The sequence below is a fragment of the Funiculus sociatus GB2-C1 genome, from assembly GCF_039962115.1.
GTDB classification, from domain to species: Bacteria; Cyanobacteriota; Cyanobacteriia; order Cyanobacteriales; family FACHB-T130; genus Funiculus; species Funiculus sociatus.
This window is the reverse complement of the sequence record NZ_JAMPKJ010000042.1, coordinates 1-54,553: the sequence shown is the minus strand read 5'-3', so window position 1 is coordinate 54,553 and position 54,553 is coordinate 1. Positions and strand designations below refer to the sequence as shown.

Sequence of the window (54,553 nt, the reverse complement as noted above, 5' to 3'; positions counted from 1 at the left end):
CTAGCGTTTGCCGTTCCTCATTTGTCAGGGAAACAATATATCGTTTGGCTGGCATTGTTTATGGGTTGCTTACATTTCTATTATCCGTCAATTCTTTTTTGACAGACCACTAGCTGGCAATGACAGTTTATTCGGTTTAGCTGGCGACGACATTTTAGATGGCGGTACGGGTGCCGATCGCATGGAGGGTGGAGATGGCAGCGATACCTACATTGTTGACAACATAGGCGACCAAATTATTGAAGATAGCAATTCTTCTAATCCTTCTGCTCCATATTTCACAGACACGGTTAAATCGAGCATTACTTGGACACTGGGTGATGGTCTGGAAAATTTAACTCTCACAGGTAATGCCAACATCAATGGCACAGGTAATGCTAGTAGCAACACCCTGATCGGAAATGATGCTAACAACACGCTAATTGGAGGCGCTGGCAATGATTTCCTTGCGGGAGGAGGCGGAAGCGATATCCTAAATGGTGGCGCTGACAACGATACTTATGTCATCAACGATACCACCGACACCATTATCGAAGCTGCCAACGGTGGCAGAGACATAGTTCAAACTTTCGTCAGCTATACGCTGGGTGCCAACCTAGAAGATTTGACTCTTCTAGGTACGGCGGCGATAAATGGTACAGGTAATGCTTTTAACAACCTCCTTCAAGGAAATAGCGCCGATAACACTCTAAATGGTGGTGATGGCGATGACACCCTCGTTGGTGGAGGCGGCAAAGATATCCTCATCGGTGGAAATGGTAACGATACTTATACCCTCCACTGGGATATGTATAACGTTACTAAAGGCACCGAAACCATCGTTGAAGGCGTAAATGGTGGTACGGACTTGGTTTTTTCTAGGGACTCTTGGACGCTTAGTGCCAACGTGGAAAACCTGTATTTATATGGCATCAGTAGTGGCGTTTCTATGTATGGCACAGGTAACGAACTGGGCAACGAAATAAGGGGAGATTACAGCAATGACACTCTTAAAGGAAAAGCAGGTAATGACACCCTAATTGGTAACCCGGGAAACGACACCTTGGTGGGTGGAGGTGGCAGCGACGTACTTACAGGCGGCATTGGTGCCGATAAGTTTTACTTTCATGGCAAGTCAAGCGCTGTAGATCGGATTACGGATTTTTCAGTAGTAGACGACACGATTGGCATTGCTACTCGTTCTGGCTCAATGTTTGCCAACGCGGGGCTAACAGTTGGCGCGGCAATTACAGCTTCGCAGTTCCGCATCGGTGCTAGTGCAGGGGACGCAGGCGATCGCTTCATTTACAACAGCACAACTGGCGGTTTGTTCTTTGACAAAGATGGTATCGGTGGAACTGCACAAGTGCAATTTGCCACCCTTTCTACTGGACTGGCGATGACCAACGCTGATATCGTCGTCGCATAAACACTATAAATTTCCCTAACAAGGTACAAGAATATGGCAATAATCAACGGAACTAATGGCAACGACCCCTCCTTAAACGGAACTAATGGCAATGACGAGATTAACGGATTAGCAGGTAATGACATCCTACGCGGTTTAGATGGCGGCGACATTCTCGATGGGGGTACGGGTAGCGATCGCATGGAAGGTGGCGCGGGTAACGATCTGTATATCGTTGATAACGTCAATGATGTCGTTGTCGAAGCAGTAAATGCTGGCTTTGACGGCGTTCAATCAAGCGTTACTTGGACGCTGGGCGCCAACGTCGAAAATTTAACTCTCACAGGTAATGCCAACATTAATGGCACGGGTAATGCTGGCAACAACATTATCATCGGGAATGCAGGCAACAACATTCTCAATGGTGGCGATGGCGATGACACCCTGTTTGGTGGAGACGGCAACAACATTCTCAATGGTGGCGCAGGTAATGATACTTATAGAATCGATCCTGCTTCCACCACCACCATCAACGAAGGCTTGAATGCTGGTATAGATACAGTTGTAGTTACTCTAGGTTCGCCGGGAAGTTACACGCTGGGTACCAATTTGGAAAAACTCATCCTCCTAGCTGGCACCACTGGTTCGGGTAACAACCTCAACAACACTATCACCGGGAACGATGGCAACAATTATCTGTATGGCAGGGGTGGGAACGACATCCTGAATGGCATGATGGGTAACGACATTTTAGTCGGTGGTAGTGGTAGCGACATCCTGATGGGTCGTACTGGCAATGACACCCTCAAAGGCGGTCGCGGTGCAGATCGCTTTGACTTCATCGATCCATCGGTGGAAGGTGTGGATAGAATTGTTGATTTCTCACTAGCACAAGACACCATTGGCATTTCGGGAGCTAGTGCTTACTTCCAAGGTGCAGGACTAACGGCAAATGCAGCAATTACCGCTTCGCAGTTCCACATTGGTGCAAGTGCTGGGGATGCAAGCGATCGCTTCATTTACAACAGCACAACTGGCGGTTTGTTCTTTGATAAAGACGGTATTGGTGGAACTGCACAAGTGCAATTTGCCACCCTTTCTACTGGACTGGCGATGACTAACGCTGATGTTCTCGTCTTTGCATAACAATAAATTCAATCTGAGCATCTTGATGCTTCATCAATTAAGCTAATAGCTGATAGGCAAAAAGCTGGTAGCTTAACTATGCTGGACTTAACGAAACTCGCGCGGCAAATGCAGGGCATTAGTCAGCACCTAACTTTGGAGGCGGCTGCTAGTCGCCAACGCTTGGAACGCGCCCAGCAATTTTTTATCCTAGCTAAAACGCAACAGGCAGAACTGGTGCAGCGTCAAGAAAAGTGGCGCGATCGCATAACTTTTAATGCCGCTACACCAGTCGAACCCCTTTCTACCTGCATCGATTTACCAATTCCCCCAGCGTGTCACACCGTCATAGCTACAGACGGTTCCCAAATTGCCCCAAATCACCACGAAATCGCCTACTGTTATTTGATTAACGTCGGTCGGGTGATGCTACATTATGGGCAAAGTTTACACCCGCTTTTAGATAGTCTGCCAGAAGTTTTTTACCAACCTGAAGATTTGTACGTTTCTCGTCAGTGGGGAATTCGCACTGAGGAATGGATGGGTTATCGACGCACCGCTTCCGAAACGTCGGTCTTAGCAGAACTAGCTTGCAATTGGGTGAATCAGAGAGAGGTAGACAAGGGAAAAAAAATGTTGTCCGCCTTGTCCCCAGTCCCCAATCCCCAATCCCCAGTCCCTACTTTAGCGATGGTGGATGGTTCGCTAATTTACTGGTTTCTGGAACAATTACCGGGGGAAGCACGCGATCGCATTCTGCCTCCAATTTTAGAAGCTTGGGACGCTCTGCGCGAGGCTGGAATTCCCATAATGGGCTACTTGAGTGCTTCTCGCAGCAGTGACTCGCTTAACTTCCTGCGTTTACCAGCTTGTCCTCACCCAGCCCCCGATTGCATGACTCATTGTCCCGGTCAAAGCGATCGCGCACCTTGCCAAGTTTTTGACCCTTTGCGCGATACTTTCCTTTGGGCTTCCCAACTTCAGCCTGGACAACGCAGTACCTTGTGGCGTAGTTCTGCGCGAATTCTCGACTTGTATGGGGCACACCAAATTTACTTCTGCTATGTCCACGTGGGAACAGAAATCGCCCGCGTAGAGGTTCCCGCTTGGGTAGCCGAAAATCCAGAGAAGCTTGACTCTGCCTTAAGTTTAATGCTAGCTCAGGTACAGAAAGGTTATGGCTATCCAGTGGCTCTAGCAGAGGCGCACAATCAGGCTGTTGTCCGAGGAGGCGATCGCGCTCGTTTTTTCGCCCTCCTCGAACAACAAATGATTAAAGCTGGTTTGAGAAATGTCGGAACTTCTTACAAGGAAGCTAGAAAGCGCGGTAGCATCGCCTAAGCCTGGTTAAGCTAATAAACATGTAAGATATCAAATCGTAGGGGCAAAACGTTCGTGTTAAAAAATATCGAAGCTAAGCGAAAAATTATTGCCGCGAATCCTTCGCCCTAAGTAGCTTAGCTACTACGAAAAATTAAATTGTTCTAGTCTTTAGAATCATCCTCTAATGTTTCAATTAATAAGTTCATTTGCTGCTGTCGCTCTTGTAAAAAAGTTTCGCATTGCCGCAAATATTCAACAGCGGTATTAAATTCATCAAAAACCTGGGCTAGATCGAGTTTACCAGCTTCAATTTGCCTAATTAAAGCTTCAACTTTGGCAACAGTAGCTTCGTAGTTCCAGTCTGGCGGTAGTTGGGCATTGGATCGCTTCTTTTTTGAGGCGTCGCTGGTGCTGGTGGATTTGCTCATAAGAAATACAAGTATAAATTTACAAACTACTCTTTTGTATCTATAATTTCACTAATTTTGACTTTAATTTGTCCTTTATTCAACTGAATTTGTAGTTCCTGTCCCAGTTCTAACCCATCAGTAGAACGAGCGATCGCGCCATCTTGTTGCCTTACCACAGCGTAGCCTCTGGCAAGGACACTTTGCGGATCGAGAGTGGTTAGTTTTTGCCGCAACATCTGGGTGTGCTGGCTTGCGTTTTGGAGATGCTGTGCTGTTACCTGCACCAGTTGTTGACGCTTCCAGGCGATTCCTTGCTTTTCTTGCCGAATTTGCCGATCTATTGGCAAACGCCGCAACAAGTTTTTGAGTCGTTGCAGTTGGGAAAGGCTGGTCTGAAACTGTTCATTCACAGCCTCATTCAACGCTTCAATGCGTTCTCGGTGTTCGGTGTAAAGAGTCGCGAGTTCAGGAACCGCTTGTTCAGCGGCAGCTGTGGGAGTATGAGCATAGGCATCAGCAACCAAGTCAGCCAAAGATTCATCTCTCTGATGACCAATTCCAGTGATCACAGGGATAGAACAATTAGCGATCGCTTTCACTACTCGTTCATCATTAAAGCAAGTCAACTCCTCCACCGCACCACCACCACGAGACAAAATTAGCACCTCGGCGCGACCATCTCGTTCCACCCGCTCAATCGCTGCCAAAATAGATAGTGGTGCTTGTTCGCCCTGTACTAATGCTGGTGAAAATAAGACGTGTAAACCTGGATAACGTTGCTTGAGTGTGCGTTGAATATCACCCCAGGCGGCTGCTTGCGGTGAGGTGACAACAGCGATAGTTTGAGGATGGGTAGGAAGCGATCGCTTGCGTTCTGGATCAAACAACCCTTCTGCCTCCAGCCGATTTCGCAGCTGCCGATAACGCAACGCCTGCAACCCTTCTCCCCCAGGTAATGCTTGCCAAACAATTAGTTGATATTGTCCTCGCTGGGGATAAACTCGAATACTACCTAAAATAATTAACTGCTCCCCCTGGACTGGCAGCTGCATCAATTTGTTTAGCTGGCTTTTCCATACCACACAACTAATTGTCGCCTTAGCGTCCGGGTCTTGGAGCGTGAAGAATAGCCCGCTGGGATACTTGGATGCGCTGGAGACTTCCCCAGTCACCCAGACTTGGCGCAGCTGCTCATCTGGCTCTAAGAGCTGCTGTATGTAGGATGTTAACCCAGCCACCGACACAGCTGTATCTGGAACCAGCTGGTTAGGAATATAGTGGTTCATCGCTTAAAGAAAGAAAAATATAGAAATTGTAGCCCTGGTGGATGCAGAAGATGCCTTAAATCACTAGCTGTCATGCTAATTATGTCTCTAGGGTAGCGAGATTGAGATGAATCAGGAACTTTTGGCTAAATTGGTTAGAACTTCAGCATTTGCACCCAAACTTGGTGACTTGAGATGTACTACCCGATGCCTGAGTTCTATTCTCTCCAAGCATCAGGCGTTTTTTGCTCAATTTATCCCTCAGCTTTCGGTTAAAGTAGAACATTTGAACTACAATATAGGTTCATATCTTCTAGCTTGGTCAGGATACAGCAGTATCCAGGGTATAGCAGGAGGAAAGGGCGATCGCGCTCTAATTTGCCACCAAAAGTGGTAGAATAAAAATAGCTGGAAGTTAAATTTTGTAGCTGTTTTGGGCATTTTTCAGCTTTGGTGATGAACCTAAATGGGGCAATGCCATCGGTGGAAAAACCTACTCACTCAAGAACCCAAAAAAAGGGTAAAACCTGAGTGAAAAGCTCAAACAAGCATTCATTATGTATCCTAAAAAGGCGGTGGATATCATCGTTTCTGCCTGTGGAGGCTGTAGAGGCGCAAAAGCTTGTTTGCTTTGAAGTCAACAGCCATTGAAACAGGAAGCTCCAGTCCGTGAGGCGGAGCAGCCCGCACAAAAGCTACTGTTGCTAAGTGCGGAAGTAAAATCACCACTCCTGATTCTGTTCTTGAGGCATTAATGGCTATCCAAATCACGAACAATCCCGACAAGGAAAAAGCCCTGAGCCTGGTGCTAAACCAAATTGAGCGTAGCTTTGGCAAGGGAGCAATCATGCGCTTGGGCGATGCAACTCGCATGAGGGTAGAGACGATCCCCAGCGGTGCGCTGACCCTGGACTTAGCCTTGGGCGGCGGCTTGCCGAAGGGGCGGGTGATTGAAATCTATGGCCCGGAAAGTTCTGGTAAAACAACTGTTGCTCTGCACGCGATCGCGGAAGTCCAAAGATCGGGTGGTGTCGCTGCCTTTGTCGATGCCGAACACGCTCTTGACCCCGCTTATGCCGCCGTACTGGGCGTTGATATTGAAAATCTCCTAGTTTCCCAACCTGATAATGGCGAATCTGCCCTAGAAATCGTCGATCAGTTGGTTCGTTCTGCTGCCGTTGACATTGTGGTTGTTGACTCCGTTGCTGCCTTAGTGCCTCGCGCTGAAATTGAAGGCGAAATGGGCGACTCTCACATGGGCTTACAAGCACGCTTGATGAGCCAAGCCCTTCGTAAAATCACTGGGAACATTGGTAAATCGGGCTGCACGGTAGTTTTCCTTAACCAGCTGCGGCAAAAGATTGGCGTTACCTACGGCAACCCAGAAACCACCACTGGAGGCAATGCCCTGAAGTTCTACGCTTCAGTTCGTCTGGATATTCGGCGGATTCAAACCCTGAAAAAAGGCAATGAAGAATTCGGTATCCGTGCCAAAGTCAAAATCGCCAAAAATAAAGTTGCCCCTCCTTTCCGCATCGCGGAATTTGACATTATCTTTGGCAAGGGTATTTCGACACTAGGCTGTTTGGTTGACCTCGCCGAACAAACTGGAGTGATTACCCGTAAGGGAGCCTGGTACAGCTACAACGGTGACAACATCGCCCAAGGTCGGGATAACAGCATTAAGTACCTGGAAGACAACTCCGAACTTATTAAAGATATTGAGCAGAAAGTGCGTCAAAAACTTGAAATGGGAGCTGTGGTTGCAGCAAATACCGTCTCGCGAGTTGACGCTGAAGACGTGGATGTAGACGATGAAATGCTAGAGGAAGATTAAGGATTTTTCGGGAGTAAATCATCCTCTCAATGCAGTGGGATTAAGAATAATTTTAGGTTGGGTAGAGCGCAAGCGTTACCCAACTTTTTCTTGATAATGTTGGGCAAGGCGCCTCAACGCAACCTAATGATATAAAAAACCCGTTTTCTTAGAGAAAACGGGTTTTTTAACATAAAATCTAAAATTCATAGCGGCTATTTCTGAGTACCAGCATCTGAAATTCGCCTGCTGAAAAAGCGGTCTAAAATTTCTGACTGTTGTCTGGGGCTTAACTGAGGCTCTATAGCAGAAGCTATTAGCTCATCATTGATATCTGATGATTTCAGGAAGATTGAAGTATCTCTGGGATGATTAGTTTGCTTGTCTCTAGATTTTATAGAAGATGTAGGTGCCTCTGCATCTTCTGGGGTGTCAGATGCTTGTGCATTGGAGATAGCGTTGAGTTCCGCTATTAAGTATGGAGGGACATTGCCCAGCATAACGGTGTTGCTGCCGAAAAAGAAGGAAAAAGCAAGACTGCCGAGACGGATGCGATCGCCATCCTTGAGAAGAATTCGTTGATAAACTGGTTCCCCATTGACAAAAGTACCATTTGTACTGTTGAGGTCAACCAAATAAAAACCATCGTCTTCAATATATTGAATAACTGCGTGTTGACGAGACAACCGCCGATCGGCAATTGGCATAGCAGCCTGGCGCGACCTTCCCAACGTCCAGACCCCCTGCGGCTGAAACAACATCTGGGTTTTAGCGTCCACTAAGTTTGTAACCAGATACACTTGCCGATCTTGCACGACACCTTGGATATACCGAGGTGCAAGCCCGTTTACAAATTTGTTGCCCGTATTTTCCAGCTTGAGGATCTCATCTAGTAAACCATGATGATGCTCGTAGAGCTTAAGGAATACCTGATACAGACCCAAGCGTTGTTCTAGTTCCATGTATGCGATGAACTCAATTTTAGGTAAGGCTTCTGCTGGTACGACCATAACCAGTCAGCAGGAAGTTTAGAATTGCTAGTTCTTAAGTCACACCGGTTTATTGCATCAAAGTAGATTACACCCCACAGAAATGATAGAATACTTGGCTAACCCCTTCTTCTAGCTTAGATCGCCTTACTCTTTAGAGGAATCCGCAGGATTACGGGAACTGTTCTCCTTTATTACTTACGTTCAGCTTTTTGCTCTAAGCGAAACAGCCAAACCATCAAGGCAACAACGCCAATTTGTAGCCCCAAGTTCGGAATGGCTGAGGCGATTTCCTTTCCTGCTGCTAATTGGGCGAAGAAAACAACTCCGCCAATGAAGCCAGAGGCACCGCACGCCACGTAAACAAATTGCCTCAAACCCCGGTAGGGAGAGGCTGCTTCGGCTTTCAGGCGCTTATATAGTTCAGGATCAACTCGCTGATTGTTTCTGCTATTACTATTACGATTTTTTAAATTTGGTGCCATCAGTCTCGATACCCCCATATCTAAGTCTATCTTTACACGATGGCACCGAACATTGGGATAAAACCTTATTGTCAGAAATGATTCTCCATCAGTTATAATAAAAAACTGGCAGTGCCGGTGTAGCTCAGCGGTAGAGTAGCTGATTCGTAATCAGTTGGTCGTGAGTTCAAATCTCACCATCGGCTTTAAAAAACGTCTGAACCCTAGAAAAATAGAGGGTTTGAGTTAGTATAAGTAATTTATATCTGGCTAAATAAAAAAATTGAATTTTGACTATCATCAGGCGATCGCTGTGAGTTAGCGATCGCTTGGACTGGAAAAGTGGATAGGCTAATTCTGATTGTCCACGGACTATAAGTGTACGGACGATGTGCCACAAAGAATTGCGCTACTTTTATTCTTGTTCAAATAAAGAAGGAGTCATCAAAATCTCCCCTCTGGACAACCCTTTTAAAGTTTAAAGAAAAACGAATTTGCCAATGCCGTTTAACATCAATCTGCTGCCTCATCACCGTGCAAAAGCGGTGCGTGAATACGGGAAACAATACTATGTTGATGCTAAGGGCGATCGCTTCCCCAGTGTCACAACTATACTTAACGCTACCAAACCGCAAGAAGATCGAGACGCACTCTTCAACTGGCGCAACCGAGTCGGAGTAGAAGAAGCTAATCGCATTTCTGGTGCTGCTAGTCGTCGTGGTACTTCCACCCACAAGCACATTCAGCGCTATCTGCTTGGTGAGGATATCTCCTGTCCAGACGCCGCTAAACCCTACTGGGAGAGCTTGCAGTCTGTCTTGCAAGACATTAACGAGGTGCGCTTAGTGGAAGGTTCTGTTTTCCACTACGACTTGACTTATGCCGGGAGAGTGGATTGTGTGGCTAGTTACAAAGGTGTCCCCTGCGTCTTGGATTGGAAAACTGCTGATAAACCCAAAGGTTCCGCAGAACGCTTACATGATGCGCCAATTCAGTTGGCGGCTTACTGCGGCGCGGTCAACCAGTTTTATCAAGAGTACGGTATTGAATTAAATCATGCTGGCGTGGTTGTAGCAGTTCCGGGAATGCAAGCTGAAGTGTTCTGGTTCGATCCAGATAAAATGATAGTTTACTGGCAACAATGGCAGAAAAGAATTGCAGAATTTTGGCAGCGTCGAGGAGCAAGCAAAAATGATGCAAACTAGCTCTAAAATCTTGGCAGGGCTGATCGGGGTTTGTGTGGGTGATGCTTTGGGTGTTCCAGTCGAATTCACCAATAGAGTAGAGCGGCTGAAGTCACCAGTGGAAACTATGCTAGGTTACGGAACTTATAATCAACCTCCTGGTACTTGGTCCGATGATAGCTCTCTGACTTTCTGTTTAGCAGAATCTCTATGTAGCGGGTTTTCAATAGACGCGATCGCATCCTCTTTTTGCCGCTGGTTAAACGAAGCTTACTGGACTCCCCACGGTGAAGTTTTCGATATCGGCAATACCACCTATGATGCTCTTGAGCGTCTGCAACAGGGTTTCCCACCTGTAGAAGCTGGCGGTACAGATGAATACAGTAATGGCAATGGTTCCTTGATGCGAATTTTGCCTTTAGCTTATTATCACAAAACTCTAAGTTTTCCTAAATTAATTGAGCGCGTACATCAAGTATCTTGCATCACTCATGCTCATTTACGCTGTCAAATTGCCTGCGGTATCTATATCAGTATCGCCGTTTGTTTATTGCAAGGAATGGCTCCATCAGATGCCTATCTCCAGGGAATTCAAAATGCCCAAGAAATTTACATTCAACCTTTATACGCTTCAGAAAAACATCATTTTTATAGAGTTAACAGTGGTGAAATTGCCTCTTTACCGATAGATGATATTCGGTCTAGAGGCTATGTCATTGATACACTAGAGGCTGCTCTATGGTGTTTTTTAAATAGCTCCTCATATTCTGAGGCTGTTTTAAAAGCTGTGAACTTGGGCGAAGATACTGATACTACAGCAGCTGTTACTGGCGGTTTGGCTGGCATTTATTACGGAGTAGAAAATATTCCTGAAGAATGGATGAATCAAATTGCCAGAATTGAAGATATTATCGATTTGGGAAGACGTTTGGAAGCAGCTATTGACACTTAAGAAAACCTCTCCCTAATTACTTCCACCCGAAGAACAACCCCTCAGAAGAAGAGCGGGAAGCAGAAGAATTTTTTTTACATAAAAGGGGCTTTTTGCTCCCCCGTGCCTTATCTTTTTTCACCCCCTTCCCTGCAAGATAAGGGGGCTGGGGATTAGGCTTTATCTCTCATTCACGTTATCTGAAATCCACTGTAAATAAGGTTGAGAACCAGCCAAAATTGGGAGAGCAATAATTTCTGGTACTTCGTAAGAGTGCAATTCTCGAATCTTAGCTTCTAGGGTGGAAAAGTGCGCCAAATCTGTTTTAATTACCAGCTGCCACTCTTGTTCTGAGTTCACTTTTCCTTGCCAGGTGTAGATGGAATGCACTGGCATCAAGCTAACACAAGCAGCAAGACGAGATTGTACTAAATTTTGGGCTATCTTTTCTGCTTCTTCCTGCGAAGATGCCGTTACTAATACTACACCGTAGCCAGTTGTAGCAAAATCCTTATCCATAATCTGCAATTTATGATTAGTTCGTGTAGGGACGCAACACCGTCGTGTCCCTACGTCGTCAAGCTTTTATCCAACCATTTGTTCCACTGCTTCTTCAAACGCTGTCATAGCGAAAACGTTTGCTGAATAGACGGAGTTTAGTGTTTCTGATGGCAGTATAGCGCCGCTAAGTTTGGCACCTTCCAGGTTTGCTCCTACCAGTTTTGCTTCACTGAGATTTGCATCGCTAAAGTCTGCTTTACTGAGAATCGTCCAGCTTAAATCTGCTCCCTCTAAACAAGCGTTTACCAAGTTAGCGCTCCTTAAGTCTGCTCCTTTGAGGTTAACTCCGCGCAGCATCGCTTCACTCAAATCAGCTGCTACCAAGTTGGAGCCTTCCAGGTTAGCGCCAGTCAGTTTGGCATCGCTGAGGTTGACTCCCTCTAAATCAACTCCACCCAAGTCTAATCCCTTCAAAAAAGCTCTACTTAAGTTAACGCTATTTAAAGATGCGCCATACAACTTCGCGCCAGTGAGTCTCGCTTCGGTTAAGTTTGCCCAGTTCAGGTTAACACCGCTTAAGTTTGATTCCCGCAAATTTATCCGTTGCAGATTCGCACCGCTCAAGTTTGCTCCCCATAGATTAGCTTCCCGCAGATTGGCGGCGCACAGATTTGCCCCACTGAGTTTAGCTCCAGGCAGTTTTGACTTCACTAGAAACGCCCCGCTAAGGTTAGCTTTTGTTAAATCTGCATCTACCAGTTTGCCTTCACTGAGTTTGACAAAGTTCAGCTCCGCCCAATTTAGGGAAGCCTTTGTCAGGTCTGACTTAGTTAAAAAAGCGCGACTAAGCTTGGCTCCTATCAGGTTAGCGCCTGTGAGATTTACCCCGATTAAAGTAACTCCCCGCAGGTCTGCTCCGCTGAGGTCTACACCTGCAAAGTCTCTGTGTCCTGCTTCGTAAAGCCTGAGTAGGTGGCTCACTTCCATAGCGCCGCTCTCCCTGCTAATAAGGTTATATAAACTGTTTAAGAGACTAGAAATACCAGCTTTCATTGGCTCAATAGCCGCCTTTGTTTGTTGCTACCTTAATAGCTACAACTGCTTTTTCATCAAGCTTTACTCGTTGCTCAGTTAAGTCTTAATAATTATTTTACTCTCAGTGACTCCCTGCTTTATAAGGGTTAGTTGCATCACTTTACAAATATTTTCTTTAAGAAAGTTTAAAATATTAATAGTTTAAGTTAATTTACTAATATAAATTGATGGCTCTAATTATTTTCAGTAAAAATACGGTAGTCAGTTAGGCTATAAGCGGTTCTAAATTTATTAATTAACTGCTTAATATGGGTTTTTGAGGGCTAGAATCAAAAATCCCACCGAATCTATATGCAGCCATTTTTAATTGCCAGTCTGCAAGATTAATGCTCCAGAGGTGCGTAAGCGGCGACCAAAGTTAGCTGACAACAAGCCAATGTAAGCGTCTTGCGTAGGCAAGACGCTTACATTGAGCAGGTACAAACATTGGCTACCAGGCTGGCAGAAGCGTTAGAGAGCAGCAACCATGTTGGAGAACGTGCCAGCTTTTCATAACTGCCCCTTACAAAGAGTAAACTTGACCATCAATCAGCAAGCGGGTAATTCCCTTAGCTTGCAATTGCGAACAAGTTTTCTGAAGCATCTTGCCATCTGGAACCTTAATCACTCGTTGAGTGCGGTTGGAAAACCGTCTAGCCACCCGGTGATTGTCGAAAACTGGCAGCGTTCTCTGCTGAAACTCCTGGGGAGGAATTTGTCCCAGATCGCTGAACTCTTTGAGAGGACGAGAGATTAACTCTGCCGCACGGTCAACGACTAAATAGCAAATTTTGGGAAGCACCGCGTTGGACAGGGGTAAAACTTGAACTCCTTCGCGGTTTTCACCGCGTAACATTCCTCTTTGATGCCCAATTTTTGGCGTTGGCGGATCATCGTCCCAATCCTCGTCTTCGAGGTCTTCTAAATCTGCATCCTCGTCGTCGTCCTCGTCGTCCTCATCATCCTCATCGTTGTCTAAAGCTCTCAGGTCTTCTAAGAGCATCTCTTCTATAACGCTGGCTTCGACTTCGGCAGCGTAATTATCATCATCCAGCCGTTCGGCACCACCTGTCTGTGCTGAATCAACTGCCACCTCGAACAGTGGCTCGGACGATGTCCCAAGAAGCTCTGAGGAAGGAAGTTTTTCTTCATCCTCCGTAGTGTCTATTGTCTCTAGCGAAGATTCCACTGACGAGCGCCTGCGACGTCGCCGTTCGGAGTTAAAGATTTCCGCAGAGGGTTCTTCACTTTTTTCGGTTTGTGCAAAGGTTTCTGGCAACGTCTCTTGTGGTTCGTCTTCCTCAGAGGCTGTTGGTTCCGAAACGCTGCTATGGCTACGAGTAGCCCGCTTTTGCTGGATCAGACCTTCATATTCCTTCTCGGACAGACGATTTTTTAGGAGGCGGCTAATTGTCGAGTTACTGACATCATAACGAGTAGCCAGGGTTGAGGTTGTCTCTCCTGGCTGTCGATATAGGTTAAGGATTTCGCGTTTATCTGATTCTGAGAGTTTTCTCACACTCATGCCACTTTTTAAGCACGTTTGCGTCCGCTGCGGCGAGAACGACTGGAGGTGTCAAATTCTAGGGCAGCACCGATGGCAAAAAGCACACCGCTGAAAACCCAGAACACTTCCAATAGTCCGCCACTTTGGTATTCATCGCCAATGTAAGTATCGGCGTATTTAAGCCACATATCGGCAACATAGTAGGAAAAAGCTGCTCCTGCAATCATCCTCCAAGATTGGGAAAAGCGTCCCCCCCAAAAGGCTAACAATACGGTTGCAGCAATAATCAACAGGAAGATATCGATAACTACGTAGAAGATGTTTAAAAATCCCGCCAATGGTTCTAGTAGTTTTTCGACGGATAGAACCCAGGCTGGGGGCGGTGCTGGCTCAGCAGTAGCAGCTAGAACCCCTGTAGCAGAGGTTTTACCTTGTGCTAATTTAGCGGTTTTGACTGCTGGTGCTTTGGTAGCAGGGTAGGCCGTGGGTGTACCGTAGGCATTCGCTTTCTTGGCTAAATTCCCATTAGCCACTTGCGTTGAAGAAGTAGGTAGTGAGTCAACTGAAACTGCTGTTGACTGCTTGGGGGGGGCAAAGGAAAGCCAGAGTGCCAAGGCAATACCGACGAATGCGATCGCGCCCACAACTGCCCACTGCCAAATTTCTAGATTCAATCGTCTTGAGATTACCGCTAAAATCATGCCCCAGCCAAGAAACAGATAGGCAGGCACAAAAAACAAATCCCCAGGCGACACAATTGGTTCTTGATGTAAAACCAATTCCCAATAGCAAAACAACAAGTTTCCCAGGAAATAGCACAACATTCCCATACCGAATCCCAGCCAGACGTTACGCCCGCTGACAATCTGAGGAGAGCGCCAGTTTCTAAAACACAGCACTGCTGCGCCTAGATAAGCCACTTCTTCAAAAATGTAAGTTCCAATCGTGTACCACAGTGGACGATCTTCCCCTGGCGCTGAAATGCTAAACAGCAGAAAATACAGCAGTGCTAGTACCGCCCAGGCAATTCCAGCGATCACAATGGTTTGAACACCCAGTATGGATTGCCAAGTAGATGAATTTTCCGATGACTTTTCCAAAGAGCTGCTCATAAGTCCTCAAAAAAAAAAGGATGCACGCTTTTGTTTCGATGGCAAATACCATTTAAATGAATAATCGCCTAAAAAATCTCATCTCAGGAAGCGTAAGTGTCTCCTCTGGCAATGCTTTTCTCCGGTACATTACCTTAAACATTTTTCTTTAGCGCCACAGCTTACCAAGGGGAGATTGATTCAACCACTCAATAAACTGATTCAGCTCCCCTGGTTGCATATCTTGTAATGTATCCTTTACTCCCTGAGAAAAGTTCGTATTGCCAAAATACTCCTTACCCAGGCGATGAAGTTCTTGCAACAGAGTTATCAGATGATGTTCTTCCCAAGCGGGAATCTGAAGGCTAGTCAGCGGGTCCATCGTTAGCAAGTTTTTCACCGCTTGCGGCGAATCCGCTCCCGGAAAATGCCACTGCCGGAAGACATCAGTAAGGTCTTTCTGAAATAATCCAGCTTGCCTATTTCCTAAGAGGTCTTCAATGTCTATGTAAACCGCCTGGAGTAGCAACAGGCAGGCTTGCGTTATAGGGGTAATTTTGAGATCGCTACCAGCATCAGTTGCTAGTTGCTCTAAGCGAATTTTGCCCCAAATACTATACCGATCTGGCTCTTCCAGCAAAACGCAGGCTTTGCCACGGTTATCGGTGAGGTCGCGCCAAAAGGCTCTGGCTTCTTCTGCTTGATTGGCAGCAAAGACACTTAGCAAGCGAAATGTCTGCCCCTGATAATTGAGAATTGGGATCTGTTGCTCCCGCTTGGGGTGCTGAATGCTTGAGATTTCAACATCCTGCCGTTTCAGAATAAACATGACACTGGCAAATGACTCCTGACATAGCCGGGGGTGCTGTGTCCCTTATAGGCGATCGCCGCGCAACGATCAAGGGCTACAGAGCGCTGGTAATGGTTTAGAATCCGGCAACGCTGCCTTGTGAGTCTGCTCGAAGAGCGATCGCCTTGACTAATACACTATCGTATCCAAGCATCTCTCGTATAATGGTTTCTAGTCTACATTGCTCTTATAGCTCAAAAGAGCCTCCTTACTTTATAAACCTTTGAAATTCCGGCTTGCTTTACGGCACTCAGCACAGATACAATTTTATATACTAAGATAGGAATTCTGTGGGTGCGTAACTCAGGTGGATAGAGTAGCTGCCTTCTAAGCAGCCTGCCGCAGGTTCGAGTCCTGCCGTACCCGTTGTAAATAATATCCCTCAAGCCCCGACTATACCTAAAAAACCAATATAGACATGCAGAAGTCACAAGTGGGGCTTCTGGATGTCTATTACTTTCAAAAACTAAAACCTTTATACCGTTTCTCCGTTAGGTGAATGATGAAATATAATATGTGGCGTTACTGGCGTTCCGGCCACCTTAGTAAGGAGATGGAATTACCTTGTCCTTACAGAAAGGAGATGGAATTACCTTGTCCTTACAGATGTATAGCATCCAACCCTTGAATTGCTATACAGTCTATATTTTCTATTTTTAAAAGCCCGTGACGAGGATTGAACTCGTGACCTCACCCTTACCAAGGGTGTGCTCTACCACTGAGCCACACGGGCGAAAAAGGCAAAAGGCAAAATAAAATTTTTACTTTTTCCATTTTACCTGAATTGTGGTGGGCCGAGCTGGATTTGAACCAGCGTAGGCGTAGCCAGTGGATTTACAGTCCACCCCCATTAACCACTCGGGCATCGACCCATTTCGATCCACGATTAATAATCGTAGCACAGCTTTTTAGAAATTGGAAAGGGTTTTGGGCAAATTTGTTCTCCGATGTTGGGAATTGCACTTCTCCCAATCAGCCTCCACCGAAGCGCGGGATATTTCTCACAGTTATCGCCCGACTCGGAAAATCACTTTCATCATAAATCTCTCCCACCAACTCCTCCAGAATATCTTCCAGGGTGATCAGCCCCACCGTGCCACCATACTCATCCACCACAATCACAATGTGCAGGCGCTGTTGCAACATCTCCTTGAGCAGATTCGCAACTCGCTTGGTGTCTGGCACATACACAGGCGGGTCCATCGCCTCTGTCACCAGTCCATTGTCAATCCCTTCTTTTCGCAATTGATTGAGCTGCTGGAGCGCCCGCTTCAGGTGAACAATTCCCACAATTTGATCCTTAGACTCCTCCTGCACAGGGATGCGGGAATATCCCGTCTCCAAACAAAGATTTACAAATTCCTGCAAAGTTGCCTCATGGGAGATAGTCCGCATCTCAATCCGGGGCTTGACGAGATCGTGGGCGCTGAGACTATCTAGCATCAGGGCTTTATTCAGCAGCTGGTGTTTATCCAAATCCAGTTTGCCCTTACCGCCCAAAATTTCAATCATCAGTTGGAGGTCTTTTAATGACTCTCCCTCCTGAACAGCACCTCTCTGAAACAGGCGAATCACACTCTGGGCAATAGTTTCAAACAGATAAATGATGGGTGCTAAAGCAATTGAAAGCAAGTATATCGGGCGAATGGAAAACTTAAAAACTGCCATCACATTGTTAACAGCCAGAGATTTCGGTGTAACTTCGCCAAAAATTAACACCAGAAAAGTGACAACAGCTGTGGCAATTCCTATACCCGCATTACCCAGCCAAAGGGCAAATAAATTACTGGTCAAAATCGCTGAAAAATTATTGACCAGGTTGTTGCCGACAAGGAGGGTAGTAATAAATCGAGCGCGGTTCTCTAGTACCAGTGAGAACATCCGGCTTAGGTCGCTCTGCTCTTTCATCAGCGCCCTGAGCTTAAGATTGTCCAGCGCCGTCAGAGCGGTTTCGGAACCGGAGAAAAAAGCCGAAAACAAAAGCATCAATCCCAAAACTGCGATATCGAGCCAAACACTTCCTAAAAGCGGACCGATATCAGAAGCAACCAGAATGTATGACCCAACAGGTAAAAAAATCACGGGAAGATAAAAAAGGCAAAAGACAAAAGCGCACCAAAGAAAGGGTGTAGAGACGATGAGCGCTCTCGCGATCGCGCCTTCCCGAAATCTTGGAGCAATATAGGCAAAAGGAAAAAGAAAAATTTTTAACTTTTACCTTTTAGCTTTTGCCTTTTAACTTTACATTAGCTCACCAGTTTCTTGTAGTGAGTGCAAGCGGCGGTAAATTCCTTGACTGCGTAGTAGTTCCGCATGGCTACCGACTTCTACAATTTGTCCTTGGTCGAGAACGACGATTTTATCTGCCTCTCGGACAGTGCTTAATCGGTGAGCGATGATGATTGTGGTGCGGGTACCAAGGATGCTACGCATGGCAAGCTGAATTGAGCGCTCAGATTCGTAGTCGAGGCTGGAAGTCGCCTCGTCAAAGATCAAAACGTCAGGTTCCACCAGGAGCGCCCTGGCAATGCCTAAGCGCTGTCTCTGCCCCCCAGAAAGCCGCATTCCCCGCTCCCCAACAACGGTGTAGTAACCTTGCGGCAAATGCTCGATTACTTCGTCTACTCTGGCAATGCGACAGGCTTCCTGCACTTGCTCAAAGGTGGCTTTGGGGTTCCCGTAAGTGAGATTATCTAGCAAGGTGCCGTTGAAGATGTCTACTTCTTGGTGGACAATGGCTAACCGCCGCCGATAGCTGCTGACATCCAGGGTACGAATGTCTTGCCCATCCATTAAAATGCTTCCCTGTGTAGGTTCAAAGTACCGGAACAGCAGTTTAACTAAGGTAGATTTTCCCGATCCTGAACGACCTACTAGAGCTACAGTTTGATACGGTTCAATCAGTAGATTGATGTTTTGTAAAACTGGGCGGCTGGTGTCGTAGCCAAAAGTTAGATGGGAAAATTCGATTTTTCCGGTGAATTGATAGGATGTGGCAATCGCAGATGAATCTATGACCAAATCGCCAGCATCTGCTCCAGACGGATGCTGCATAAATTCGTGAAACCGAAGCATTGAGGCATAGCGACGCGCGAAAATCTCGGCTATGTTGGCGATTGGTTCCAACTCTGCATAAGCCATGCTGGAAATAGTTAAAGTCGTCACGAAGTGACCAAGTGAAATCTGTCCTTTTAGTGCAGAGTCGAGAGTCAAGCCTAGCACCATCAAAACACAAAATTGAATGATAGTCTTTTGCCAAGTGGCGAGTTTGATGTAACCGAGGTGAATGCGGTAATCAACTACTTTAAACTCGCGGTTTAAGCGTTGTCGTTGCCGTTTTATTTCTATGCCTTCAGTAGCAAATGCTTTGACTGTTTTGATGTTGGTGACGATTTCCGAGGTGCGGCTTTGGGTATTTTCCATGTATTTATCTAGCTGTCGTTCTTGTTGCATCAAGTGCTTTAAACCTCTGAGGCTGAAGCTGAGGATAAACAGGAACGAAACTAGAAATATTAAAGCAATGCGCCACTCGATTAGCCAGATAATTCCAAATATACCCAGGACTCGGAATAGCTTGGGAATAAACTGTCCGGCAATTTCTGGGTAAGTCCAGGTGTGGTTTTCTAGCCCTTTAGCAACTCGTCCGGCAATACGTCCGGGGTTGTTTTCTTCATAAAATTCTAGGGGCAGAGTGAGAATTTTTTCTAGAGTTTTTTGGGCTTGATCTCGACGCGATCGCAAAGCTATATCCCAATGAAACCACCAGCTTGTCCAAGTCTGAACCGGCGCTCTAACTACGGTAACAAGGAAGATTAAACCCATCAGTGCCGATAGGGAAAAGAACTGATTTGCTGGTAAATTGGTAATATCGGCTGCGAATGCGATCGCATTTTGCAATGCTTTATCTAGCGGTTGATTGGACAGCACATTAAGAATCTGTCCGATGGCGTAAGGAACCGCTAGATCGATGATTTCAAAAATACTGGCTGCGGCAATACTAAAGCACGCGATCACCCAATATTTTCGGTAATAACCAAGAATATCCCGAATGCTTGCCATAATTCTTTAGTTGTGAAAAATTTCCACGGAAAAATCCAGAGTTAAGCTCACAAAAGCGACTCTGAAAAACTAATTAAAAGTTTTTTGGGTTAAATATCGAAGTTACGCGATGTGCAAATCTAAAGATTACTTTCCTATTAAAAAGGGAGATATGCCTCCCCGGAACCCCTTTTTAAAAGGGGGCTAAGAAAAATTCTATCTTCCTAATCTTCCTTAAATAAGGAGGACAAGAAAGAATAAATTGCACGTCACAAGAATTTTATCCCTAAAACAGGGATGATTACAGGAACGTTGAATAACCCGAAGGCTTGAATTTATGGCTTTATCAGCATCGGTAGTATCCTCACCTTGAAGATTACACGGCGTAGGCTGATTGAAGCGCCCACCAAATGAGGAAAGCAATACCGCCCAAAACCACCACAGATGAGATAGCGATCGCTGTTGGGCTATCAGCTCCCTTAAACTTCATAATTCCACGATTCAAGTCTGACATAGCGCGGCGATCCTCCTTCTCTCGAAGATTAGCAAATATTTGTAAAGTTTATCGTGTCCATCACTAGGTTAGCGGGTGATACGGCGCTCGTCTATCACCCAAATGGGTCATAAATGGGTTGCTATTGAGAAGTTTAAGCAAGCTGTGCAATTAAACCCTAATTATGTAGAAGCTGAAGATAATCTCAAAAAAGCGCAGCAACAGCTCAAAAAGCAGAGATAAACTTATATTTTGCACCTCTAGAGTCTACAAAACATCACTCTAGCCCGCGTACCATCCGGGCTTTGTTTATGTAGCCACGACTTCAGTCGTTGGGCATATTAATAAGAGCCTTTGTCGTTGAGGGGGATTATCCGTGAAAATTGCGCTGATTATTTTAGCAGTTGTTGTGGGGTTGGTAGTGGCAGTAGAAGTGGGATTGCGGCTGCTGTTTGGTTTTGGTAATCCCTTAGTTTACGTTGCCGATGAGCAGATTGGTTATTTATTAGCACCGAATCAGCGGACTCGCAGGTTTGGCAACCGGATAGAAATTAATCAATATTCGATGCGAAGCCCAGAAATAACCGAAACTCGCCCAGAGTCTAGCATGCGGGTGCTGTTGTTGGGAGATTCCATCGCTAATGGTGGCTGGTGGACGGATCAAACCAATACGCTTTCCGCAATGCTGACTAAGCTGTTGGAATCATCTATCGATAGTAATACTTTTAAACAGGTGGAAGTTCTCAACGCTTCAGCGAATTCCTGGTGTCCGCGCAATGAATTAGCTTACATCAAGCGATTTGGTACGTTTGACGCTCAGATAATTGTATTACTGATTAATACCGACGATTTATTCGGTACGGCTCCAACTTCAGTACCAGTAGGGCGCGATCGCTTCTACCCCAGCCAGAAACCGCCGCTTGGGATAGTAGAAGCCTTCAGCCGCTACTTATTGCCATACAAGCCGCCCTCAGAGATGGCACAGGTGAACGCAGAATCAGGTGATCGCGTCGGATTTAATCTAGAAGCAATCCGAGAAATTAAGACAATAGCAGATCAAAAAGGTGCCAGCTTAATGCTTGCGATGACACCTCTAAAGCGAGAAATCGGCGAACCTGGCCCCCGCGATTATGAATTGGAAGCAAGAAAGCGCCTGATTGACTTGACAAAGGCGCAAAATATTGCCTACCTAGATTTTCTACCAATTTTCAACTCAAAACAGCAGCCAGAAACCCTCTACCGAGATCATATACACCTCAGCATCGAAGGAAATCAGCTGGTGAATCAAGAAATTGGGCGAGCGTTGCCAATTAAAAATTAAAAATAGGGATTACTCAATTTTTAATTTTTAATTTGGCATTTTTAATTGTCTCAATAGGAAATCGCCACACTTGGAGAACTCAAACAACGACTCTCCCAGTCCGGTTCCTGCCAAACCTGACCATCGAGAGCCAACTGATCAATTAAACTTGCCAAACGCAGAGCCTTAAGCGCCTGTTCGCCACCTACGGAAGGTTGTTTACCACCCCGCACACAACTAACAAAATGCTCTAACTCCGCGTGCAGTGGCTCAATATTACTGGTATAAACCTTCTCAATTAACCCATCCTGCCGATAAAGCACCTGCCCATATTCCGTCATATAATTAGCGGTTGTTTGCCGATGAATCAGAATTTCATTATTGAGAAAATCTGCCTCAGTGAGGGAATTTTTGCAATGGGCAGCAATCCGGCGAATTTTGCGGTGTGTCACCTTACTGGCTGTTAACGTAGCCACAATACCATTAGCAAAGCCAAGGGTCGCAGTTACATAATCTAAATAACCAGAATCAGAAGCACGACTACCACTAGCTGTCAACTTAACCACTGGCGCAGCTGCCAGTTCCAGTAAAAGATCGATGTCATGGATCATCAAATCCAAAACCACAGAGACATCGTTAGCCCTTTGAGAATAGGGACTCATGCGATGAGCCTCTAGAGCCAGCAATTCTTCTGTTTTCAGCACTTTGCTGAGTTCTTGAAAAGCCGGGTTAAAACGCTCAATGTGTCCCACTTGTAGAATACAGTGAGAATCGGCTGCCGCATTTACCAGAGATTCAGCCTCGGCAATATTGGCAGCAATTGGCTTTTCAATCAAGACATGAATCCCTGCTTGCAGACAGGTCATTCCCACATCGTGATGCAGCCTTGTGGGAACAGCAATGCAAACGGCATCTACATATGGGATTAAGTCGTGATAATCTTCAAAAAAGCGGACGCGATATTTACTTGCAGTGTCCAAACCCCGCTCAACATTAATATCTGCCACACCAATCAGTTCAACGTCTTTAAGGAGACTTAGAACGCGGGTGTGATGCTGCCCCATATTGCCAACTCCAATTACGCCAATGCGGATTGGTTGCGGCTGGTTGCGCTGTAAATGAGCCTCTGGGTATCTTCCTGATATGCTATCTTGCACTCCTGTATGCTCCTCCACCACCTGTATATAGGTCAATTAGCAATAGTTACTTGCCTGAGACGATCCAGATGGTACCATAGTGCCTTCATTTGTGAAGAATTTCAAAGCTCTGTCTAAATTCATAAACTATAAGTCAGATTTTAACTTCTCTTCCATTGTGTTGAGGTTTGTAAATTTGATGCAGGCGGATGTGTCACTTTTTTTCCCGTCCATTTGGGGAGGAGTCGGTTCCTGGGACAGGCCAGAGAGTCTGTCAAGATTCGGTAGGGTAGGCTTTCCGGTCTGTGATTAGTTGTCGGTTGTCAGTTGAAACTGACAAGATTAACAACAGCAAGAAAATATGTTGACGGGGAATTTATAAGTGAAAGCGGTTGTTTTGTTGTCTGGGGGGTTGGACTCCTCGACGGTTTTGTACCAGGCAAAGGCTGAGGGCTGCGAGTTGTACTCTCTGGCGTTTGATTACCAGCAGCGACATCAGCGCGAGTTAGAGTCAAGCCGAGCGATCGCTCGTTTAGCTGGTGTGGTAGAACATCAGGTAGTGACCTTTGATTTGCGTCTATGGGGCGGCTCTGCGCTCACAGACAGCGCCATTGAGGTGCCAGAAGGGCGATCGCTTGATGAAATGAATCAAAGTATCCCCGTCACCTATGTACCTGCTCGGAACACTATCTTTTTGAGCTTTGCTCTGGCTTATGCAGAAACCATTCAAGCCCAGCGAGTTTATATTGGTGTAAACGCTTTAGATTATTCCGGTTATCCAGATTGCCGTCCCGACTATATCCAGGCGATGCAAGAAGTATTTCGGCTGGGAACAAAACAGGGACGAGAGGGAGAGCCAGTTACTATCATCACGCCCCTGATAAACCTCAAGAAAACGGAAATCATCCAGCTTGGAAATCAGCTGGGCGTACCTTGGGAGCAAACTTGGTCTTGCTATGTTGGTGGCGAGGTTGCTTGTGGTGTTTGCGATTCTTGCCGATTGCGTCTGGCTGCTTTTGCCGAATTGGGGCTAGAAGATCCGCTTCCCTATGGGGTGAGGAGTTCCCAGACGCAATAACCGCAAGCTTTCTAGAAGATTTCTTGCTCCTCTACTCCCCTAATTTCTTTCTCCTGTAGCTGTTTACTAGCATGATTCCCATCTTCCTCTGGTTTCTCTGGCTCCTGCCGATGAATGCGAATTTGGTGCAGGCGTGGTCCCTCGGCAGAAACTACTGTTAGCTCAAGGTTGTCATAATGCAGAGTTTCGCCTTGGAGAGGAATTTTTTGATATTGGTAGAGCAGGAAGCCGCCTAAAGTTTGATATTCATCAATTAAGGGAAAGTTCAGATCCAGAAGTTCGTTGACTTCTTCTAAGTTCATCTGTGCTTGCACCAGAAAAGTTTGCTCATCAAGAATTTGCACAGTTAACTCTTCTGTATTTTCAGAGTTTGGCTCGGAGCCGATGATTTGAGCAATCAAATCTTCAATTGTCACTAATCCAGCGGTACCACCAAATTCATCTACAACGATGACCATTGCTAGGTGACTTCGCTGCATCACTGGTAATAGTTCGCTCAAAGGCTGACCTTCTTGCACAAATCGGGCGGGACGAATCCAAGGCTGAATCGATGTATCCAGCTTCAGTTGACCTTTTGCTAAGGGTTCTGCTAACTCTTTGAAGTAAATAATGCCCCGAATATCGTCGAGGGATTCGCCAGTTACGGGATAGCGGGAGTGACCGGAGGTGGCAATTTCATCCAGCAGTGTTTGGAAGGTGGCATCATAGGGAATGGCTTCAATGCTGGTACGAGGAACCATCACTTCTTCTGCCAAGACTTCCCCAAATTCAAACACGTTTTTGAGGAGTTCTCGCGCCTCGGCTTCTAAACCAGTAGACTCGCGCTCGGTGGTGATAATCATTTGCAATTCTTCTGGCGTGACGCGAGTATACCAGCCTTGACCAGTGTACTGAATGCCGACCAGCCGCAAGAGCAAGCGAGTTGATTGGTTGAGAATCCAGATGAATGGGTTGAAGAAACGCGCGATCGCTCTTATTGGCAGTCCCAAAAATCTCGCCAGCTGTTCCGAGTAAAGCAGTGCTACGGATTTCGGAGACAACTCGCCTAAAACAATTTGCAGATAGGCGATGAGAAAGAAGGCGACTGGCAAAGAACAAGAATGCGCGATCGCCCGGTTTACTTCCTGTGACAGCGGCAAATGGGCGATCGCCCCCGACACTAAAACTGCCATCGTACTCTCGCCAATCCAGCCCAATGCCAAACTAGAGAGTGTGATACCCAGCTGAGTAGTAGATAACAGCTTTTCTATAGTGCGTTGCAGATTTTGGACGGTTCGCGCTTGGACATCCCCAGCTTCGACTAACTGGTTAATACGCGATCGCCGCACCGAAACCATCGAAAACTCAGCTGTGACAAAAAAACCATTGATTGCAATCAGCAGTAGCACCGATAACAATCTCAGCAGAATGTCTTGCCCGGTGAGTTGAGGAAAAACATTTACCTGCAAAATCACCAAAACGGGAGTAACCATCCGTAACGAGGGTATTAGGTATTGGGCAAGTGAGGCAGAATTAAAAATCCCAAATTAAAAGTTAAAAAGAAATTTTTAATTTTTAATTTCTTACTGCACCACGGGAATCCCAGACATTTTCAGCTGGAGTTTTTGATCGGGATAATCTGTCAGAGTCAGAGAAAGCTGCTTGGCATCTTCCAGTAAAGCCGAGGGAATACTCACTGTCCCAGAAAAGTTTTCCCCATTTGCAGGCAACTCACCTGGCAATCCTTCAGTCACAGCGCTCAAGGCACGACCCTGATCGTCCGTCACGTTCAAGAAACTATAGAGAAACCTCACAGCAGACCCAGACTCATTCTTTAAGCTTACATTCAGCAACAAAGAACCGGACTGTTGACGCGCCCCGCGCACCTCCAGCTTAACGCCCTTGTCCTGACTTGTAATCGGGAACTCCGGCTGGTTAGTTTGGGACTCAGGAGTCTTAGTCTCGGTAGTAGGTTCGCGATCGCTCTTTACTTCCTCTTCCTTTTTTTCAGTCTTAGCGTTTTTGCCTTTCCCATTAACTTGTGAGTAGACATTATTCAGGATATCTGCCTCTCGCAACATTGCCGCTCCTTCCTTGCCCAGAGTTGCCCGCTTGCTACCAGCCAGTTTATTGGTAGGACGCACATCCGGCTGCGTCACTCCTTTTAGGGCTTCATGCCCCACAGTAAACCCCCAGATCGCACTCACAAAGCCAGCGCCTAACATCATGGCAAGCAAAACTAACGTGAGGGCGACAGTTGCATTCAGTTTCATTGGTTGTTCAAGCTATAAAAATTGCCACAACAGCGACTTACTGCTATACATAGCTTCTAACTTACAGCAGTGGAACCTATGATAGCGAATCTGTCAATGCCACGCCGATAATTTATCTCATTTTTAGCAAACAGCGCTTATAATTTTATATCAGGAATAATAGTCTTTATTGGCGAACGAGTAGACGCAAACACTGTATCTGTAATACAATGGCACTCGAAGCCGGGTAAATCTCAGCAGATTAGCTAGTTTACTAGGCTTGTCCTAAAACAACATCGAGTATGTATCTTTGACTGATTCCTGAGGCAACAGAGTAATACTCGACACTTAGACGTTTACTTTACGGCAGTTGGCCGAGCGGTTTAGGCAACGAACTCATAATTCGTGTTAGGCAGGTTCAACTCCTGCACTGCCGATTAAAAATTTATATACCCTTGTCTAGCTTCCAATGGCAGTTGGGACACAATACGGCTATATTACTCCGTTGGTTTACCTAAGAAACTAAGGCGGTCAATACAAAGCTGCCCAGAGGTTTTACCCTGCTTATTATATCTGCCAACCCACAGACAGTTATTTGTTGCTCCAGCTTTCTAGCATCTTCTCTGACTCGGCAATATTTACTGATTTTATTGGTTAGACAAATCACATCACAAAGCTCTTTATTTTTAAGCTATAAATTCGCTTTGGGTACATTTAATAAAAATAGTCCTGAGTCTCTAAAATACTCAGGACTATTTTTATACCTTTACCGTTTTTAACGAAAAGGCTGTCTTTCAAACACAAATTCACTACCTGTTACCCTAGTGCCACTAACATTGACGTTGACAGTGGGGCTTTGCAAAATCGAAGTATTGAAGGGATTAGGTAAATCTGGAGTGCGAATTATTGGATCGCTAGAAACCTGTTGTTCAAGCAGTTCTCGGTAAAGAATACCAATTCTCTGAGCATCGCGAACGATTTCGAGATCGGGATAAGATGCTCGATCTATACCCCCAACTCCAAATATGAGGTTGAATTGCCTGCGGGTGCTATTATTTTCAAAAAAAGTTTGAGAGTCTTCAAAAAAGGCTCGCTCCACAACATCTGGAATGCCAAGGGTGAAAGGGCTGACAGGTACTCCTACTGGACTGATAGTGGCTCTTTGTGCGATCGCGCTCTCGGCAATTACACTCGAAGCGGCAGCGAGAACCAACACACCGATTAAATTAGTAAAGCGCATTCCCATATCATTCCTCCACCACTTTTATTCAATCATACCTAGTCTTTAAGTTTAAGATAATTGATGGTCAAATTTTCATAGTTCCACTACTTCTGTGTCCAAGTGATGAGCAACGAAATCCTCCCTCAGACTGATTTAACTTTTTTACCTGCTACTGCCGATTTAACGACGCTGCGCCAGTATCTGCTGGATTTATTTTGCCGTCTAGCTTATAAAGAGGGGGATTTTGTTCTATCTTCCGGACAGCGCAGTTCTTACTACATTAACGGCAAGCAGGTGACACTGCACCCAGAAGGAGCATTGGCAATTGGTCGTATCTTATTATCGCTGCTGCCAATGGATACTCAGGCAGTTGCGGGCTTGACATTGGGAGCCGATCCGATTGTGACAGCAGTAAGCGTAGTTTCCGCCTATGAGAGGCGAAGTTTGCCTGCTCTGATTATCCGCAAAGAGGCCAAGGGACACGGTACAAAAGCATACATTGAAGGGCCGGATCTTCCCGCAGGTGTGAAAGTCGTAGTTTTAGAAGATGTGGTTACGACTGGACAATCTGCCCTAAAAGCAGTTGAGCGTCTGCGAGATGCGGGTTACAGTGTAGACGAAGTAATTTCTCTAGTAGATAGACAACAAGGCGGTGCCGAGTTATACCAGTCTGAAGGACTGAAATTTCAGGCTGTGTTTACAATTCAGGATCTTCAACAGCAATATTCTCAAATCAAATAACGTTTTTAAAACGCAAAGGTACGCAAAATAATTATCGCTCTGCGTACCTTTGCGTTTTAAATAACTAGCTTTGCGTCACGGGTTCTTTTGCCAAAAACTTCTCCAGTTCTGTCAAAGCATCGGCATCAACCTTAGTCTGCATCGGGCAGAATTTGGGGCCACACATCGAGCAGAATTCAGCAGTTTTGTAAATATCTGCTGGCAAAGTTTCGTCGTGATATTCTTTCGCGCGTTCTGGGTCGAGGGATAATTCAAACTGGCGGTTCCAGTCGAAGTTATAACGAGCCTGGGAGAGTTCGTCATCTCTGTCTCGCGCCCCCGGACGATGCCGTGCAATATCGGCAGCGTGAGCCGCAATCTTGTAGGCAATCAAGCCGTTACGCACGTCTTCGGCATTCGGCAGTCCTAAGTGTTCTTTGGGTGTCACGTAGCACAGCATTGCCGTACCGTACCAGCCAGCCATCGCCGCACCAATGGCAGAGGTAATGTGGTCATAACCGGGTGCAATGTCTGTCACCAATGGCCCCAGCACGTAGAAAGGCGCTTCTGAACACTCTTCCATCTGCTTTTTGACATTAAACTTGATTTGATCCATCGGGACGTGTCCCGGCCCTTCTACCATCACCTGCACGTTGTGTTCCCAAGCTTTGCGAGTCAATTGTCCCAGTGTCTTGAGTTCAGCCAACTGCGCGGCATCTGAGGCATCATGCTGACAACCGGGACGGAGGGAATCTCCTAGGCTGAAAGAGACATCGTATTTTTTGAAGATTTCAATGATGTCTTGGAAGTGGGTATAAAGCGGGTTTTGCTTGTGGTGGTGCAGCATCCACCGTGCCAGAATGCCGCCGCCGCGTGAGACAATTCCCGTGATGCGATCGCGCACTAAAGGCAAATGCTCAATTAAAATTCCGGCGTGGATGGTTTGATAATCGACACCTTGCTGGGCGTGTTTCTCGATGACATGGAGAAAGTCATCGGGGGTAAGCTTTTCAATTGTGCCGTGGACGCTTTCTAAAGCTTGGTACACAGGAACAGTTCCAATTGGCACAGGTGAGGCGTTGATAATTGCCGTGCGAATCTGATCCAAGTTACCGCCGCCTGTGGACAAGTCCATTACGGTATCGGCACCATATTTCACTGCCAGCTTCAGCTTATCGACTTCTTCATCCAGATTGGAAGAGTTGGGGGAGGCTCCGATATTGGCATTCACCTTACACTTAGAGGCGATACCAATAGCCATCGGTTCTAGGTTGGTGTGGTTGATGTTGGCGGGGATAATCATTCGTCCCCGCGCCACTTCGTCCCGAATTAGCTCAATTGGGAGATTTTCCCGCTGTGCCACATACTGCATTTCTTCAGTAATGACACCCTGACGAGCATAGTGCATTTGAGTGACATTGCTCTGCCCGTGACGCTTGGCAACCCATTCTGTCCGCATATTGATTTCCTCTATTAACAGCTTCCCTCCGCTGGTATTACCCAGTCTCAGGTTCTAAGGGACTATCTCAGCCTGGTTGTTTCAGGCACCCCTAGCTATGGTTGTTGATTGTACCACCTAGGTCTGGTGAAGACTCTTTGGTTGCAAAAACTTGATGTTTTGTATCACTCTGTGAGGTGGCAGATGTCTTGGCTTGAAGGAAATAGCTGGGAAACTTTGACTGGTGTCATAATAGACATCAATATCTGGATTGATTGCGCTGGGTTGTCTAGAAAACAATCTTGCTTTTTCAAAATGAGTTTATGTAACAACGAAGATAGAAAAAATTGCTACTTATCAATTAAGAGTTTTACATATAACTTCACTTTTGATTAAATTTTCCCAGCATATATTTATATGCAATTAATAATAATCCAAAAACTTACATATTGCAATCTAATATAATTAGATTATGCTTAAATAAAAACAAGTATAAATGATTTAAAGATTAAACATGGAAGCGTATATCAATCATACTTATTTCTGCCCTTTCCAAATAATTCGTAAAGACGAGACCCCCAATTCCTTTAAGAAGTAGGGGATCTGAAGGAATAGATAACAACTCGAATAGGATTGCTATATTTCGATATCTGAGAACCAGTAATATGAAAAAAAGTCCTTTAAGATACCCTGGAGGAAAATCCAGGGTTTTTGAAAAAATAATATATCATATTCCTCTAGATATTGAGGAATTTAGAGAACCATTTGTTGGAGGTGGTTCGGTTTTTTTAGGGTTTAAGCAAACGCATCACCGTTTTTCGATACGTTACTGGATAAATGATTTTAATTATGACTTATACTGCTTTTGGAAAAATGCTAAAGACAAAATTGAAGAATTAGTAGATACAATTATGCAGTTACGCCAAAAGTATGCGAATGGTAGAGATTTATACGCTTATTTTACAGATCAAACCAATGTCTACACTGAATTTGATAGGGCGGTTCGCTTTTTCATCATGAATCGTATTACTTTTTCTGGAGTAGTTGACTCAGGAGGCTATTCTCAAAAAGCTTTTGAACAAAGGTTTACTGAATCTTCTATTGAAAGGCTGAGACAAATTTCTCCCCAGTTATCAGAAGTTAAGGTAACGCATGGGGATTATGAAAATTTGTTGTTTGAAGATGGAGGAAATGTCTTTTTATTTTTCGATCCCCCATACTGGAAAGCGACAAAATCGAAGCTATATGGAGTGAAAGGAGACTTACATACTTCATTCGATCATGAACGATTTGCAGCTAATCTACAAAAATGCAACTACAGGTGGTTGATTACATACGATGACTCACCAAAAATTAGGGATCTATTCAGCTTTGCTAAGATAACCGAGTGGGAGTTACAGTATGGAATGAATAATTACAAAAAAGATTTTGCAGCTAAAGGGAAGGAATTATTTATAAAAAATTATTAGTTATTTGTGTTTAGGTTGAGAGCTTAGAAAACTGTATTATCAAGTGAATATACTAATAAACAATAGATGATATGAAGCCGCTAAGGATGCAAGCGGTAAACCGTATAAATAGTTAGAAAAAAAGAACCAAGCTACAACAAGTTTAAGCGATCGCGTTTCGGTGAGGTGTGGGGTGTGAGAGCGATCGCGCCATGCTAATCAACAGCTTCTATAGCGGTTGTTACACCAGTAAGGTACGCCCAAATTCAGTATTATCAAGCTTTCAAGTTTTGAGAATGTACCTCACATAACCGAGAAGTACTATAAAATATTTACAATGGTTATGAAGCATTTATTTCAAAAAAAGTAATTAACTTACCAATTTATGACACAAGAGCAACAAACTCTACTTGAAGACAACTTAGAAGATGATTCGGACGAGATCATCCCTTTCAAATATTCCATAAATAGCTATGGGGCAGATTATCCTGTTGACGGCTTAGTTAAACGCCTGAAAAACGAGAGCATATATATTCCCTCATTTCAACGTGGTTATGTGTGGAAACTCAATGAAGCTTCTCGCTTTATAGAGTCACTCTTGCTTGGTTTACCAGTTCCTGGGATCTTCCTGGCAAAAGAACAAGAAACTCAGAAGCTGCTGGTAATCGATGGGCAGCAGAGATTGCGTACCCTCCAATACTTTTACGATGGTATATTCAAACCAACTGAGCGAGAATTTGCCCTAAAAGGTGTACAGCAGCAATTTGAAGGGTCTACATACAAATCGCTTGCCGATGAAGACCGACGCCGATTGGATGACTCTATTTTACACGCGACAATTGTCAAACAGGATGAGCCTTCTGATGATGACAGCAGCATCTACTATATTTTTGAAAGGCTAAATACAGGTGGAACTCTCTTAAAACCCCAAGAAATTCGTTCTTGTATTTATCACGGTGAGTTTAACGCTCTGCTTCATCAGCTAAACGAAAATCGCTTTTGGAGAGCTATATTTGGTTCCGTTGATAAAAACATGAGAGATCAGGAACTTATACTCCGATTCTTAGCACTTTACTTCAATGATCAAGAATATCAACTGCCCATGAAGGGATTTCTCAATAAATTTATGGGCAAAAATCAACACTTGGATACAGACTTAAAAGAAAAGTTCAGCCAAGCCTTTGAAAAGACTATTCAAGTCGTTTATGAAAGTATTGGTGAAGAAGCATTTAAACCTGTAAAAAGAATGAATGCAGCTGTTTTTGACGCAGTAATGATTGGGATTGCCAGAAATTTAAAACAACGCTCCATTAAAAATTATCAATCTTTAAAAGAAAAGTATAAAATTCTATTGAGCAATGAAGGTTTTATAAGTGTGTCTGTGAAGGCTGCTAATACCTCACATGAAAGGAATGTTAGGCAAAGAATCCATTTGGCGACAGAAGCTTTTGCTAACGTAGAATGAAAAATATTGAGGTGAAACGTGAGCGACAGCGCATTGATGACCTATTTACAAAAATTTCCTCACTACCAGATGATATTGAGCTTAAATCTCATTGGGCAAGATACTTGTGTATTCGCGTTTCAGGATTCTTAGAAAATTCAGTGCGTGCCATATACAGTCAATATGCCAAAAAAAAGGCAGTTCCCTATGTGGCAAACTTTGTTGAACGTAAATTGGAGGATTTTCAAAACCCTAAGATGGAGAAGATTCTTCAGTTAACAGGATTATTTAGTCCAGAATGGGAATCTGAGCTTAGGAAAGTTACTGAAGGTGAACTAAAGGATGCTGTTGACAGCATCGTTTCAAACAGGCACAACATTGCACACGGTCGGGATGTTGGAATAACTTATGTCAGGGTAAAAGAATACTATAATAAGGCGCTCAAAGTAATTGATCTTATTGAAAATCAATGCAATGTTGAGTAAGCATAATCAATAGCGGGAGATATACAATACATTAGCTTGTGATCGCACGAATTTATCAATAATTAGCGCCTCTCAGTTAACTTTAGAAATGCAATCGCATCTTCCTTTGTTCTATGAAATGCGATCGCGTCGCCTTCACTAGCAATCACACTTCATCAGGATTAATTCCCATCTGGCGTAAACGTTCTGCTAATCTTTCAGTCCGAAGGCGTTCTTGTTCAAGTTGCTCATCGCTACTCAGCAAGAGATTGCCTTGTGCATCCCACCAACGTAACCAAGGCGCTTCCATATTTTGATATTGTCCTTGCCAGATGCCTAACTCAACGCCCATCGCAGAAATTGGATAGCGATCGCGCTCATTTGCTTTCATGAGTTCATAGCGACCGTCTACTAAGTGATACACTTCCACTGAGGCTTTCTTTACCTCATAAATGCCATAGAAAGGGACGCGAATCGCCTGTTCATATACCCAAAATTTGCCAGTAATGGGTGTATTGTCTCGTTCTTCGGAACCATCCCCAGAGACAAATTCCAGCACTATTAATGGTGCAACATATTCTTGCCATAAGACGTAAGAACGGCGAAACTGATCGTTCAGCATCGGCGGTACATTGGGAACATAAAACCAATCTGGTGCTTCTGCGCCTCTTTCTGGAGGTTCGGTGATGCGCCAATATATGCCACAATCTTGACCGATAGCGTATTGATTATCGGGATGAAGTTGCTGCAATATAGGTCTAATAGAATTAGTTAGTAGAATGCTTTGAGGATGTTCTTGGAAGTTTTTCACGAAAGTACCATCCGAGTCGGGCAACTCCGTGTGATCTGGAAGATGGGTAATGTCTAGTTCGGGGGAGTTGGCAAGAGTCATAGAACCGCGTATTTTGGAGGGAATTATATCTATTTTAGGTTTAGATACGAGCGCGATCGCATCCTAAAAAAGCAGGATAAATTGAAATTTATCCTGCTTCCGATTCTGGGGGTGATGCCTCTAAAGATGCCAATTTTGCCTTCCTTGATTGCCTCATAGATTCTCCGACTGTGACATTGAGTTGGTCGCCGATTAAAAGTACCAAAGAACTCATATAAAGCCATAGCATTAAAACGATTACAGCACCCACTGCGCCGTAAGCTCTGTTGTAATTGCCAAAGTTGGACACATAAAGCCGAAACAAAGCTGAGATGATCGCCCAAGATACTGCCGCCACTATTGCGCCCGGCATAATTGGCGTTCCTTTAACCCAGCGGCTGGGGCCATAACGATAAATAAAAGCAAAAGCTGAGGCGACGATTATAAGCGCCATAGGCCAGCTAAAAAGCCGCCAAATTGCCAGCAATCCTGACCCTATAAGACCACTTTGATAAGCGACGAATCGCACAATTAGATCGCTGATAAATACAAGAAAAGAAGCTGTAATTAATAGTAAAATTGTGCCGAGTGTTAGTCCGAGAGAAATTAACTTGGCTTTCCAAAAGGGTCGAGTTCGCTCAGGGGGGATTTGATGGATTTGATCAAGAGCGTTCATAGCGGCACTTAAGGCCCCAGAGGAAGCCCAAATTGCGGCAAGGAAGCTGATGGAAAACAGCCCTTGATTTCTAGAGTCGCTAATTTCTGCGACAAAACCTTCAATCAGAAAAAGAACTTCTTTAGGGGCAACCTCACTTAATTGACTAGCCAGCTGGTCAAAGGTGGATGTTGAAAATTCAAATAGCCCAATGGCGGTTAGGATAGCCAAGATAGCAGGAAACAGAGCTAACATGGCGTTGTATGCCATTTCTGCTGAGTGACCCGTTAACCGCCTTTGGGCTACCCGCTGGAAGGTTTTCTTTAAGGTTGCCCAGCCCAGATGTCGAAAGAAACGGAAAAAGCGCAGCGATCGCATTATTTTGGTTTTGGCTACAACGTTTCCTATAATGTGCCAAATCCATCGCCAAGGTTACGGGGATCAGGTGAAATTATCCATAATGTTTTATTAGGATTGGACAAATTTTGCAGAATCGATCGTTGCAACGGATGAGGAGCTGTTTTTAATGAGCCACGAGGTATCGCAGTGGTTGAGTGAAATTAAGGCGCTAAAACAGCAAATAGTAGAGTTAGAGCGCGATCGCGATGCGGCGCTAGAAAGTGCTGCTTCCTGGCGGCAGCTGTACGCCACAGAAGCGCAGCAACGCCGAACTGAGGCACGTCTTGCTCAGCAACAGATTAAAAAGCTCACAAGCCAACTACAGCAAATTCAAAGTTTGCCGCAACCTAAGGCGGACGATCCTGGTGCTGTGGCGGCGATTGTAGAGGAAGTGGAACAACTGCAAAACTTTGAGGAATTGAAAACGAAACTGATGGAGGCGATGGTTGAGCGCGATCGCCTTGCAATCGACTTAAAATCTGAACAGGCAAGTCATGCTCAAACTCGTAAAACCCTCACTACGGCTATCGGGGATACCTTAGATAGGCTTAGCCGCGAACGCATGACTCGCCAAGAAAATCCAGCGTCAGGAGTCAATGGTCAGTGGAAAAGCAAACAACCACCAACAACTGACAAATGACAGGTGTATAGCCTGTCATTGGTAGGACAGGCTATATCAACTGACATTGTTTAAAATCCCATTGCCTGAGCCACTGCTGCTACTTCTGGCTCGATTCCCTGCTTAAATGAATTTTGGCAGTGTTTAATCGCCGTATCTGGGTCTTTAAGTCCGTTGCCTGTGAGGACGCACACTACGGTAGCGCCCGGAGGAACTTGGTCTTTCACCTTTAGAAGTCCGGCGACGGAAGCAGCGCTGGCGGGTTCGCAGAAAATGCCTTCTTGTGATGCCAACATACGATAAGCATCCAAAATTTCTTCGTCTGTCACTGCTGCGAATTGCCCAAGGCTTGCTTGTTGAGTCGCGATCGCTTTCTCCCAGTTTGCTGGGTTGCCGATCCTAATTGCTGTTGCCAAGGTTTCTGGATTCGTCACTACCTTCCCCGTAACTAGAGGAGACGCGCCAGATGCTTGAAATCCCATCATTCGAGGCAAGCGATCGCATTTCCCGTCTTGATGGTATTGACAAAAACCCATCCAATATGCAGTTATATTCCCTGCATTACCTACGGGAATGCAGAGCCAATCAGGGGCATTGCCCAAAACTTCTACAATTTCAAAAGCCGCCGTTTTCTGTCCTTCCAAACGGTACGGGTTCACCGAGTTTACCAGAGTGACTGGATAACTCTGTGCCATTTCCCGGACAATTTGCAGCGCTTGGTCAAAATTTCCCTTAATCGCCAGAACTTCCGCTCCATACAGCAAAGCCTGGGCTAATTTGCCCAAGGCTACATACCCATCCGGAATGAGTACAAATGCCCTCATACCGCCGCGACGGGCGTAGGCTGCTGCTGCGGCTGAAGTGTTCCCGGTACTGGCACAAATTACAGCTTTTGCCCCGGCTTCCTTCGCCTTGGAAATCGCCATTGTCATCCCCCGGTCTTTAAAGCTACCAGTGGGGTTGAGACCATCGTATTTTACAAAAACTCGTACCTGTTTCCCGATAATTTGCGCGATCGCGGGAACGGGAATCAGCGGAGTATTGCCTTCCAGCAGCGTCACCACTGGCGTTGTTTGTGTAACAGGCAGATATTGCCGATACGCCTCAATTAGTCCAGGCCAACTGGGGCGTTCAGGGGTGCCGTTAACGGCAGGGGAATTAGTCGCAGATACAGTTACCACAGCAATCAATCGATTTTTGATTTTTGATTTTGGATTGATCCTATAGCTAAAGCTATGGGCTTGGAGATTTTAGATTTTACATTTACGATTTGTGACCTAGTTAAAGGTTTCTACCGATGTTCTTTCCAATCCAAAATCATCGGAGGCGGAGATTCTGGAACCTCCGCAAAATCCAAAATCGGTTTGGTCAGAGAGGGGTTGAGGGGACAATTATTGCTAGTCCCCAATCCCTAATCCCTACTTAATTCCGAATTCCTTCTGGCTTCGGGCTTCTGACCTCTGTATCCTGACTTTTTACTTCTGGTTTGGGGCGCTTGACCAGCTTTGGCTTGGAACCTTGACGGTCGTCCAGTGGCATTTCTGGCTCATTTGACAGCCAAGAAGGACGAGTCTGATCGTAAACAATTTGCAGTGCTGCTGCTGCGATCGCGTGAGCGTCGTATTCTTCACTTAACTGCGCTACCACTGGCAAGAAGGAAGCCATGCGTTCACCGCTCAATACTTCCCGTACCTGAGCTTGCAGTTTTTCCAAACGCCGCCCTTCAATCTCCGCCCGTGTGGGAATCGGGACAATTTTCAGGGTTTGGCGGACTTTCCGCTCAATTAGCACCAGCTTGCGCCGATCCATTGGCTGAATCAAAGAAATAGCTGTTCCGCCATTACCAGCGCGACCAGTCCGGCCGATCCGGTGGATGTAGCTTTCCACGCTATCAGGTAGATCGTAGTTAATCACGTGGCTCAGGTGGTCAACGTCTAAACCGCGGGCGGCGATATCTGTTGCGACCACCCAGCGCACCTGATGTTGCCGGAACCTCATTAATAGACGCTCCCGTGCTTGTTGGTTCAGGTCGCCGTGGTACTCGTCTACACTGTGTCCAGCGGCTTGTAGCTGGTTGGTGAGTTCTGCTGCGGTGCGTCGCGTCCGCACGAAGATCAAAGCAGATTCGGGATCTTCTAGTTCCAGGATGGGCAACAAGGCTCTGGATTTTGACCAGCCACGCGGCACCATATAAACTACTTGGTTAATTCGCGCTGGAGCTGCTTTGGGTTGCTCAACTGTGAGCATAATAGGCGATCGCAGGAATTTAGCAATCAGCTTCTGAATTGTGGGAGGCATTGTGGCAGAGAAAAATGCCGTTTGCCTTTCCGATGGGACTTGCTTGAGGATGGTTTCTACATCATCAATAAAGCCCATGCTCAGCATTTCATCGGCTTCATCCAAAACCAAAAAGTTGACTTGATCCAGCTTGAGGTCGCCTCGATTTAGCAAGTCGATCACCCGTCCTGGCGTTCCCACCACAACTTGCACGCCCTTCCTCAGGGACTGGATCTGCCGGTCAATTGATTGACCACCATATACTGTTAGCACTCCCAAGCGGCGCTCGCTTGTGAAGGTACGAATTGCTTGCGAGACTTGCTGCGCCAGCTCTCGCGTCGGTGTCAAAATTAATGCTTGGACTGCGGGATTTTTGATATCTACCCGTTCCAAAATCGGCAGCGAAAAAGCCGCTGTTTTACCAGTTCCGGTTTGTGATTGTCCCACCACATCCCGGCCTGCCAGCATCTGCGGAATCGCTTGTGTTTGAATTTGCGTGGGCTCAGTGAAGCCTAGTTTTTCTAGCTGCTGAACACGGGCTTCTGAGAGTCCCAAGCTTGTGAACGAAAGGGTCATAGTTGTTTGTTCTTAAGTTAGTACAGTGTGCAATTTCGCAGTGAAGCGATTGTTAGCAAAGCGCCTGAATAATAGAGATAGCGGCGCGTAAGAGCAGTATGAAGTTTGAAGTATAAAACTATCTTTTATCTTTATGCTTCAGCCTTCATTTTTTAGCATGAGAGCTTTTATTGTTGATCCTTCAGCCTTCAGGATTGAGCGACGACATGACCATATAAGTCGTAGATGTCAGCGTCTGTAATTTCTACAGATACTATTGATCCCAAAGGAGCATCGCCTTCAACGTACACTAATCCATCCACCTCCGGGGAAAACCGGGTCGATCGACCAATTAGTTCGCCTGTTTCTGGATGTTCTTGCTCAATCAAAACATCCACTACCTTACCCACTTGGGCTTGATTTTTCTTCAAGGATATCGGCTGTTGGACTTCCATCAGAGCATCCCGACGTGCCTCCATCACTTCTTGGGAGAGTTGAGAGGGCAAGTTGTACGCTGGGGTTCCTTCCTCTAGTGAGAAAGTAAATACACCTACATGGTCAAACTCATGCCGTCCGACGAACCCCAGCAGATGTTCAAAATGTTCATCTGTTTCGCCTGGGAATCCGACAATGAACGTTGTCCGCAGCACAGCATCGGGAAGCGCTGTTTTAATCCGGTCAATGATTTGGTCATTAACCTGTCCTTGCCAAGGTCGGTTCATGGCGCGGAGGATGTCCGGATGAGAGTGCTGTAAGGGTAAATCTAGATAAGGCAATACGTTAGGTGTCTCCTGAATTGCTTCTATCACCTGGGGCGTTAGACCAGTGGGATAGGCATAGTGCATCCGAATCCAAGGAATATCCACTTTCCCTAGTTCCCGCAGGAGTTGAGCCAGTTTTGGCTCTTTGTAAATATCCAGACCGTAGTTTGTGGTGATCTGTGATATAAGAATTAACTCCTGTACGCCTTCAGCAGCTAGCTGTTGGGCTTCGGCAACGATGGATTCAATCGAGCGCGATCGCTGATTTCCCCTGAGATGAGGAATTATGCAAAACGCACAGCGGTAATCACATCCTTCCGCTACCCGCAGGTACGCGACACCTTCTGATGTCGTGCGGTAGCGAGGTGTCGTTTCATCGGCAATGTAGGTCGGCTCAGATGAAACCTGTTTGACCCTCTCGCCGTCTTCAACTCTTTGAATCACATCGACGATTTTCTGATAATCGCCGCTGCCCACGACTGCAACCGCTTCTGGTAATTCCTCCAGCAGTTGCTCTTGGAAATGCTGCGCCATGCAGCCTGCGATCACAATTTTTTTATTCGCTTCCGCCAGTTCTACCAAGGTGCGGACTGACTCTGCCCTTGCTGCTTCAATAAAACTGCATGTATTTACTATAACATAATCTGCTAATTCTTCATTAGTATCTACCTGGTAGCCTGCCTGTACGAGCAGACCCAGCATATGTTCGGTATCTATTCGGTTTTTTTCACAGCCCAAGTGGGATATCGCAATTGTTGGCTTATTGCCCATGCCGTTTGTAAGAAAGTTGTAGGAAAAAAATTTGTTAGTTCGCTCAAGGCTAAAATATTGTAACTTAATTTAACGCACAGCGGTGTACTACCTAGGCAAGTGTGCCAGACTGGAAGGAAAAAGGCAGATCGTGGAAATGCAATTAGCCTTGGTGAGAAAGTAGCTTGATTTGCTTTCCCCAAGGGGCTAAGAGCCGATTCTAGTTGAAGATCCCTATCCTGCCTTGTGGACAAGGGTAGAGATTTTAAAAAAATGCCCCAAGGAGCCTTACTTTCAATCGATGCTCCAAAAGTCTACTAGCCAGTGGTGATCAAAAATGATCAAGGGGTAGACCCGCTTAAACAGATAAAATTCTATAGAGGCATCATCCGAGGTGCGATTCATTTCACTACTATTTTTGCAGACGCTGGAGGTTAGCCTACAGGTGTGGCAAAAATTCGTCGGTGTTTTCAGGTAGACAAGTGGACTTAAATCAAATCTTCAAGACACCGAACCCAATTATTGGCGTGGTTCATCTTCTGCCGCTGCCGACATCTCCCCGCTGGGGGGGAAGCCTAAAAGCGGTTATCGATCGGGCTGAGCAAGAAGCGACAGCGCTTAGTGCTGGCGGCGTGAACGGCATTATCGTAGAAAATTTTTTTGATGCCCCTTTTACGAAAAACCAGGTAGATCCAGCGGTTGTCAGTGCGATGACCCTGATTGTGCAGCGGCTGATGAATTTGATAACGCTACCAGTGGGGATCAATGTGTTACGCAATGATGCTCATAGCGCGATCGCAATCGCATCCTGCGTCCAAGCCCACTTTATCCGGGTCAATGTCCTCACAGGCGTGATGGCAACCGACCAAGGGCTGATCGAGGGAGAGGCACATCAACTGCTGCGCTACCGTCGAGAACTAGGCAGCAATGTCAAAATTTTGGCAGACGTTTTGGTAAAACATGGTCGCCCATTGGGTTCCCCGAATCTGACAACAGCCGTACAAGAGACAATCGAGCGGGGGTTAGCAGATGGTGTTATCCTCAGCGGTTGGGCGACAGGCAGCCCTCCCACTCTCGAAGACTTGGAACTGGCAAGCGCCGCCGCCAACGGCACGCCAGTATTTATTGGCAGTGGAGCCAACTGGGAAAATATTTCGACGCTGATACAAGCAGCAGACGGCGTAATAGTTTCCAGTTCTCTCAAGCGCCACGGGCGAATTGAGCAGCCGATTGACCCGATTCGCGTTAGCCAATTTGTGGAAGCAACCCGACGCAGCGTTCCAGCAAAATCGGAACAAAAGTCAGTTTCCTCTGTCAGTTTGTAGTTGTTAGTTGTGAAATCAATTGTTAGTTTTTAGTTGTGTATTAACCCATAAAACAACAACTAAAACTTTTTACGTCTTAATACCTCAGCTTGCGCTTACAGTCCTCATACCGCATTACTGATATGAGTCGCCGACGTTCTACTCCTTGGATTCATCGCTGGTCGCGCCTTCTAATAGCTGCGATCGCTCTTTTAGGTGCCTTAGTAACTGGTTATCTCACCGTTGTTAAGTTAACAGGAGGTGCAGCCGCTTGTCCCACCACTGGCTGCGAACAAGTCCTCTCCAGCCCCTACGCAACCGTCTTTGGTCTACCCCTAACTTTGTTTGGCTTGCTGGCTTACATCAGTATGGCGGCTTTCGCCCTAGCACCGATGGCAGTCAACCCAGCCGAAAAGAAAGACCTGCACTCGAAACTAGATAACTGGACTTGGCTGCTGCTGTTTGCTGGTGGCACTGCCATGACCATATTCAGCGGCTATCTGCTGTATTTGCTGGCATTTGAAATTAAAGCCGTTTGTTTATATTGCCTTGCCTCCGCCTTGTTCTCCTTTAGCCTGTTGGTGCTGACGCTGATAGGTCGTGCCTGGGAAGATATTGGGCAAATCTTCTTTACTGGTATTGTGGTTGGCATGGTGGCGTTAATTGGCACTCTGGGTGTCTATGCCAGCACAAAGTCATCGCTGGCGACGAATCCAACAGCTCCCAATCAAGATCCAAGTGCAATCCTGAATCCAGTGGGTTCGCCCCAGCCTGGGATTGGCTGGGAAGTTACCACAAAATCTGGCCCTGCTGAAATTGCTCTGGCGCGTCATCTCAACCAAATTGGAGCCAAGATGTATAGCGCTTACTGGTGTCCCCATTGCTACCAGCAAAAGCAGCTGTTTGGTAAAGAGGGTTTAAATGAACTCGGCTTAGTTGAGTGTGCTGCTGATGGCAAAAATGCACAGCCAGATGCCTGCGTCAGTGCTGGGATTAAAAGCTACCCAACCTGGCAAATTAAGGGTCAACCTGTCGCTGGTGTCCAATCTTTGGAGAAATTAGCCGATTTATCTGGCTATCAAGGCCCCCGTAATTTCAATTATTCTTGGCCCGCTCCTTAAAAAAGTTTGTGTTTAGAAGCCTAGTAAACCGCCCGCTATGCCAGAGCCAGAAAGGCTTCTAGCTCTGGCAAGGGAGGGCTGCTATTAGGAGGCGCAAGTTTTGTAGCGATCGCTTATACGGATATTCCTGCCACTATTCCATGAAGCTATAGCACCATAGTCTATATAAGAAAATTGAACTTTTGGCAAAATCGTGCAGCCAACCCAGATAGTGAAAGAAACTTTATGGGCAAGACTCAGGCAATGGTTCCATCAAGAGCGCAGAGTCCTACTTACCTCCTCGACTGTAGCGAGCTGCGTCATCATTCTGCGTTTTGCTGGATTTTTGCAGTCCTGGGAATTGTCTGCTTTAGACCAAGTATTTCGTCTGCGTCCCCCAGAATCTCCCAACGAGCGAGTAGTTATTGTCGAAATTAATGAAAAAGACTTGCAGCAGGTGGGACAATGGCCCATCCCTGATGCTGTCATGGCGACTTTGTTGCAGAAAATAAATGCCTTCAAACCTCGCGCTATTGGACTGGACATTTATCGCGATATGCCAGTCAAACCGGGTTATCGAGAATTTATCAAAGCTTGTGAAACCATCCCCAACTTGATAGGGATAGAACTACTTCCAGATGAAAAAAGCTTAGGTGTCCCACCTCCACCGCCGCTGAAGGTGAACAACCAATTTGGTTTTAATAATGTTGTCGTTGACCCTGATGGCAAGGTACGCCGCAGTCTTCTGTATTGGCACGTGAATGGCAAACGGCATACAAGTTTTGCGCTCCAACTGGCTTTAATTTATCTCAAGGGGGAAGGGATTACCCCCAAAGGATCGCGGGTTAATCCCAGGTATTTGCAGATGGGTCAGGCTGTGTTTCGCCGCTTTGAGTCCACTGACGGTGCTTATGTGCAGGCTGATGCCAAAGGATATCAGATTTTGGCAAACTTTCGCCGGCCCTCTAGCTTTCAGATTGTCTCCATGTCAGACATTCTCTCCAACCGCGTAGAACCCGGCTTGTTGCGCGATCGCGTTGTTTTGATTGGTTCAACCGCCTCCAGCCTTCAGGATTTCTTCTACACCCCTTACAGCAATAATCTCGTCAAGGCCGCACAGCCCATTTCTGGCGTTGAGTTGCACGCCGATTTCTTAAGTCAAATCCTCTCCGCCACCCTCGATGGACGCCCCTTAATCAATACCTGGTCTGACCTAGTAGAAGCTTTGTGGATTTTCGGCTGGTGCTGGATTGGTGCCAGTGTTAGTTGGCGATTGCCTTTTCCCAAAAAGTCGGTTATCAGTATGTTTTTGGCGGGTACGGGTCTGATTGGTATCTGTTACCTCGCCTTTTTAATTGGTTGGTGGATACCTATTATTCCTCCTCTGCTGGCGTTAAATGGATCTGCCCTTGTCATCACAGGTCATCTAGCCTATCTCAAGGAAGAATTAAAACGCTCTAAAGACTTTTTGCAGACAGTGATTAATACTATTCCTGACCCAATTTTTGTCAAAGACACAGAACATCACTGGATTATATTAAATCAAGCATATTGTAAGTTCAGCGGTTATCCCCTGGAAATATTAATTGAGAAATCCCCTTATGACTTTTTCTCTAAACACGAAGCTGATGTTTTTTGGGAGAACAACGAACGGGTTTTCCAAACTGGTAAGGAGCAGGAAAATGAGGAAGAATTTACCGATGCCTTGGGAAATACTCATCTGATTGCCACCAAAAGATCGCTTCACAAAGATGCTGCTGGCAATATATTTTTAGTCGGTGTGATTCGCGATATTACTGAGCGCAAGCAGTTGGAAGAAGAACTGAAGCGAACAGCGGCAGAATTGACCCGTGATAACGCTGAACTAAAACAGGAAGAAATGCAGTTGCGTCATCTTGCCTATCACGACCCGTTAACAGGTCTACCCAACCGGCAACACTTCCACGACTGCTTGCATCAGTCTCTGCAATGGGCTAATAGCAATAACCAGCTGGTTGCGCTCCTATTTCTTGACTTGGATGGCTTTAAGCTGGTTAATGATAGGCTCGGACATGATAAGGGCGACTTGCTGCTCAAAATTGTAGCCCAACGGCTAAGGGCTTGCTTGCGCGGCAGCGATACCGTCTCGCGGTTGGGGGGCGATGAGTTTACGGTGATTCTTCCAGCTATTAAGAAAGTGCAAGATGCCGCCACAGTAGCAGAAAAGATTCTAGAAACTCTCTCTCACGCTTTCGTGCTGGATGGAGATACCGTCTTCGTAACGGTCAGTATAGGTATCAGCGTCTATCCCCTCGATAGTAATGAGCTAAATACGTTAATTAAAAATGCCGATTCCGCTATGTACCGCGCTAAAGAACAGGGTCGGAATCAATTTGTATTATCTTAAGTTTTTCGGTTCCTGCTGCCATACAGAATTTGAGGTGCTTTATAGGGGGAAACGCCCCATGTTTGACGCTGACAGGGAAGCCCCAAGACTAAATCGCTGTAAGCATTGCCAGTCGTATATACGTGCAAGTGCTATGTCAATACTTTTCGGATAAGCGACCATGTGAAACCAAGTAGTAGCCTGGACGCGCAACTAAAATTTTTCCTGGACGAGAAGTATTGAGTGCTGTGTTCTTACAGGAACGCGAAAACGAGGACTTGGGAAAAATCTACCCTTGGAAGCATCTTCTTAATTCAATCAACAATATGTAAGAAAGGTATAAGTTTTTTAAATACGTCTTAAAGATAGATGTGGAATTGTCTTCACTAAGGTAGAAAGGTTTTTTCCTGAAGAAGATAAAGATTTAGATTATTATAAATTTCCGGATTAGTGGTTATTACTCCGGAATAGTGGTTATTACTACTGTTGAAAATACTGAAATGCTAAATATCTTTCATCAGCATCTGGGTTGAGATTTCCCTCTCAGAACTTGAGAGTGCCAAATCCATAGAACAACTTGTATACCTTTAGATGAGTTGACTTTAACCATTTCCAACTTTACAGAATCTTTATAAAATAACTATCTTTTATGAAAAGAATGTAAATGAAATATTTCTTAAAAATGCCACCGGATTCTGTCATCGGTATATATACTGATAATACTGACACTTCCAAAAGTGGCGCTCCATCCAAAAGTTTAGGAACTATAACGGGTGTTATGAGTAATTGCCGCAAACTCACAGGAATAGCAACTTTACTAATAGGGTTGCAATTGTTTATCCCTCAAATAGCTGCCGCAAAAGTAAATATCATTGTGGCTACAGACAGCCTGTCAAGCAGCTTGTCGATTGACGTTGATGCTAAAAACTCGCTGAAGTCTGCCGTGGAAACGGGGGCAGAACAGCCTTACGATCCAGGTGATAATGGTGGCCCCAGCACGACCCAAGGTGGAGGAAGACGCTAAAGAAAGCAAAAGCGCGAAGCGTCTGCTTGGAAGCGAAGGATCTAAAGGCAAAAGTTAAAAGAAAGAAATTTGTTTTGTGTTTTGTTGGGATTAATTTTTTAATAAAGACGATTTCCACAAACGGTTTTTTTGAACTAAGGTGTGGACTTGCCAACTTGGTAAGACTTCAGAGAAGTCAGTTCGGTAGTGTCCTCCTCGACTTTCGGTGCGAAAAGCAGCACTTTTCAGGATGAGGTATGCCACATCTAGTAAGTTATAGGTTTCTCCCCAGGTTCGCACAGATGAGGTGGCGTCAGGTAAATTGAAGCTGACAGTTTGACCGGGGGTTAAATTTAGCAGGTACTGACTCAAAGAAAGGGCAGCAAATTCTTGTTGCCAAACTTCTATTTGCGCGATCGCATCCTCTAAAACTTCCTGTGACCGACAAATTCCGGCACTTTGCCATACTAAGCGTGGTAACTCTTGCCGCAAAGTGGCAATTTTCTCTATATCTGAAGGATTTAGGATATTGCGCGAAGGAAGAATTAATTCTTCATTTATCTTTGAATAATCATTCTTGATTATTTCGAGTTTCGCAAGTTGAGCGCCAAACACCAAACATTCCAGCAGCGAGTTACTGGCGAGACGATTAGCACCATGAACTCCGGTACTTGCTGTTTCTCCGACAGCATATAAACCGGGAATTGAGGTGTGGTTCATCAAATCGGTGGCGACACCTCCCATCCAATAATGAGCAGCTGGCGCAACGGGAATCGGTTCTCGAAAAACATCAATTCCCCAGCGTTGACAAACCTGGATAATATTCGGGAAGCGGTGGCGAATTTTCTCTTTTGGGATTGGGCGCAAATCCAAGAAAACGTGACCAGTAGAAGGATCGGCGGCAATTTTCTGTAGGTGGCTGAAAATAGCCCGACTGACGACATCTCTAGGGGCGAGTTCACCAGATGGGTGATAATCAAAGGCAAATCGCCGCCCGACCGAATCTACCAAATGAGCGCCTTCGCCGCGTACTGCTTCGCTGATCAGAAAACGAGGCGCACCCGGTTTGGTTAATGCGGTGGGGTGAAATTGGACAAATTCTAAGTCGCGGAGAATAGCACCACTCCGCCATGCGATCGCTACCCCATCTCCCGTACTCACAGATGGGTTAGTGGTCTGAGCAAATACTTGACCGCCGCCGCCTGTCGCTAGCACCACAGCACCCGCTCGTACCCAGCTTACCTGACCTTGATAGACAAGGCTAACTCCCTGACACCGCTTGCTTTCGGGATTAAGCCACAGACTCAAAGCAAATGCCTGAGATATAACCTGAATATTCTTCCGCTTCAGGACTTGCTCAGTCAGAGTAACAATTATTGCCCTACCAGTTGTATCAGCAGCATGAAGTACGCGAGGACGAGAGTGCGCCGCTTCCAAAGTCATAGCTAGTTGGCTTCCTTTGCGGTCGAAGGCGACACCCATATCCACTAGAGAGGCAATGCAATCAGGTGCCTCCTCTACGAGAAACTTCACCGCTTCCAAGTCACACAACCCAGCACCAGCAAGCATCGTATCCTCAACGTGCAAAATCGGTGAGTCAGAGGGAGCGATCGCTGCTGCAATGCCACCTTGCGCCCAGTCGCTGGCAGAAAGGGGCAGGTTATCTTTGGTAATTAAGCCCACTTGATAAGATTCTGGTAGGCAAAGCGCTGCATAGAGTCCAGCTGCACCAGCACCTACTACTAGGACATCAAACTGGGTGGGGATATTTATTTCCGGTAAAGAATCGAAGTTTTTTGGATTCAACGAAAATTTCCTTGCTACTTCCACTAATGATAAATAACCCACTCCCCTAGAGGAGTGGGTTATTAAAACGGCTTACCTACTAACGTGGTTTTTAGTAGTAGCCGTTGTTATAGCGATCGCCACCTTCGACAAAGGTTTCGTCCACTTCCGTTACCGTGAAGTTATCCAGGTTAGCTTGCAGCCGTTCTTTTTGGCTTTCGCTTAGCCCGGCAATTTTCAGGACATCCTCCACATTCTTGTATGGAGCATTATCGACAACTTTTCTGGCCAATGTCGGGTACATTCCGGGATATTGCCGGAAAGCCCGCACGTTGGTGTTGTTCAAATCGATTTTTTTACCGAATTCAGTGGCTAGTTTATCGTCCGCACGATTCCGTAGCTTCTCTAGGGGAGCCTCAACTGCTGCCAATACTGATGAAGAGCGCAGTGTTACGCCCGTCAAATTGGCTGCATACGCATTTTGGGTCATCCCCAGCCATCCCAGGCAGCTTACCAACAAAGCCAACACACTCACCAAACGAACCAATCGTTTCATAGTCTTCCATTCTCCTAACACAGCATCTTTGAGGATATTATCTCCTCTATTAGTTTAATTTTTGTTTTCTATTCTCTCATCTTATGGCAGCATGGGGATACTTGAGACTCCCAAACCATTAGCAGGCTTGTACTCTAACCAAATCTTAATAAAGAGCTAAAATCCGATCGGAGAACCGGAGTTTTGTGGCAAGATAAAAGATTGTTCCTCAAGATAGTTAAGCGGATATGGCTCTTAGATTAGGCGACCAAGTTCCTGACTTCACTCAAGATTCTAGTGAAGGCAATATCAACTTTTACGAGTGGGCTGGCGATAGCTGGGTAGTGCTATTCTCCCACCCTGCCGATTTTACCCCCGTTTGTACCACTGAACTCGGTGAAGTCGCCCGCCTCAAGCCGGAATTTGACAAGCGCAACGTCAAGGCACTGGCTTTGAGCGTGGATGACGTAGAATCTCACAAAGGCTGGATTGGTGATATCGAAGAAACCCAGAATGTTGGTTTGAATTACCCGATCCTGGCAGATCCGGATAAGAAGGTTTCTGACCTTTACGACATGATCCACCCCAACGCTGCTAACACAGTAACGGTGCGTTCTGTGTTCATCATCGATCCGCAGAAAAAGCTGCGTCTCACCTTCACCTACCCCCCCAGCACCGGGCGCAATTTCGATGAAATTTTGCGGGTGATTGATTCTCTGCAACTGACCGACCATTACAGCGTCGCTACTCCTGCTAACTGGACAGAGGGAGATGATTGTGTAATCGTCCCATCTCTGAAAGATCCAGAAGTGTTAAAAGAGAAATTCCCCAAAGGTTACACCGAAATCAAACCGTATCTGCGGATGACTCCTCAACCCGACAAGTAAGGCAAAAGTAAAAAGGTAAAATTTTGTAGGGTGGGCATTGCTCACCCTACTTTGTTAAAGGGTAGAGAAAAGTAAGCGATCGCACTACCATTGAAATCATCAATTCCATTAGGAAATAGACGCATATACCATGCTTTCATCCCCGTTAGTTGTAAGAATTCCGCCCTCAATGCAAATGACAGATGACGATTTTTTTGAGTTCTGTCAAGTTAATCGTGACTTACGCATTGAAAGGAATAAATTTGGAGAATTGGTGATTATGCCTCCGACAGGCTCAGAGACAGGAAACAGAGAAGGTAATATATTTGGACAGCTATGGGTTTGGTCAGAACAAGATGGCACAGGTATAACTTTTAGTCCAAGTGCTGGATTTAAACTATCAACAGGGGCAGAACGTTCGCCTGATGCGTCATGGATCAGACTGGAACGATGGAATACTTTATCAGCCGAACAAAAGCAAAGGTTTGCTCCCATCTGTCCAGATTTTGTAGTTGAACTCAGGTCGCATTCTGATAATCTTAAGCCTTTGCAAGAAAAGATGTTGGAATATATGCAAGAGCCAGGATTCCAGTTAGGCTGGCTGATTGACCGGAAAAACCGCCAAGTTTATATTTATCGTCCGGGTGAAGAAGTGGAATGTCTAGATAATCCGACTACAGTTAGTGGCGATCGCGTATTACCTGGATTTGTCCTGAATATGAGTAAAATTTGGTAGAAGCCAAGATAGTACCGCAACGCTTACCTAATCTGGTTATGGTAAACGAGCGATCGCGCTTTTTAATCAAGCGTCCATCCTCACACCTAATATAAGCCAAAATTTTTATAGAGAATAACTCAGGTAATTTCAGAATGGATATCAAAAATGGATTTGTCGATGCGGTTGGCAATACCCCGCTGATTCGGATAAACAGCTTTAGTGAAGAAACCGGGTGCGAAATCCTGGGAAAAGCAGACTTTCTCAATCCCGGCGGTTCCGTCAAAGACCGCGCCGCGCTTTACATCATCAAAGACGCTGAAGAAAAAGGCTTACTCAAACCCGGCGGTACAGTAGTTGAGGGAACCGCAGGAAACACAGGCATTGGACTAGCCCATATTTGCAACGCTAAAGGCTATAAATGCCTGATTTTCATCCCAGACACCCAATCTCAGGAAAAGATAGATGCCCTAAAAACACTCGGCGCAGAAGTCCGCACCGTTCCCGCCGTACCATACAAAGACCCCAACAACTATGTAAAACTCTCAGGGAGAATTGCGTCCCAAATGGAGAATGCTATCTGGGCAAATCAGTTTGATAATCTGGCAAATCGCCGCGCCCACTACGAAACCACGGGGCCAGAAATTTGGGAACAAACGAACGGTAAAATCGATGCTTGGGTGACATCGACGGGTACGGGCGGCACTTTCGCGGGCGTGTCGATGTTCCTGAAAGACCAAAATCCGGCGATTAAAACTATTTTGGCAGACCCAATGGGTAGTGGACTTTACAGTTATGTCAAGACGGGCGAAATCACAACTGAAGGAAGTTCCATCACTGAAGGTATTGGCAACAGTCGCGTGACGGCAAATATGGAAGGTGTCCCGGTTGATGATGCCATCCGCATTGATGACACTGAAGCTGTGCGAGTGGTTTACCAACTACTCCGGAAAGATGGGCTGTTTATGGGCGGTTCTACGGGGATTAACGTCGCAGCTGCCGTAGCACTGGCTAAACAGATGGGACCAGGACATACTATTGTTACGTTGCTTTGTGATGGTGGTTCACGGTATCAGTCGCGGCTGTTTAATCAGGAATGGCTGGCATCCAAGGGACTTTCGCCGGATTAAATAAAATAACGCCATCCCCTACCCACTTTTCAAGGGGCAGCGTGGTTTCATTTATTAAAAGAAAATTCTGTAACGTTGATTATGGTTGGCGGTAGGGGCTTTTTGATTGCCATGCCCCTACAAAATATCGCAATGTCTCGATATTTTCTAAGGGTTGTATGAAACCACCCTGCTTCCTGCTTTTCAAGGAGGCTAAGACAAGGCTGTTTGATTTTTTACCATGTTAGCGATCGCAGGTTGGGGCCGAGGATGGGAAACTTAACACCCATAAGCATTTATTGGGTTGAATGGGAGTGTTCCCAGCGTTTGATGATTCCCACCAATAGGTAGATATCTAATTCACAAAACTTGAAACCACAGAGCCATAAACAACGTACAGCAATTAAGTCAACATTTGTATGGGGGTAACTTTGTACGCCCATACAAATGTTGATTAGCGTGGCTTGAAATTACAGATGTTTGAGGGCAATTTGTCACCCACCGAAGTATTAGTTTGCCAGAACCGCAGTTGTCGCAAGTTGGGTGCGGTTAAGGTTTTGGCAGCTTTTCAGGCACTTCCAGTTCCTGGCGTTACTGTAACTGGTAGTCAATGTCTGGGACAATGCGGCAATGGGCCGATGGTGATGGTGCTTCCGGAACAGGTTTGGTATAGCCGCGTCCATCCCGATGAAGTCCCGGCGGTGGTGGAACGACATCTGCGGGGTGGACAAGCGATCGCATCCATGATTTATCGGAAGCTTAAGCAGTAATCACACGTAATCGTGAGTTACAAATGGCACATTAATAAGCTCACCCTGGCTTTCCCCGACCTGTACTTTCAGCCCTTCGCCACCAGCTTTGGTGCGGATATACGCTAATCCAAAGGAACCTTGTTCGGTTTCGGTGTAGCTGGTGAGTTTGCCGACTTTTTCCTCTCCCACGGTAATCACACTTCCAGGTTCTGTGGGTGCGCTTAGTCGCACTCCCCAAAGGTGTTGCTTGACTCCTTTATAAGTATTTAAACGGGCGATTGTTTCTTGCCCGATGTAGCAGCCTTTCTCAAAAGAGATTGTCTGCCATAAGCCAGCTTCTAGGGGATTATAATCTTCGGTTAGTTCAAAGTCAGGCGCAGGTCGTCCTTGTTCGATTCGCAGGTGTTCCCAGACGCGATCGCTCATCGGAACTGCCCCAGCTTCTACTATTTTTCCCCACAGCTTCTCGCGATTACCAGCACTTAGGATAAGAGTATATCCCGACGTTGCCAAACCGCTACCTACAGCAACCCGCACATCCTCAAACAATTGGTGCGAGGCATAAGGTTTCCCAATAATTGCACCAGCACCTAACTTTTCTATTAGGGCATCACTTCCTGGCCCAATCAGGCTGAAAGTAGCGGTATCTGCGGTTACATCCTTTAATTGCACCTTGTCAGAGAAAAAGATGTAGCGATCCATTAACTGCATCAATTGCTGGCGGCGAGAAGGTGAAACCAGCAGCAGCACAGAATCTTCAAGCACATAAGCAGTGGTTAAGTCAATAGTTCTCGCTGTCGATGTTACAAAAACTGTATCGCAGCCTTGTCCTGGTTGGAGTGACTGGAAGTTGTTGGTAGTCTGGTTGTGCAAAAATCGGATGCGGTCATCGTCAGAAACTTGGATGCGTCCCCAGTGAGAGCGATCGCACACAGCAACAGAGTCCCGCACTGCTTGGATAGCTGCTGCGTCATTGCCGTCAATTGTCGATGTTGGCATGGTGATTGTTGCTAATAAGTTTCGATTTTTATCTAGCATTTCTGCTAGGTTCTTTGACTTAAAAATCTTATCAAATCAGGCTGATTGGCTTCAATGTTGGACTCAATATGACGCTAACATACAGTCAGTAAACTGCTTGTCAAAATACCAGACGACTATAGCAATTCAAGGGTTGGGTGCGATACATCTGTGGGGACATGGCAATGCCATGTCCCTAGCAAGGTAGACCGGACGTTAGAACCGCGATATATTCCACGCAACTGAGAAACGCTATAAAGTCGCAACGGCACAAACCAAGTTCGCCTGCGCCGACTGACAGCAAATTAAGGTTTTGTTTGTGAGCCAGCAAACTTTAATCCGTAAGAGAGTAGCTGCCATGCTAAAGTACGATCCGCTGCAACTTCCATCAGAGGAAGAACTACCCTGTTCTGACGATACTCCTGTGGATAATGAACTGCAAAATTTAATCCCTAACTTATTAGGAGCGATTTTAGCCTTCATTTGGCAAGACCGCAGAAACTGGTTTTTTGCCGTAGATATGGGAATTTACCATACAACAGGAACTAATCCCAGAATTCCAATTGTTCCCGATGGCTTCCTCAGCTTAGGGGTAGAGCGGTTGAAGGGTGACAAGTTACGCTTGAGTTATATTGTCTGGAAAGAAAACAACGTTGTACCTGTTTGGGTATTAGAAATTGTCTCTCACACTTATGGGGGAGAGTACGACAACAAAGCCACCCAATATGCCCAACTAGGAGTTTTGTACTATGCAATCTACAACCCCGAATACAGCCAGCGCGATAGACACGATCTCTTGGAGGTGTATCGCTTAGTTGATGGAGCTTATGTTCGGCAACCGAGGGAACCTGTGTGGATGCCGGAGATTGGTTTAGGAATTGGGCGGGAACAAGGAACTTATTGGGGAATAACGCGAGAGTGGCTGTACTGGTATGACCAAGATGGGAGGAAGTACCCATCCCCCGAAGAAGCAAGACAGCAGGAGGCTCAACGGCGACAGATAGCTGAACAACGTGCCGAGCAATTGGCAGCACAATTGAGGGCATTAGGGATTGAGCCGGATGAAGCTTGAAGAAGCGATCGCGTTTAGTGATGGGAATGCGATCGCGCTCTATCTACTATCAATAAACAATTATTGTTGAAATTGGGATAATAGCCAAGCGCCAACCAAACTTTGATTTTCTTGACGACTGCGCTGCAAAGCTTCCACTAGCATCGAAATTGCTAATCCCGGCAACACCTGAGACTCAGTAATTCTTTGACTTCCTCCAGCAGAGGTGATGGCAAAAGCAATAATTCTGATGTTCACAACATCCACTACCCAATATTCCGCCGCTCCTAAATCTTCGTACAGCAGCCGTTTTTGCCCAATATCATCCGATAGCGAAGTATTGGCAATTTCAATCACTAAATCTGGCGCTGGATATTGGTCTAAGTCGATGATTGACGTTCTCCAAGAAATCACATCGGCGTTTTCAGCAATGTAGTAAGACACATCGGGTTGACTTTCTTGAACACCTGTTTTTCTGAAGGTACAGTTATCTTGTCCATTAAGAGGAATACTTTTAACAGTAGCGAACAAGTTAACAGCGAAAATCATTATTGCATGATCGCTGGCGTGGTCAGAACCTACAGGTGATATTTCTATCCTCAATTGTCCATTGTGGTAATAGCCTTTCGCTTTTTCTAGTTGTGGATCTTTAATCGCCTGGATGTATTCATCCCAACTGGCTACAACCCAAGTTTCTGTCGGTATTTTCGTCATAGTTAAGACGTTTAGGGCGCGATCGCTTCTCCGAATGTAGTGGGATTTCTGGGAGAGCGATCGCGCACAGTGACTTCTCTAAGATAACTAAATACCGAGCTAGGGTCTTAACAATGCTCCAATTGTATCAATCCAATCTTCCTGTCCTTTATATACTTCTCTATAAGCTCTTAAAATTTTCGCCGCCTTATAAGTTCTGGCACCAGCCCTATTTCCAGGACGGATACCTGCATTATTTATCCGCGCATGAATTCCATTGCTGCCAATCCTCCTGGTATGCTCCTCTCTGGTCAAAAGTACAGCAGGCATATAGCGTTTCCTAGTCTGCTGAGGTACAGTAACAGCAGTGTGTAAACCAATTTTGGATGTCCTTCAAGGAGAGCTTATTAAATGCTTCCTCTATGGCTTTGGCTAAGTCAGG

52 protein-coding genes, 5 tRNA genes and 1 riboswitch are annotated in these 54,553 nt (G+C 45.7%); of the genes, 27 read left to right on the top strand and 30 right to left on the bottom strand.

Annotated elements, in window-relative coordinates; all coding sequences use genetic code 11:
- Positions 1-7: 7 nt before the first annotated feature.
- The 3 genes from NDI42_RS18710 to NDI42_RS18700 all read left to right on the top strand — a co-directional run bounded on the left by NDI42_RS18710 (position 8) and on the right by NDI42_RS18700 (position 3,853).
- A complete protein-coding gene (locus tag NDI42_RS18710) occupies positions 8-1,408 on the top strand; it encodes a calcium-binding protein (RefSeq protein WP_190451113.1) in 1,401 nt (466 codons plus the stop codon).
- A 33-nt stretch (positions 1,409-1,441) separates the two neighbouring features.
- Positions 1,442-2,533, top strand: coding sequence for a calcium-binding protein (locus NDI42_RS18705; protein ID WP_190451111.1), 1,092 nt, complete (start codon positions 1,442-1,444; stop codon positions 2,531-2,533).
- A gap of 78 nt (positions 2,534-2,611) precedes the next feature.
- The gene (locus tag NDI42_RS18700) at positions 2,612-3,853 is read left to right on the top strand and encodes a DNA double-strand break repair nuclease NurA (protein ID WP_190451109.1); all 1,242 of its coding nucleotides are present in this window, start codon (positions 2,612-2,614) and stop codon (positions 3,851-3,853) included.
- A gap of 143 nt (positions 3,854-3,996) precedes the next feature.
- Here the strand turns inward: NDI42_RS18700 and xseB are convergent, their stop codons facing one another.
- Entirely contained in the window at positions 3,997-4,263 is a 267-nt protein-coding gene (gene xseB, locus NDI42_RS18695; protein WP_190451107.1) for an exodeoxyribonuclease VII small subunit, read from the bottom strand.
- 26 nt (positions 4,264-4,289) lie between these two features.
- Positions 4,290-5,531, bottom strand: coding sequence for an exodeoxyribonuclease VII large subunit (xseA, locus tag NDI42_RS18690; protein WP_190451105.1), 1,242 nt, complete (start codon positions 5,529-5,531; stop codon positions 4,290-4,292).
- Between the two features lie 106 nt (positions 5,532-5,637).
- On the opposite strand from xseA, the gene NDI42_RS18685 reads away from it, so the two are divergent.
- Positions 5,638-5,907, top strand: coding sequence for a hypothetical protein (locus tag NDI42_RS18685; protein ID WP_190451103.1), 270 nt, complete (start codon positions 5,638-5,640; stop codon positions 5,905-5,907).
- 357 nt (positions 5,908-6,264) lie between these two features.
- The gene (gene recA / locus NDI42_RS18680) at positions 6,265-7,347 is read left to right on the top strand and encodes a recombinase RecA (RefSeq protein ID WP_190424336.1); all 1,083 of its coding nucleotides are present in this window, start codon (positions 6,265-6,267) and stop codon (positions 7,345-7,347) included.
- A 194-nt stretch (positions 7,348-7,541) separates the two neighbouring features.
- Here the strand turns inward: recA and NDI42_RS18675 are convergent, their stop codons facing one another.
- On the bottom strand, positions 7,542-8,336 hold the full coding sequence (locus tag NDI42_RS18675) for an FHA domain-containing protein (protein ID WP_199310933.1): 795 nt from the start codon (positions 8,334-8,336) through the stop codon (positions 7,542-7,544).
- A 173-nt stretch (positions 8,337-8,509) separates the two neighbouring features.
- Complete coding sequence (locus tag NDI42_RS18670) at positions 8,510-8,800, bottom strand: DUF3493 domain-containing protein (RefSeq protein WP_190451101.1); 291 nt, start codon at positions 8,798-8,800, stop codon at positions 8,510-8,512.
- Between the two features lie 113 nt (positions 8,801-8,913).
- Here NDI42_RS18670 and NDI42_RS18665 point away from each other — a divergent pair.
- Positions 8,914-8,985: transfer RNA gene (locus NDI42_RS18665), tRNA-Thr, on the top strand.
- Positions 8,986-9,039: 54 nt separating this feature from the next.
- Here the strand turns inward: NDI42_RS18665 and NDI42_RS18660 are convergent.
- Positions 9,040-9,177 (bottom strand): hypothetical protein, encoded by a 138-nt coding sequence (locus NDI42_RS18660; protein ID WP_190451100.1) that lies wholly within the window; start codon positions 9,175-9,177, stop codon positions 9,040-9,042.
- Between the two features lie 102 nt (positions 9,178-9,279).
- Between NDI42_RS18660 and NDI42_RS18655 the strand changes: the two genes are divergently transcribed.
- A complete protein-coding gene (locus NDI42_RS18655; protein WP_190451098.1) occupies positions 9,280-9,984 on the top strand; it encodes a PD-(D/E)XK nuclease family protein in 705 nt (234 codons plus the stop codon).
- Complete coding sequence (locus tag NDI42_RS18650; RefSeq protein ID WP_190451118.1) at positions 9,974-10,915, top strand: ADP-ribosylglycohydrolase family protein; 942 nt, start codon at positions 9,974-9,976, stop codon at positions 10,913-10,915. Before NDI42_RS18655 ends, NDI42_RS18650 begins: the two co-directional genes overlap by 11 nt.
- Positions 10,916-11,074: 159 nt before the next feature.
- Here NDI42_RS18650 and cutA read toward each other — a convergent pair whose 3' ends face one another.
- The 5 genes from cutA to NDI42_RS18625 all read right to left on the bottom strand — a co-directional run bounded on the left by cutA (position 11,075) and on the right by NDI42_RS18625 (position 15,896).
- Positions 11,075-11,413: a divalent-cation tolerance protein CutA gene (gene cutA, locus NDI42_RS18645; protein ID WP_190451096.1), complete on the bottom strand. Its 339-nt coding sequence runs from the start codon at positions 11,411-11,413 to the stop codon at positions 11,075-11,077.
- A 66-nt stretch (positions 11,414-11,479) separates the two neighbouring features.
- Positions 11,480-12,382: a pentapeptide repeat-containing protein gene (locus NDI42_RS18640; protein WP_190451095.1), complete on the bottom strand. Its 903-nt coding sequence runs from the start codon at positions 12,380-12,382 to the stop codon at positions 11,480-11,482.
- 610 nt (positions 12,383-12,992) lie between these two features.
- Complete coding sequence (locus tag NDI42_RS18635; RefSeq protein WP_190451094.1) at positions 12,993-13,994, bottom strand: helix-turn-helix domain-containing protein; 1,002 nt, start codon at positions 13,992-13,994, stop codon at positions 12,993-12,995.
- Between the two features lie 8 nt (positions 13,995-14,002).
- Entirely contained in the window at positions 14,003-15,088 is a 1,086-nt protein-coding gene (locus tag NDI42_RS18630; protein ID WP_190451093.1) for a hypothetical protein, read from the bottom strand.
- Between the two features lie 148 nt (positions 15,089-15,236).
- The gene (locus NDI42_RS18625; protein WP_190424318.1) at positions 15,237-15,896 is read right to left on the bottom strand and encodes an Npun_F0813 family protein; all 660 of its coding nucleotides are present in this window, start codon (positions 15,894-15,896) and stop codon (positions 15,237-15,239) included.
- Between the two features lie 313 nt (positions 15,897-16,209).
- Here NDI42_RS18625 and NDI42_RS18620 point away from each other — a divergent pair.
- Positions 16,210-16,283 (top strand) — tRNA-Arg (locus NDI42_RS18620).
- A gap of 295 nt (positions 16,284-16,578) precedes the next feature.
- On the opposite strand, the gene NDI42_RS18615 is transcribed toward NDI42_RS18620, so the two are convergent.
- From NDI42_RS18615 to NDI42_RS18595, 5 genes are all read right to left on the bottom strand, one after another.
- Positions 16,579-16,650: transfer RNA gene (locus NDI42_RS18615), tRNA-Thr, on the bottom strand.
- Positions 16,651-16,704: 54 nt separating this feature from the next.
- Positions 16,705-16,789: transfer RNA gene (locus NDI42_RS18610), tRNA-Tyr, on the bottom strand.
- Between the two features lie 100 nt (positions 16,790-16,889).
- The gene (locus tag NDI42_RS18605; protein WP_348231453.1) at positions 16,890-17,999 is read right to left on the bottom strand and encodes a hemolysin family protein; all 1,110 of its coding nucleotides are present in this window, start codon (positions 17,997-17,999) and stop codon (positions 16,890-16,892) included.
- Between the two features lie 159 nt (positions 18,000-18,158).
- Positions 18,159-19,976, bottom strand: a complete 1,818-nt coding sequence (locus NDI42_RS18600; protein ID WP_190451091.1) for an ABC transporter ATP-binding protein — start codon at positions 19,974-19,976, stop codon at positions 18,159-18,161.
- A 355-nt stretch (positions 19,977-20,331) separates the two neighbouring features.
- Positions 20,332-20,469: a hypothetical protein gene (locus NDI42_RS18595; protein ID WP_190424314.1), complete on the bottom strand. Its 138-nt coding sequence runs from the start codon at positions 20,467-20,469 to the stop codon at positions 20,332-20,334.
- A gap of 75 nt (positions 20,470-20,544) precedes the next feature.
- On the opposite strand from NDI42_RS18595, the gene NDI42_RS18590 reads away from it, so the two are divergent.
- Together NDI42_RS18590 and NDI42_RS18585 are read left to right on the top strand one after the other, a co-directional pair.
- A complete protein-coding gene (locus NDI42_RS18590; protein WP_348231452.1) occupies positions 20,545-20,691 on the top strand; it encodes a tetratricopeptide repeat protein in 147 nt (48 codons plus the stop codon).
- 133 nt (positions 20,692-20,824) lie between these two features.
- Positions 20,825-21,769 (top strand): GDSL-type esterase/lipase family protein, encoded by a 945-nt coding sequence (locus NDI42_RS18585; protein WP_190451090.1) that lies wholly within the window; start codon positions 20,825-20,827, stop codon positions 21,767-21,769.
- 50 nt (positions 21,770-21,819) lie between these two features.
- Here the strand turns inward: NDI42_RS18585 and NDI42_RS18580 are convergent, their stop codons facing one another.
- Positions 21,820-22,905, bottom strand: coding sequence for a Gfo/Idh/MocA family oxidoreductase (locus NDI42_RS18580; RefSeq protein ID WP_431191370.1), 1,086 nt, complete (start codon positions 22,903-22,905; stop codon positions 21,820-21,822).
- Between the two features lie 361 nt (positions 22,906-23,266).
- On the opposite strand from NDI42_RS18580, the gene queC reads away from it, so the two are divergent.
- The gene (gene queC / locus NDI42_RS18575) at positions 23,267-23,962 is read left to right on the top strand and encodes a 7-cyano-7-deazaguanine synthase QueC (protein WP_190451088.1); all 696 of its coding nucleotides are present in this window, start codon (positions 23,267-23,269) and stop codon (positions 23,960-23,962) included.
- A gap of 11 nt (positions 23,963-23,973) precedes the next feature.
- On the opposite strand, the gene NDI42_RS18570 is transcribed toward queC, so the two are convergent.
- Together NDI42_RS18570 and NDI42_RS18565 are read right to left on the bottom strand one after the other, a co-directional pair.
- Complete coding sequence (locus tag NDI42_RS18570) at positions 23,974-25,434, bottom strand: hemolysin family protein (RefSeq protein WP_190451085.1); 1,461 nt, start codon at positions 25,432-25,434, stop codon at positions 23,974-23,976.
- A 90-nt stretch (positions 25,435-25,524) separates the two neighbouring features.
- Entirely contained in the window at positions 25,525-26,214 is a 690-nt protein-coding gene (locus NDI42_RS18565) for a hypothetical protein (RefSeq protein WP_190451084.1), read from the bottom strand.
- Between the two features lie 343 nt (positions 26,215-26,557).
- Between NDI42_RS18565 and NDI42_RS18560 the strand changes: the two genes are divergently transcribed.
- Positions 26,558-26,630: transfer RNA gene (locus NDI42_RS18560), tRNA-Ile, on the top strand.
- A 338-nt stretch (positions 26,631-26,968) separates the two neighbouring features.
- Here the strand turns inward: NDI42_RS18560 and NDI42_RS18555 are convergent.
- Positions 26,969-27,439 carry a hypothetical protein gene (locus NDI42_RS18555; protein WP_348231451.1) on the bottom strand — a complete coding sequence of 157 codons (471 nt, stop codon included), beginning with the start codon at positions 27,437-27,439 and terminating at the stop codon, positions 26,969-26,971.
- Positions 27,440-27,538: 99 nt separating this feature from the next.
- Here NDI42_RS18555 and pyrE point away from each other — a divergent pair, with 99 nt between their 5' ends.
- Entirely contained in the window at positions 27,539-28,156 is a 618-nt protein-coding gene (pyrE, locus tag NDI42_RS18550) for an orotate phosphoribosyltransferase (RefSeq protein ID WP_190451081.1), read from the top strand.
- A 64-nt stretch (positions 28,157-28,220) separates the two neighbouring features.
- Here pyrE and thiC read toward each other — a convergent pair whose 3' ends face one another.
- A complete protein-coding gene (gene thiC, locus NDI42_RS18545) occupies positions 28,221-29,594 on the bottom strand; it encodes a phosphomethylpyrimidine synthase (protein WP_190451079.1) in 1,374 nt (457 codons plus the stop codon).
- Positions 29,595-29,600: 6 nt separating this feature from the next.
- A riboswitch (TPP riboswitch) is annotated at positions 29,601-29,697 on the bottom strand.
- A 541-nt stretch (positions 29,698-30,238) separates the two neighbouring features.
- On the opposite strand from thiC, the gene NDI42_RS18540 reads away from it, so the two are divergent.
- The 3 genes from NDI42_RS18540 to NDI42_RS18530 all read left to right on the top strand — a co-directional run bounded on the left by NDI42_RS18540 (position 30,239) and on the right by NDI42_RS18530 (position 32,950).
- On the top strand, positions 30,239-31,042 hold the full coding sequence (locus NDI42_RS18540) for a DNA adenine methylase (protein ID WP_190451077.1): 804 nt from the start codon (positions 30,239-30,241) through the stop codon (positions 31,040-31,042).
- Positions 31,043-31,406: 364 nt separating this feature from the next.
- Positions 31,407-32,486 carry a DUF262 domain-containing protein gene (locus NDI42_RS18535; RefSeq protein ID WP_190451075.1) on the top strand — a complete coding sequence of 360 codons (1,080 nt, stop codon included), beginning with the start codon at positions 31,407-31,409 and terminating at the stop codon, positions 32,484-32,486.
- Positions 32,483-32,950: a HEPN domain-containing protein gene (locus tag NDI42_RS18530; protein ID WP_190451073.1), complete on the top strand. Its 468-nt coding sequence runs from the start codon at positions 32,483-32,485 to the stop codon at positions 32,948-32,950. The genes NDI42_RS18535 and NDI42_RS18530 overlap by 4 nt, the downstream gene beginning before the upstream one ends.
- 145 nt (positions 32,951-33,095) lie before the next feature.
- Here NDI42_RS18530 and NDI42_RS18525 read toward each other — a convergent pair whose 3' ends face one another.
- Complete coding sequence (locus tag NDI42_RS18525; protein WP_190451071.1) at positions 33,096-33,821, bottom strand: Uma2 family endonuclease; 726 nt, start codon at positions 33,819-33,821, stop codon at positions 33,096-33,098.
- 88 nt (positions 33,822-33,909) lie between these two features.
- On the bottom strand, positions 33,910-34,833 hold the full coding sequence (locus NDI42_RS18520) for a YihY/virulence factor BrkB family protein (RefSeq protein WP_190451070.1): 924 nt from the start codon (positions 34,831-34,833) through the stop codon (positions 33,910-33,912).
- Positions 34,834-34,981: 148 nt separating this feature from the next.
- On the opposite strand from NDI42_RS18520, the gene NDI42_RS18515 reads away from it, so the two are divergent.
- Positions 34,982-35,494 (top strand): hypothetical protein, encoded by a 513-nt coding sequence (locus tag NDI42_RS18515; RefSeq protein WP_199310931.1) that lies wholly within the window; start codon positions 34,982-34,984, stop codon positions 35,492-35,494.
- A gap of 50 nt (positions 35,495-35,544) precedes the next feature.
- Here the strand turns inward: NDI42_RS18515 and thrC are convergent, their stop codons facing one another.
- The 3 genes from thrC to rimO all read right to left on the bottom strand — a co-directional run bounded on the left by thrC (position 35,545) and on the right by rimO (position 39,837).
- Positions 35,545-36,654, bottom strand: coding sequence for a threonine synthase (gene thrC, locus NDI42_RS18510; RefSeq protein WP_190451069.1), 1,110 nt, complete (start codon positions 36,652-36,654; stop codon positions 35,545-35,547).
- A gap of 241 nt (positions 36,655-36,895) precedes the next feature.
- The gene (locus NDI42_RS18505; RefSeq protein ID WP_190451068.1) at positions 36,896-38,326 is read right to left on the bottom strand and encodes a DEAD/DEAH box helicase; all 1,431 of its coding nucleotides are present in this window, start codon (positions 38,324-38,326) and stop codon (positions 36,896-36,898) included.
- A 188-nt stretch (positions 38,327-38,514) separates the two neighbouring features.
- Positions 38,515-39,837, bottom strand: coding sequence for a 30S ribosomal protein S12 methylthiotransferase RimO (gene rimO / locus NDI42_RS18500; protein WP_190451067.1), 1,323 nt, complete (start codon positions 39,835-39,837; stop codon positions 38,515-38,517).
- Between the two features lie 461 nt (positions 39,838-40,298).
- On the opposite strand from rimO, the gene btpA reads away from it, so the two are divergent.
- From btpA to NDI42_RS18480, 4 genes are all read left to right on the top strand, one after another.
- Positions 40,299-41,141: a photosystem I biogenesis protein BtpA gene (gene btpA / locus NDI42_RS18495; protein WP_190451066.1), complete on the top strand. Its 843-nt coding sequence runs from the start codon at positions 40,299-40,301 to the stop codon at positions 41,139-41,141.
- Positions 41,142-41,263: 122 nt separating this feature from the next.
- Positions 41,264-42,241 (top strand): vitamin K epoxide reductase family protein, encoded by a 978-nt coding sequence (locus tag NDI42_RS18490; protein ID WP_190451064.1) that lies wholly within the window; start codon positions 41,264-41,266, stop codon positions 42,239-42,241.
- Positions 42,242-42,434: 193 nt separating this feature from the next.
- The gene (locus NDI42_RS18485; RefSeq protein WP_348231450.1) at positions 42,435-44,606 is read left to right on the top strand and encodes a CHASE2 domain-containing protein; all 2,172 of its coding nucleotides are present in this window, start codon (positions 42,435-42,437) and stop codon (positions 44,604-44,606) included.
- A 643-nt stretch (positions 44,607-45,249) separates the two neighbouring features.
- Positions 45,250-45,609: a hypothetical protein gene (locus NDI42_RS18480; protein WP_190451062.1), complete on the top strand. Its 360-nt coding sequence runs from the start codon at positions 45,250-45,252 to the stop codon at positions 45,607-45,609.
- A gap of 90 nt (positions 45,610-45,699) precedes the next feature.
- On the opposite strand, the gene nadB is transcribed toward NDI42_RS18480, so the two are convergent.
- Together nadB and psbU are read right to left on the bottom strand one after the other, a co-directional pair.
- On the bottom strand, positions 45,700-47,394 hold the full coding sequence (gene nadB / locus NDI42_RS18475; RefSeq protein WP_190451060.1) for an L-aspartate oxidase: 1,695 nt from the start codon (positions 47,392-47,394) through the stop codon (positions 45,700-45,702).
- A gap of 91 nt (positions 47,395-47,485) precedes the next feature.
- A complete protein-coding gene (gene psbU, locus NDI42_RS18470) occupies positions 47,486-47,929 on the bottom strand; it encodes a photosystem II complex extrinsic protein PsbU (protein WP_190451058.1) in 444 nt (147 codons plus the stop codon).
- 227 nt (positions 47,930-48,156) lie between these two features.
- Between psbU and NDI42_RS18465 the strand changes: the two genes are divergently transcribed.
- The 4 genes from NDI42_RS18465 (at position 48,157) to NDI42_RS18450 (ending at position 51,368) form a co-directional block, all read left to right on the top strand.
- Positions 48,157-48,795 (top strand): peroxiredoxin, encoded by a 639-nt coding sequence (locus NDI42_RS18465; protein ID WP_190451056.1) that lies wholly within the window; start codon positions 48,157-48,159, stop codon positions 48,793-48,795.
- A gap of 130 nt (positions 48,796-48,925) precedes the next feature.
- Positions 48,926-49,510, top strand: coding sequence for a Uma2 family endonuclease (locus NDI42_RS18460; protein ID WP_190451054.1), 585 nt, complete (start codon positions 48,926-48,928; stop codon positions 49,508-49,510).
- A gap of 134 nt (positions 49,511-49,644) precedes the next feature.
- Positions 49,645-50,619 (top strand): cysteine synthase A, encoded by a 975-nt coding sequence (locus tag NDI42_RS18455; protein WP_190447413.1) that lies wholly within the window; start codon positions 49,645-49,647, stop codon positions 50,617-50,619.
- A 455-nt stretch (positions 50,620-51,074) separates the two neighbouring features.
- On the top strand, positions 51,075-51,368 hold the full coding sequence (locus NDI42_RS18450) for a (2Fe-2S) ferredoxin domain-containing protein (RefSeq protein WP_190451052.1): 294 nt from the start codon (positions 51,075-51,077) through the stop codon (positions 51,366-51,368).
- On the opposite strand, the gene ygfZ is transcribed toward NDI42_RS18450, so the two are convergent.
- Positions 51,369-52,349 carry a CAF17-like 4Fe-4S cluster assembly/insertion protein YgfZ gene (gene ygfZ / locus NDI42_RS18445; RefSeq protein WP_190451050.1) on the bottom strand — a complete coding sequence of 327 codons (981 nt, stop codon included), beginning with the start codon at positions 52,347-52,349 and terminating at the stop codon, positions 51,369-51,371. It abuts the gene before it with no gap.
- Positions 52,350-52,725: 376 nt separating this feature from the next.
- On the opposite strand from ygfZ, the gene NDI42_RS18440 reads away from it, so the two are divergent.
- Positions 52,726-53,439 carry a Uma2 family endonuclease gene (locus NDI42_RS18440; protein ID WP_190451114.1) on the top strand — a complete coding sequence of 238 codons (714 nt, stop codon included), beginning with the start codon at positions 52,726-52,728 and terminating at the stop codon, positions 53,437-53,439.
- Between the two features lie 60 nt (positions 53,440-53,499).
- Here NDI42_RS18440 and NDI42_RS18435 read toward each other — a convergent pair whose 3' ends face one another.
- Both NDI42_RS18435 and NDI42_RS18430 read right to left on the bottom strand, forming a co-directional pair.
- A complete protein-coding gene (locus NDI42_RS18435) occupies positions 53,500-54,132 on the bottom strand; it encodes a Uma2 family endonuclease (RefSeq protein ID WP_190451049.1) in 633 nt (210 codons plus the stop codon).
- 99 nt (positions 54,133-54,231) lie between these two features.
- Positions 54,232-54,441: a hypothetical protein gene (locus NDI42_RS18430; protein ID WP_190451047.1), complete on the bottom strand. Its 210-nt coding sequence runs from the start codon at positions 54,439-54,441 to the stop codon at positions 54,232-54,234.
- Between the last annotated feature and the right edge of the window lie 112 nt (positions 54,442-54,553).

Coding starts and splice junctions, on each gene's coding strand:
- NDI42_RS18705 (WP_190451111.1), top strand. CDS start 1,442: ATGGCAATAATCAACGGAACTAATGGCAACGACCCCTCCTTAAACGGA.
- NDI42_RS18700 (WP_190451109.1), top strand. CDS start 2,612: ATGCTGGACTTAACGAAACTCGCGCGGCAAATGCAGGGCATTAGTCAG.
- xseB (WP_190451107.1), bottom strand. CDS start 4,263: ATGAGCAAATCCACCAGCACCAGCGACGCCTCAAAAAAGAAGCGATCC.
- xseA (WP_190451105.1), bottom strand. CDS start 5,531: ATGAACCACTATATTCCTAACCAGCTGGTTCCAGATACAGCTGTGTCG.
- NDI42_RS18685 (WP_190451103.1), top strand. CDS start 5,638: ATGAATCAGGAACTTTTGGCTAAATTGGTTAGAACTTCAGCATTTGCA.
- recA (WP_190424336.1), top strand. CDS start 6,265: ATGGCTATCCAAATCACGAACAATCCCGACAAGGAAAAAGCCCTGAGC.
- NDI42_RS18675 (WP_199310933.1), bottom strand. CDS start 8,336: ATGGTCGTACCAGCAGAAGCCTTACCTAAAATTGAGTTCATCGCATAC.
- NDI42_RS18670 (WP_190451101.1), bottom strand. CDS start 8,800: ATGGCACCAAATTTAAAAAATCGTAATAGTAATAGCAGAAACAATCAG.
- NDI42_RS18655 (WP_190451098.1), top strand. CDS start 9,280: ATGCCGTTTAACATCAATCTGCTGCCTCATCACCGTGCAAAAGCGGTG.
- NDI42_RS18650 (WP_190451118.1), top strand. CDS start 9,974: ATGCAAACTAGCTCTAAAATCTTGGCAGGGCTGATCGGGGTTTGTGTG.
- cutA (WP_190451096.1), bottom strand. CDS start 11,413: ATGGATAAGGATTTTGCTACAACTGGCTACGGTGTAGTATTAGTAACG.
- NDI42_RS18640 (WP_190451095.1), bottom strand. CDS start 12,382: ATGGAAGTGAGCCACCTACTCAGGCTTTACGAAGCAGGACACAGAGAC.
- NDI42_RS18635 (WP_190451094.1), bottom strand. CDS start 13,994: ATGAGTGTGAGAAAACTCTCAGAATCAGATAAACGCGAAATCCTTAAC.
- NDI42_RS18630 (WP_190451093.1), bottom strand. CDS start 15,088: ATGAGCAGCTCTTTGGAAAAGTCATCGGAAAATTCATCTACTTGGCAA.
- NDI42_RS18625 (WP_190424318.1), bottom strand. CDS start 15,896: ATGTTTATTCTGAAACGGCAGGATGTTGAAATCTCAAGCATTCAGCAC.
- NDI42_RS18600 (WP_190451091.1), bottom strand. CDS start 19,976: ATGGCAAGCATTCGGGATATTCTTGGTTATTACCGAAAATATTGGGTG.
- NDI42_RS18595 (WP_190424314.1), bottom strand. CDS start 20,469: ATGTCAGACTTGAATCGTGGAATTATGAAGTTTAAGGGAGCTGATAGC.
- NDI42_RS18570 (WP_190451085.1), bottom strand. CDS start 25,434: ATGGTTACTCCCGTTTTGGTGATTTTGCAGGTAAATGTTTTTCCTCAA.
- NDI42_RS18565 (WP_190451084.1), bottom strand. CDS start 26,214: ATGAAACTGAATGCAACTGTCGCCCTCACGTTAGTTTTGCTTGCCATG.
- NDI42_RS18555 (WP_348231451.1), bottom strand. CDS start 27,439: ATGGGAATGCGCTTTACTAATTTAATCGGTGTGTTGGTTCTCGCTGCC.
- pyrE (WP_190451081.1), top strand. CDS start 27,539: ATGAGCAACGAAATCCTCCCTCAGACTGATTTAACTTTTTTACCTGCT.
- thiC (WP_190451079.1), bottom strand. CDS start 29,594: ATGCGGACAGAATGGGTTGCCAAGCGTCACGGGCAGAGCAATGTCACT.
- NDI42_RS18540 (WP_190451077.1), top strand. CDS start 30,239: ATGAAAAAAAGTCCTTTAAGATACCCTGGAGGAAAATCCAGGGTTTTT.
- NDI42_RS18535 (WP_190451075.1), top strand. CDS start 31,407: ATGACACAAGAGCAACAAACTCTACTTGAAGACAACTTAGAAGATGAT.
- NDI42_RS18530 (WP_190451073.1), top strand. CDS start 32,483: ATGAAAAATATTGAGGTGAAACGTGAGCGACAGCGCATTGATGACCTA.
- NDI42_RS18525 (WP_190451071.1), bottom strand. CDS start 33,821: ATGACTCTTGCCAACTCCCCCGAACTAGACATTACCCATCTTCCAGAT.
- NDI42_RS18520 (WP_190451070.1), bottom strand. CDS start 34,833: ATGCGATCGCTGCGCTTTTTCCGTTTCTTTCGACATCTGGGCTGGGCA.
- NDI42_RS18515 (WP_199310931.1), top strand. CDS start 34,982: ATGAGCCACGAGGTATCGCAGTGGTTGAGTGAAATTAAGGCGCTAAAA.
- NDI42_RS18505 (WP_190451068.1), bottom strand. CDS start 38,326: ATGACCCTTTCGTTCACAAGCTTGGGACTCTCAGAAGCCCGTGTTCAG.
- rimO (WP_190451067.1), bottom strand. CDS start 39,837: ATGGGCAATAAGCCAACAATTGCGATATCCCACTTGGGCTGTGAAAAA.
- NDI42_RS18490 (WP_190451064.1), top strand. CDS start 41,264: ATGAGTCGCCGACGTTCTACTCCTTGGATTCATCGCTGGTCGCGCCTT.
- NDI42_RS18480 (WP_190451062.1), top strand. CDS start 45,250: ATGAAATATTTCTTAAAAATGCCACCGGATTCTGTCATCGGTATATAT.
- psbU (WP_190451058.1), bottom strand. CDS start 47,929: ATGAAACGATTGGTTCGTTTGGTGAGTGTGTTGGCTTTGTTGGTAAGC.
- NDI42_RS18465 (WP_190451056.1), top strand. CDS start 48,157: ATGGCTCTTAGATTAGGCGACCAAGTTCCTGACTTCACTCAAGATTCT.
- NDI42_RS18460 (WP_190451054.1), top strand. CDS start 48,926: ATGCTTTCATCCCCGTTAGTTGTAAGAATTCCGCCCTCAATGCAAATG.
- NDI42_RS18455 (WP_190447413.1), top strand. CDS start 49,645: ATGGATATCAAAAATGGATTTGTCGATGCGGTTGGCAATACCCCGCTG.
- NDI42_RS18450 (WP_190451052.1), top strand. CDS start 51,075: ATGTTTGAGGGCAATTTGTCACCCACCGAAGTATTAGTTTGCCAGAAC.
- ygfZ (WP_190451050.1), bottom strand. CDS start 52,349: ATGCCAACATCGACAATTGACGGCAATGACGCAGCAGCTATCCAAGCA.
- NDI42_RS18440 (WP_190451114.1), top strand. CDS start 52,726: ATGCTAAAGTACGATCCGCTGCAACTTCCATCAGAGGAAGAACTACCC.
- NDI42_RS18435 (WP_190451049.1), bottom strand. CDS start 54,132: ATGACGAAAATACCGACAGAAACTTGGGTTGTAGCCAGTTGGGATGAA.
- NDI42_RS18430 (WP_190451047.1), bottom strand. CDS start 54,441: ATGCCTGCTGTACTTTTGACCAGAGAGGAGCATACCAGGAGGATTGGC.